Origin of the sequence: Cytobacillus firmus, assembly GCF_023715565.1 — a bacterium.
GTDB lineage: Bacteria > Bacillota > Bacilli > Bacillales > Cytobacillaceae > Cytobacillus > Cytobacillus firmus_C.
In genome coordinates this window covers 1-57,671 of the sequence record NZ_JAMBOJ010000014.1, presented here as the reverse complement: position 1 = coordinate 57,671, position 57,671 = coordinate 1, and the positions used below count along the sequence as shown (strand labels likewise).

Annotated in this window: 55 protein-coding genes (1 of these 55 running past the window's edge); 8 read left to right on the top strand and 47 right to left on the bottom strand. The window is 40.8% G+C overall.

Annotated elements, in window-relative coordinates; translation table 11 throughout:
• The 27 genes from M3205_RS07690 to M3205_RS07560 all read right to left on the bottom strand — a co-directional run.
• Positions 1–1,634: the 5' portion of a glycoside hydrolase family 13 protein gene (locus M3205_RS07690; RefSeq protein ID WP_251169379.1), read on the bottom strand. 52 nt of this gene lie to the left of the window's left edge; the window shows 1,634 of its 1,686 coding nt (coding positions 1–1,634); it begins with the start codon at positions 1,632–1,634; its stop codon lies beyond the left edge, outside the window.
• 34 nt (positions 1,635–1,668) lie between these two features.
• Positions 1,669–2,490, bottom strand: coding sequence for a carbohydrate ABC transporter permease (locus tag M3205_RS07685; protein ID WP_251169378.1), 822 nt, complete (start codon positions 2,488–2,490; stop codon positions 1,669–1,671).
• Positions 2,490–3,353 carry a carbohydrate ABC transporter permease gene (locus M3205_RS07680; RefSeq protein ID WP_035330521.1) on the bottom strand — a complete coding sequence of 288 codons (864 nt, stop codon included), beginning with the start codon at positions 3,351–3,353 and terminating at the stop codon, positions 2,490–2,492. The genes M3205_RS07685 and M3205_RS07680 overlap by 1 nt, the downstream gene beginning before the upstream one ends.
• Positions 3,354–3,411: 58 nt before the next feature.
• Complete coding sequence (locus M3205_RS07675) at positions 3,412–4,644, bottom strand: ABC transporter substrate-binding protein (protein ID WP_251169377.1); 1,233 nt, start codon at positions 4,642–4,644, stop codon at positions 3,412–3,414.
• A gap of 72 nt (positions 4,645–4,716) precedes the next feature.
• Positions 4,717–5,727, bottom strand: coding sequence for a LacI family DNA-binding transcriptional regulator (locus M3205_RS07670; protein ID WP_251169376.1), 1,011 nt, complete (start codon positions 5,725–5,727; stop codon positions 4,717–4,719).
• 176 nt (positions 5,728–5,903) lie between these two features.
• Positions 5,904–6,728, bottom strand: coding sequence for a uroporphyrinogen-III synthase (locus M3205_RS07665; protein ID WP_251169375.1), 825 nt, complete (start codon positions 6,726–6,728; stop codon positions 5,904–5,906).
• Positions 6,729–6,903: 175 nt separating this feature from the next.
• Positions 6,904–8,907, bottom strand: a complete 2,004-nt coding sequence (ltaS, locus tag M3205_RS07660) for a lipoteichoic acid synthase (RefSeq protein ID WP_251169374.1) — start codon at positions 8,905–8,907, stop codon at positions 6,904–6,906.
• 916 nt (positions 8,908–9,823) lie between these two features.
• A complete protein-coding gene (locus M3205_RS07655; RefSeq protein WP_251169373.1) occupies positions 9,824–10,498 on the bottom strand; it encodes a lysozyme family protein in 675 nt (224 codons plus the stop codon).
• A gap of 117 nt (positions 10,499–10,615) precedes the next feature.
• Positions 10,616–11,509 (bottom strand): NAD(P)-dependent oxidoreductase, encoded by an 894-nt coding sequence (locus M3205_RS07650; protein ID WP_251169372.1) that lies wholly within the window; start codon positions 11,507–11,509, stop codon positions 10,616–10,618.
• Entirely contained in the window at positions 11,506–12,267 is a 762-nt protein-coding gene (locus M3205_RS07645; protein WP_251169371.1) for a TIM barrel protein, read from the bottom strand. Before M3205_RS07645 ends, M3205_RS07650 begins: the two co-directional genes overlap by 4 nt.
• A gap of 590 nt (positions 12,268–12,857) precedes the next feature.
• A complete protein-coding gene (locus tag M3205_RS07640; RefSeq protein ID WP_251169370.1) occupies positions 12,858–14,468 on the bottom strand; it encodes a glycoside hydrolase family 43 protein in 1,611 nt (536 codons plus the stop codon).
• Positions 14,469–14,525: 57 nt separating this feature from the next.
• Complete coding sequence (locus tag M3205_RS07635) at positions 14,526–15,155, bottom strand: YesL family protein (protein WP_251169407.1); 630 nt, start codon at positions 15,153–15,155, stop codon at positions 14,526–14,528.
• A gap of 35 nt (positions 15,156–15,190) precedes the next feature.
• Positions 15,191–16,090, bottom strand: coding sequence for a carbohydrate ABC transporter permease (locus M3205_RS07630; RefSeq protein ID WP_251169369.1), 900 nt, complete (start codon positions 16,088–16,090; stop codon positions 15,191–15,193).
• A gap of 17 nt (positions 16,091–16,107) precedes the next feature.
• Positions 16,108–16,983, bottom strand: a complete 876-nt coding sequence (locus M3205_RS07625; RefSeq protein ID WP_251169368.1) for a carbohydrate ABC transporter permease — start codon at positions 16,981–16,983, stop codon at positions 16,108–16,110.
• 70 nt (positions 16,984–17,053) lie between these two features.
• Positions 17,054–18,367 carry an extracellular solute-binding protein gene (locus M3205_RS07620; protein WP_251169367.1) on the bottom strand — a complete coding sequence of 438 codons (1,314 nt, stop codon included), beginning with the start codon at positions 18,365–18,367 and terminating at the stop codon, positions 17,054–17,056.
• Between the two features lie 100 nt (positions 18,368–18,467).
• Complete coding sequence (locus M3205_RS07615; RefSeq protein WP_251169406.1) at positions 18,468–19,259, bottom strand: response regulator transcription factor; 792 nt, start codon at positions 19,257–19,259, stop codon at positions 18,468–18,470.
• Positions 19,228–21,012: a cache domain-containing sensor histidine kinase gene (locus tag M3205_RS07610; RefSeq protein WP_251169366.1), complete on the bottom strand. Its 1,785-nt coding sequence runs from the start codon at positions 21,010–21,012 to the stop codon at positions 19,228–19,230. The genes M3205_RS07615 and M3205_RS07610 overlap by 32 nt, the downstream gene beginning before the upstream one ends.
• A gap of 180 nt (positions 21,013–21,192) precedes the next feature.
• Positions 21,193–21,669, bottom strand: a complete 477-nt coding sequence (locus M3205_RS07605; RefSeq protein ID WP_251169365.1) for a RidA family protein — start codon at positions 21,667–21,669, stop codon at positions 21,193–21,195.
• Positions 21,670–21,961: 292 nt separating this feature from the next.
• Entirely contained in the window at positions 21,962–22,312 is a 351-nt protein-coding gene (locus M3205_RS07600) for a 2Fe-2S iron-sulfur cluster-binding protein (protein ID WP_251169364.1), read from the bottom strand.
• A 75-nt stretch (positions 22,313–22,387) separates the two neighbouring features.
• The gene (locus tag M3205_RS07595) at positions 22,388–23,095 is read right to left on the bottom strand and encodes a GntR family transcriptional regulator (RefSeq protein ID WP_251169363.1); all 708 of its coding nucleotides are present in this window, start codon (positions 23,093–23,095) and stop codon (positions 22,388–22,390) included.
• A 15-nt stretch (positions 23,096–23,110) separates the two neighbouring features.
• Complete coding sequence (locus M3205_RS07590; protein ID WP_251169362.1) at positions 23,111–23,641, bottom strand: chromate transporter; 531 nt, start codon at positions 23,639–23,641, stop codon at positions 23,111–23,113.
• Entirely contained in the window at positions 23,638–24,234 is a 597-nt protein-coding gene (locus tag M3205_RS07585) for a chromate transporter (RefSeq protein ID WP_251169361.1), read from the bottom strand. The genes M3205_RS07590 and M3205_RS07585 overlap by 4 nt, the downstream gene beginning before the upstream one ends.
• 83 nt (positions 24,235–24,317) lie before the next feature.
• Positions 24,318–24,797, bottom strand: a complete 480-nt coding sequence (locus M3205_RS07580) for a GlcG/HbpS family heme-binding protein (RefSeq protein WP_251169360.1) — start codon at positions 24,795–24,797, stop codon at positions 24,318–24,320.
• A 19-nt stretch (positions 24,798–24,816) separates the two neighbouring features.
• Positions 24,817–26,280, bottom strand: a complete 1,464-nt coding sequence (locus tag M3205_RS07575) for an aldehyde dehydrogenase family protein (protein ID WP_251169359.1) — start codon at positions 26,278–26,280, stop codon at positions 24,817–24,819.
• A 122-nt stretch (positions 26,281–26,402) separates the two neighbouring features.
• Positions 26,403–27,134: a TenA family transcriptional regulator gene (locus tag M3205_RS07570; RefSeq protein ID WP_251169358.1), complete on the bottom strand. Its 732-nt coding sequence runs from the start codon at positions 27,132–27,134 to the stop codon at positions 26,403–26,405.
• Between the two features lie 222 nt (positions 27,135–27,356).
• Positions 27,357–28,127: a creatininase family protein gene (locus tag M3205_RS07565; RefSeq protein WP_251169357.1), complete on the bottom strand. Its 771-nt coding sequence runs from the start codon at positions 28,125–28,127 to the stop codon at positions 27,357–27,359.
• 62 nt (positions 28,128–28,189) lie between these two features.
• On the bottom strand, positions 28,190–28,522 hold the full coding sequence (locus M3205_RS07560) for a 2Fe-2S iron-sulfur cluster-binding protein (protein ID WP_251169356.1): 333 nt from the start codon (positions 28,520–28,522) through the stop codon (positions 28,190–28,192).
• Between the two features lie 299 nt (positions 28,523–28,821).
• Between M3205_RS07560 and M3205_RS07555 the strand changes: the two genes are divergently transcribed.
• Together M3205_RS07555 and M3205_RS07550 are read left to right on the top strand one after the other, a co-directional pair.
• Complete coding sequence (locus tag M3205_RS07555) at positions 28,822–29,157, top strand: hypothetical protein (protein ID WP_251169355.1); 336 nt, start codon at positions 28,822–28,824, stop codon at positions 29,155–29,157.
• Between the two features lie 366 nt (positions 29,158–29,523).
• The gene (locus tag M3205_RS07550) at positions 29,524–30,906 is read left to right on the top strand and encodes a hypothetical protein (RefSeq protein WP_251169354.1); all 1,383 of its coding nucleotides are present in this window, start codon (positions 29,524–29,526) and stop codon (positions 30,904–30,906) included.
• A gap of 19 nt (positions 30,907–30,925) precedes the next feature.
• Here M3205_RS07550 and M3205_RS07545 read toward each other — a convergent pair whose 3' ends face one another.
• Positions 30,926–31,606 (bottom strand): NAD(P)-binding domain-containing protein, encoded by a 681-nt coding sequence (locus M3205_RS07545; protein WP_251169353.1) that lies wholly within the window; start codon positions 31,604–31,606, stop codon positions 30,926–30,928.
• A 213-nt stretch (positions 31,607–31,819) separates the two neighbouring features.
• The gene (locus tag M3205_RS07540) at positions 31,820–33,268 is read right to left on the bottom strand and encodes a hypothetical protein (protein ID WP_251169352.1); all 1,449 of its coding nucleotides are present in this window, start codon (positions 33,266–33,268) and stop codon (positions 31,820–31,822) included.
• 512 nt (positions 33,269–33,780) lie between these two features.
• On the opposite strand from M3205_RS07540, the gene nadX reads away from it, so the two are divergent.
• Complete coding sequence (nadX, locus tag M3205_RS07535; protein WP_251169351.1) at positions 33,781–34,590, top strand: aspartate dehydrogenase; 810 nt, start codon at positions 33,781–33,783, stop codon at positions 34,588–34,590.
• Positions 34,591–34,620: 30 nt separating this feature from the next.
• Here the strand turns inward: nadX and M3205_RS07530 are convergent, their stop codons facing one another.
• Positions 34,621–35,295: a GntR family transcriptional regulator gene (locus M3205_RS07530; RefSeq protein WP_251169350.1), complete on the bottom strand. Its 675-nt coding sequence runs from the start codon at positions 35,293–35,295 to the stop codon at positions 34,621–34,623.
• Between the two features lie 104 nt (positions 35,296–35,399).
• On the bottom strand, positions 35,400–36,020 hold the full coding sequence (gene yyaC, locus M3205_RS07525) for a spore protease YyaC (RefSeq protein ID WP_251169349.1): 621 nt from the start codon (positions 36,018–36,020) through the stop codon (positions 35,400–35,402).
• Positions 36,021–36,631: 611 nt separating this feature from the next.
• Between yyaC and M3205_RS07520 the strand changes: the two genes are divergently transcribed.
• On the top strand, positions 36,632–37,534 hold the full coding sequence (locus M3205_RS07520) for a DMT family transporter (protein ID WP_251169405.1): 903 nt from the start codon (positions 36,632–36,634) through the stop codon (positions 37,532–37,534).
• A 53-nt stretch (positions 37,535–37,587) separates the two neighbouring features.
• Here the strand turns inward: M3205_RS07520 and M3205_RS25585 are convergent, their stop codons facing one another.
• From M3205_RS25585 to M3205_RS07510, 3 genes are all read right to left on the bottom strand, one after another.
• Positions 37,588–37,713, bottom strand: coding sequence for a hypothetical protein (locus tag M3205_RS25585; protein WP_285886208.1), 126 nt, complete (start codon positions 37,711–37,713; stop codon positions 37,588–37,590).
• A 226-nt stretch (positions 37,714–37,939) separates the two neighbouring features.
• A complete protein-coding gene (locus M3205_RS07515; RefSeq protein WP_251169348.1) occupies positions 37,940–38,884 on the bottom strand; it encodes an alpha/beta hydrolase in 945 nt (314 codons plus the stop codon).
• 59 nt (positions 38,885–38,943) lie between these two features.
• Positions 38,944–40,590 (bottom strand): flavin-containing monooxygenase, encoded by a 1,647-nt coding sequence (locus tag M3205_RS07510; protein WP_251169347.1) that lies wholly within the window; start codon positions 40,588–40,590, stop codon positions 38,944–38,946.
• Between the two features lie 172 nt (positions 40,591–40,762).
• Here M3205_RS07510 and M3205_RS07505 point away from each other — a divergent pair, with 172 nt between their 5' ends.
• On the top strand, positions 40,763–41,458 hold the full coding sequence (locus M3205_RS07505) for a LuxR C-terminal-related transcriptional regulator (protein WP_251169346.1): 696 nt from the start codon (positions 40,763–40,765) through the stop codon (positions 41,456–41,458).
• 189 nt (positions 41,459–41,647) lie between these two features.
• Here M3205_RS07505 and M3205_RS07500 read toward each other — a convergent pair whose 3' ends face one another.
• From M3205_RS07500 to ystJ, 5 genes are all read right to left on the bottom strand, one after another.
• Complete coding sequence (locus M3205_RS07500) at positions 41,648–41,983, bottom strand: hypothetical protein (protein ID WP_251169345.1); 336 nt, start codon at positions 41,981–41,983, stop codon at positions 41,648–41,650.
• Between the two features lie 299 nt (positions 41,984–42,282).
• Positions 42,283–43,800, bottom strand: a complete 1,518-nt coding sequence (opuFB, locus tag M3205_RS07495; protein WP_251169344.1) for an osmoprotectant update ABC transporter permease/substrate-binding subunit OpuFB — start codon at positions 43,798–43,800, stop codon at positions 42,283–42,285.
• Entirely contained in the window at positions 43,797–44,750 is a 954-nt protein-coding gene (locus tag M3205_RS07490) for an ABC transporter ATP-binding protein (protein WP_251169343.1), read from the bottom strand. Before M3205_RS07490 ends, opuFB begins: the two co-directional genes overlap by 4 nt.
• A 175-nt stretch (positions 44,751–44,925) precedes the next feature.
• Positions 44,926–45,222, bottom strand: a complete 297-nt coding sequence (locus tag M3205_RS07485; RefSeq protein WP_251169342.1) for a hypothetical protein — start codon at positions 45,220–45,222, stop codon at positions 44,926–44,928.
• A 132-nt stretch (positions 45,223–45,354) separates the two neighbouring features.
• Positions 45,355–46,560 (bottom strand): NADP-dependent malic enzyme, encoded by a 1,206-nt coding sequence (gene ystJ / locus M3205_RS07480; protein WP_251169341.1) that lies wholly within the window; start codon positions 46,558–46,560, stop codon positions 45,355–45,357.
• A 138-nt stretch (positions 46,561–46,698) separates the two neighbouring features.
• Between ystJ and M3205_RS07475 the strand changes: the two genes are divergently transcribed.
• Positions 46,699–47,592: a LysR family transcriptional regulator gene (locus M3205_RS07475; protein ID WP_251169340.1), complete on the top strand. Its 894-nt coding sequence runs from the start codon at positions 46,699–46,701 to the stop codon at positions 47,590–47,592.
• Between the two features lie 48 nt (positions 47,593–47,640).
• On the opposite strand, the gene M3205_RS07470 is transcribed toward M3205_RS07475, so the two are convergent.
• Positions 47,641–48,345 (bottom strand): gamma-glutamyl-gamma-aminobutyrate hydrolase family protein, encoded by a 705-nt coding sequence (locus M3205_RS07470; RefSeq protein WP_251169339.1) that lies wholly within the window; start codon positions 48,343–48,345, stop codon positions 47,641–47,643.
• A 132-nt stretch (positions 48,346–48,477) separates the two neighbouring features.
• Complete coding sequence (locus M3205_RS07465) at positions 48,478–50,127, bottom strand: catalase (RefSeq protein ID WP_251169338.1); 1,650 nt, start codon at positions 50,125–50,127, stop codon at positions 48,478–48,480.
• Between the two features lie 213 nt (positions 50,128–50,340).
• Here M3205_RS07465 and M3205_RS25580 point away from each other — a divergent pair, with 213 nt between their 5' ends.
• Positions 50,341–50,466, top strand: coding sequence for a hypothetical protein (locus tag M3205_RS25580; protein WP_285886207.1), 126 nt, complete (start codon positions 50,341–50,343; stop codon positions 50,464–50,466).
• 455 nt (positions 50,467–50,921) lie between these two features.
• Here M3205_RS25580 and M3205_RS07460 read toward each other — a convergent pair whose 3' ends face one another.
• On the bottom strand, positions 50,922–51,707 hold the full coding sequence (locus tag M3205_RS07460; RefSeq protein ID WP_251169337.1) for a glucose-1-dehydrogenase: 786 nt from the start codon (positions 51,705–51,707) through the stop codon (positions 50,922–50,924).
• A gap of 12 nt (positions 51,708–51,719) precedes the next feature.
• Positions 51,720–52,574, bottom strand: coding sequence for a GRP family sugar transporter (locus tag M3205_RS07455; RefSeq protein ID WP_251169336.1), 855 nt, complete (start codon positions 52,572–52,574; stop codon positions 51,720–51,722).
• A 290-nt stretch (positions 52,575–52,864) separates the two neighbouring features.
• Here M3205_RS07455 and sstT point away from each other — a divergent pair, with 290 nt between their 5' ends.
• Positions 52,865–54,097: a serine/threonine transporter SstT gene (sstT, locus tag M3205_RS07450; RefSeq protein WP_251169335.1), complete on the top strand. Its 1,233-nt coding sequence runs from the start codon at positions 52,865–52,867 to the stop codon at positions 54,095–54,097.
• Positions 54,098–54,198: 101 nt separating this feature from the next.
• Here the strand turns inward: sstT and M3205_RS07445 are convergent, their stop codons facing one another.
• The 4 genes from M3205_RS07445 to M3205_RS07430 all read right to left on the bottom strand — a co-directional run bounded on the left by M3205_RS07445 (position 54,199) and on the right by M3205_RS07430 (position 57,223).
• Complete coding sequence (locus M3205_RS07445) at positions 54,199–54,594, bottom strand: VOC family protein (RefSeq protein ID WP_251169334.1); 396 nt, start codon at positions 54,592–54,594, stop codon at positions 54,199–54,201.
• 132 nt (positions 54,595–54,726) lie between these two features.
• Complete coding sequence (locus M3205_RS07440) at positions 54,727–55,029, bottom strand: hypothetical protein (RefSeq protein WP_251169333.1); 303 nt, start codon at positions 55,027–55,029, stop codon at positions 54,727–54,729.
• Between the two features lie 57 nt (positions 55,030–55,086).
• Positions 55,087–55,755 carry a P-II family nitrogen regulator gene (locus M3205_RS07435; RefSeq protein ID WP_251169332.1) on the bottom strand — a complete coding sequence of 223 codons (669 nt, stop codon included), beginning with the start codon at positions 55,753–55,755 and terminating at the stop codon, positions 55,087–55,089.
• Positions 55,739–57,223 carry a DUF1538 domain-containing protein gene (locus M3205_RS07430; RefSeq protein ID WP_251169331.1) on the bottom strand — a complete coding sequence of 495 codons (1,485 nt, stop codon included), beginning with the start codon at positions 57,221–57,223 and terminating at the stop codon, positions 55,739–55,741. The genes M3205_RS07435 and M3205_RS07430 overlap by 17 nt, the downstream gene beginning before the upstream one ends.
• Positions 57,224–57,671 lie beyond the last annotated feature (448 nt).

Here is a 57,671-nt window from a genome sequence, read left to right as displayed (position 1 = left end):
TCTATTTCTTCATTTTCATCTGCAGCCAGGTTTGATATTAAAAGTTCTTTAGACGAGTAAAGGATATGTCCCGGCAGCTTAAAGTCCGGTGTTTCATCACTGAAGTTGCAGATCACTAGCAGCCGGTCATCACTCAGAGTCCGTGTAAAAGCAAAGATCTGCTCATCCTCTTCCATTATTAAATCGAATGTTCCATATACAATCACTTCATTTTGCTTTCTAAGCTGAATGAGCTTTTTGTAAAAATGGAAAATAGAGTCCTCGTCTTTTAAAACTGCTTCGGCATTAATCTTCTCATAATTCTTGTTCACATTGATCCAAGGGTTTCCGTCTGTAAATCCTGCATTCGGGCTGGCATCCCACTGAACAGGCGTTCTCGCATTATCCCTGCTTCTCTCATGAATGCCTTTAAAGATTTCTTCATGTGTTAAGGAATCAGGTGTAAGATCACGGTAGGCATTCAATGTTTCGATATCACGGTAATCATTGATATCATCGAATTTAACATTTGTCATGCCGATTTCCTCGCCCTGATAAATATAAGGTGTTCCCTGCATCATATGAAGGCAAGCGGCTATCATCTTGCCAGAAGTAACACGGTATTCTTCTGAATCATTACCCCATCTGGAGATGGCGCGGGGCTGGTCATGGTTGCTCCAGTACAAACTATTCCAGCCATCTTCTTCAAGGCCTTTCTGCCACTTGTTAAAGATCTTTTTCAAATCAGTTAACTTCCAGGGGCGGGGATCCCATTTGCCGTATTGTCCATCTCCAAGGCCCACATGTTCAAAATGGAAAACCATATTTAATTCATTCCTGTCCCGTCCGGTGTAGAGTTTGCCTTCATCCACTGTTACACCAGGCATCTCTCCAACCGTAATGGTATCATAGGTACTAAGGGCTTCTTTGTTCATTTCCTGCAGAAACTCATGAATTTTTGGACCGTTCATATAATACTTGCTGCCGTCCCCATATTTATGGCTTTCGCGAATCTCTCCCTGTGGATAGCTGATATCCTTCGAAATGAAATTGATGACATCCATGCGGAATCCATCAATGCCTTTATCAAGCCAGAAGCGCATCATTTCAAACACTTCATTTCGCAAAACAGGATTTTCCCAGTTTAAGTCAGGCTGCTTTTTGCTGAACAGATGCAGGTAATATTCGCCGGTTTGTTCATCAAATTCCCATACACTTCCGCCAAACGCTGCTCCCCAGTTTGTAGGTGGCTCGCCATTGTCCGTCTTTTTCCAGATATAATAATCTCGATATGGATTATCTTTAGATTTTCGCGATTCCTGGAACCATTGGTGTTCATCGCTTGAATGGTTGACAACAAGGTCCATCATAATTTTGATGCCGTATTCATGGGCTTTTGCCAGCATGCCGTCAAAGTCTTTCATAGTTCCAAATTCATCCATGATATTACGGTAATCTGAGATGTCATAGCCATTATCATCATTAGGCGACTTGTAAACGGGGGATAGCCAGATGACATCGATCCCCAATTCAGCTAAGTATGGGATTTTCTCAGTAATTCCATTGATATCGCCAATCCCGTCCCCATTTGAATCATTGAAGCTTCTTGGGTAGATTTGATAAATAACGCTTTCTTTCCACCATGTTTTGTTCAATTTAAACAACTCCGATCAAAGAATAATTTCATCTTTATTTTATTGAGCCCTTCATTACACCGCTTATGATCCATTTTTGAGCAAAGATGTACACAATTATCATTGGCGCAAGAGCCATTAAATAAGAGGCAAATGCAAGATTATAATCTGTGCTGAATTGGCCTTGGAAAATGTACTGCACCAGAGGAAGTGTAGCCATTTCCCTGTCGCTGAGCAGGACAAGCGGAAGCATGAAGTCATTCCATGCCCCAAGGCTTGTAATGATGGCTACTGTTGCATTCATTGGTGCCAGAAGCGGGAAAATGACTTTCCAGAACACACCCCATGTGGTTGCACCGTCCATAATAGCTGCCTCTTCCAGCTCAACTGGAATGGCACGAATGTAGCCAATATAGATAAATACATTAAAAGAAAGGTTGAAAACGATATACAAAATGATTAAGCCAATCAGGTTATCCATTCCCCATGCACTGGTCTGTTTGACAAGCGGGAGCATGATGATTGGAAAAGGAATAAACATCGCGCTTAAAAAATAGAAGTATAGGAACTTATAAAACTTCTTATGAAGGTTTCTGGCGATGGCATAAGATACAAGCGAGTTCGTTAACACAGTAAAAATGACCACAAATATTGTAACGAATGCACTGTTTTTAAACGCATTAAAGAAATTAGTCATTTCGATAGCCTTAGCAAAGTTGTCAAATGACCACGATTTAGGAAGAGCAAGTAAATTCCCTGCCATTTCAGGCGGTGTTTTAAACGCAATGGTAATGGTTAAATACAGTGGAAAAAGAATGAGCAATGAACCTAAGATTAATAGAGTGGTCACAAGCCAGCTCGTTTTTTTGCCATTCATTAGTTTTCCACCTCTCTTTTATTTAAGAATTTCAGCTGAATAACAGAAAAGACGATGATGACGATGAAGTATATGACTGCATTGGCTGATTGATAGGCAAACTCTCCGCCTTCAAATCCTCCTCTGTAAATTAGCAGGGAAATGGATTCGGTTGACTTTCCCGGACCTCCTCCAGTCAAGGCAACAATTTGATCAAAGACCATAAGGAAGTTTTTCAATGAGAGAACCATATTAATGGTGAAAAATGGCGCGATGAGCGGAAACGTAATTTTCCAAAACTTTGTCCAGACACCGGCTCCGTCAATGCTTGCTGCTTCATATAAATCCTCTGAAATTGTCACAAGCCCTGCAAGATACAATATGGTATTAAATGACACAGCCTGCCAAACGGCTACAATGACAATCCCGATCCATGCAAGATCAGGGTTTCCAAGAATATTACGGGTCAGAAATTCCCATCCGAATGCATCACCGATCTGCGGCAGGAAATGAGCAAAAATAAAATTAAAGATAAAGCCAACAATCAAGATACTCAAAATGTAAGGCAAAAAGTAGATGGCCCGAAGCGTTTTATGAAACTTTATCTTGGAATTAAGCCCGATAGCCACAAGAAGGCTTATGATATTGACCAAAATGGTCGCAACAATAGCAAATTTAAAAGTAAATAAGTAGGCATCCCCTGCCCGTTCATCTTTAAAAACGTTAAGGTAGTTTTTTAACCCAACAAAGTTCCAATCTCCATACCCCTTCCAATCAGTGAAACTGTAAAAAATCCCCTGCAAAGCGGGAAAACTGTGGAAAATGAAGAAAAGAAGGAAAGCGGGTATGGTAATGATGAGAAACACACTGTTTTTCTTTTTCATTGTGACAACTCCTTTTTAGAAAGCCAGAAAATCTATGAGATTTCCTGGCTCAATGCCATTAGCGGTTTTGGACTTTATCCCACTCGCTGTCCATTTTCTTCAGGAATTTTTCTTTATCTTTCTTGATCAGGAATTCTTGAACAAGGTTTTCGGCACCCATGCCTGCAGGGTAATAGTGATCAGGGAAACTTGTGATGGTACCATTTTCAAAGTTAGCCTTAATTCCTTCAAACACCGGATTTTCCTGATACACTCCTTCAATGGCTGAGAAAGCTTTCTGCTCGTCAATATATTTTTTAGCCGTGTCTTTATTCATCATAAATTCTGCAAATTTCATCGCTTCTTCTTTATGCTTAGAGTCTTTGCTGACTGCTAATAGAACATCTACACCAGAGACAAGTTTGTTTTGTGCAGGATCGTTTGTTACAGGCATTGGGAATACTCCAAGTTCCATGTCAGGGTTTGCTTTAAGAATTTCAGGGATTGCCCAGTTGCCCTGCAGGTAGAAAACAGATTTTCCAGCTGCAAATGCATTGTTTCCATCTCCGTATGCGACACCCATATTGTCCTTGTGGCCGTACTGAACTAATGTATCCATCTTGTCAGCAACTTCATCATATTTATCTGCGAAAGATGTGTCCCCGGCGTTTTTCTTTTCTGCAAAATCTTCACCCGCTACATTAGCGCCAAGTGAGTTCCAAGCAATCATGCCTGTCCATGCATCTTTTAATGTAAAATAAATTGGTGTGTCACCGGCAGCTTTTACCTTTTCCAGGCTTGCAATGAATTCATCCCAGGTAGCTGGGACTTCAAGTCCATGTTCTTCAAACTTTGTTTTGTTGTAAATTACGGCATTAGCATTTGTAGCGTACGGAAGACCGAAAGTACCTTCAGTTTCAGGTCCGACCAGACGATTGATCATTTCAATATAAGCTGGCTGAACTGGTTTAGCTAAATCAGTCCCCGAAAAATCCTCAAGAACACCTGCACGGCCGAGCTCGCCGTATGTAGCATTACCAGCGATAGACATGATGTCAGGCAAATCGTTTTTGGTCAAACGTGTTTTCAAAACTGTTTCTGCTTCCGGCGGTGCATCCAATTTGATTTTAATATCCGGGTTTTTCGCTTCAAATTCTTTAATCAATTCTTTGTACGTTTCGATGCTTTCTGATTTATTAGAGAACAGCTCAAGAGTTGTTTTTCCGTCATCTGCTCCATCAGATGAACACCCTGCCAATAAAGAAGCTCCTAAAGTTAATGCCATTACACCTGCTGTCACTTTTTTTATCATGGTAAATCCCCCTATTTTATTTTATAGTTAAATTACGTAAACGTTTACGTAATTTAACTAAGAAAAAGAGAGTTATTTTTTTCTCTCTTTCACACTCATTCTTTCAATGATTTTATGTGGCATTATCCGGCTTTCCGGAGTTTCGCCTGTTTCTAAAATGGAAAAAAGCATTTCTGCTGCAGCTTCGCCCATTTTTACGAGAGGCTGCTCTACTGTTGTCAACGGCGGAATGGACATTTCAGCGAGATTCAAGTTATCATACCCTATAACAGAAATTTCATCTGGGACCTTTATTCCAATCTGATAAGCTGCTGAAAGGGCACCTATGGCCATTTCATCACTCGCTGCAAATATTGCTGTTGCATCCGGAAACTGTTTGATAAGTCTTTTCAAGCCTTCAACACCATCAGGAAATGTGAATCCGCGGCTGAAAACAATATTTTCAGTCCCAAACGGTATATTATGATCGGTCAAAGCTTTCTTAAATCCATCAATCCTTGGAATCCCCGCGATGATATCATCCTTGTTCCCGCTTATCATCCCAATTCTGGTATGACCCTTGTCGATTAAATGCTTAGCTGCTGCATATGCTGCATGAAAATCGTTAACTTTTACAAAAGGCACAGGATACGCATAGGACTCTGTTGAAAGCAGAATCATCGGCATGCGGGTTTTGGTTACAAATTGATAATATTCATCCTTTAAAATTTCACTGGCGAAAATGATTCCATCTACCCTTTTTTCAATAAGAAGCTGGAGATACTTCATCGTTTTTTCGCCATTTGACTCGGTATGGCAGACAATCACACTGGAACCGTTATCATTTGCGGCCTTTTCAATGCCATCCAGCAGATCGGTAACCAATGAGCTCGACAGCTTTGGGAAAAGCACCCCAATTGTATGGGTTCTCTTATTAATTAATCCCCTTGCTACTGCATTTGGCTGATAGCCCAGTTCTTCAATCACTTTAAGAACCTTGTATTTTGTTTTTTCCGAATAACCTCCCTGGCCATTTAAAATCCTGGAGACTGTTGCAATAGAGACATTTGCCTTTTTGGCAACGTCTTTGATGGTATAGGACATATCCCACCTGCTTTAAGTTGCTGTATTATTTTTGTAACGAAAACGTTTACGCTGTAATATTATCATGATATGAAAGCCTTTTCAATATTTTTGTTGAATTTTTAAAATTTGTATATACATCTACACATTAAAAAAGAGCCTATAAAGGCTCCATTATAAATGCTGTACTTTATGAGTTATACATCAGTCCTAATATCTTCTTCCGCATAGAAACGGGCTAATTCAATTACCGCACTCCCAATCCTTTCTACTTCCGGAAAAATGACTCTTGCAATCCCTTCTTCATGTAAAGCTTGAGCAGTTACTTTCCCAACCGATAGCGCCACAACCCGATCTGAAAAACAAGTTTTCAATTCATCCTCTGCATTATTTTGCCTGGCAAAGCTGAACAAGTTCCGTACTTGTGGAGTACTTGTGAAAAATACGGAATCGAGCTTTCCGTCAAGAAGTTCAGACAACAATAGATTCATCACCTTCTTTTCAGGAGGAATATGGATATATGGAAGAATTTCTTCATACTCTGCATGGTTATTTTCCAGCCATTGTTTAAGGTGCGGTGCCGGATCTCCGTGAAGCTGCAGAGCTACCTTCATACCATCCAGAGAATGTGCTGAGAGCTCTCGAAGTAATCCTGCCATGCTGCCATCATCATCCCTAACTTCAGGTGTGATATTAAGCTTTTTCAGCGTATGGGCAGTTTTGTATCCCCTTGATGCAATCCTTGCTTTTTGCAGGCTGCTGATCAGGGCATCACTTCTATTCATTTCAAGGGCAGTTTGATAAATGGTTTCAACACCGATCCCAGTCGTAAAAATAATCCAATCGAAGCTGCACTCAGTCAGCATTTCTACATGGTCCTGAAGTTTTTCATCTTTAAGAAGTGCTGTTCCCTGAGCGGGCCTGCTGACAGCAATTCCTCCCTGATTCTCCATCAATTTACTGATATCTTCTATTTTCCGCGAGCCTAAAATTGCAACTTTTTTGCCGGCAAGCTTTTTCATTTTTACTCCCCCTCGGTATGTATATCTATATGAATCATTATAAAACATGCATTACATTAAAACATTGGTTATGCACTTTATTAAAGTATATTTAATTTTGTTCAGAAGGGGCGTTTATCTAGGATAAAAGAACTAATAAAAAAACTGCCTGCAGAATCTCGCAGGCAGTTTAAATTTATTTATCAGCTGGTTCAGTTTCAGACGCTTCTTCAGTTTCTTCGTTCTTTTTAATTATCCCATTGTTTTCTGCTTTGTAATCATATTTTGAACGATTCACTGGTTCGAAGTTTTCAGGTTTATAAAAGCGGAGAAGATCTCCGTTTACCACTTTATCAGATAGCGCCAATTTCTGCTCAGCACTTTCTTGGAGTTTTTTCGCTTCTTCAAAACGGCTTTCATCCAGCAATTCACCTGTTGTTGAGTCATAGTACTTTCCGTCAACTGATGAAATAGTTGGACTCATGAAGTCTCCGTTACGGAACGGTACAAGGTCATCATGATTTTCTGAAAATAAGTCTGTACCAAATTGCAGATACTGTTTAGTATCAATACCTAACAAGTGCATTAATGTTGGCATCAGATCAATCTGACCGCCAAATTCATGATTTACTCCGCCTTCCATGCCAGGTACGCGAATGAATAGTGGAACACGCTGCAGACCGGCACTTTCGAACGGTGTAATTTCCTTGCCAAGCACTTTTTCCATTGCTTTATTATGATTTTTAGAGATTCCATAATGGTCACCATACATGACAATTACTGAGTTCTCATACAGGCCGGAAGCCTTCAGCTGTTCAAAAAACTGTTTAAGCGCTTCGTCAGCATAACGTGCTGTCTGGAAGTAATTATCAACTGATTTGTCCCCAGTAGTATGTGGCGCAATTGTCGCCTTTTCCTGATCCATATGATATGGATAGTGATGAGACACAGTAATGAATTTAGAATAGAACGGCTGCTTCAGCGATTCCAGGTACGGCATGGACTGTTCAAAGAACGGCTTATCCATTAGACCGTAGTCAGCCATGCTTTCAGGTTTCAAATCAAAATAATCTGCATCAAAAAAGTTATCATATCCAAATGATTTATAAATTTCGTTACGGTTCCAGAAGCTGCCGGAGTTACCATGGAAGACTGCAGAAGTATATCCTTTATCCTTCAGAATTGCCGGCGCTGCATTGTAGGTATTCATACCTTTTGTTGTAAAAGCGGAACCCTGTGGCAGCCCATATAGGGAGTTCTCAAGGATAAACTCAGCATCAGCTGTTTTCCCTTGTGCAGTCTGATGAAAGAAGTTATCAAAATACGTTGTATTTTCTTCTTCTATCAGCGAGTTTAGGAATGGTGTTACTTCTTCACCATGCAATTCATAATTCATTAAGAATGTCTGAATGGATTCAAGGTGAAGGTAGATTACATTCATGCCTTCTGCTTTTCCAAAATACTTCGGATTCGGATCAGCATAATTCGATTTCGTAAAGTTGATGACTTCGGTTGTATCACTGCTATCCGCCATAACTCTTTGTGCGGATGCCTTCGTGCTTTGCACTGCATCATAAATTGTATAATTGTACATACCTAAATATTTTACAATATAGTTACGGTCAAAACCTCTTGTCAAAAGCTCAGGGCGGTCTGTTTCAGCAATGCCCAGATTTGCAAAGGAAATAGCAAGCGACGCATAGATTAAGGCTGCTGATCTGCGGCGCGTCAAATCCTTTGTTTCGATTTTAACGGCTTTAAAAATAAGCAAGCAGACAAGCACGATGAAATCAAGGAAGAACAAGAAATCAGTTGGCTGCAATAGTGAGCTGATGCTTCCGCTGACATCACCGAAATTCTGTGTCTGCGTCAATGTCGGCAGTGTAATAAAATCATTAAAGAAACGGTAGTACACTGCATTTGCAAACAGCAGGAATGACAGGAAGAAATACATAACCATCAAAGCGATATATTTTCTTCTGCCTTTAAAAAAGAATGCAACTCCTAAAAACAGCAATGAAGACCCCAGCGGGTTAATGAATAAAAGAAACTGCTGCAAGGCGCTTTCAATGCCTAAATTAAATTGTGTCATTTGAGTAATATACGTTTTCATCCAAAGCAGAAATACTGCTAAAAAGAAAAAGCCAATATATTTATTCAATATATCCTGACTTTTATGAAGTAAAGTATTCAAAATCATACACCTGCCTTCTAGCACATTATTGTAACATATTTCGCTAGTTATTTAAAATTTCAAGTTGGCAATCAGCCTAAATATTAGTTTATCTGATAAATATTAATAATCTATGAACAGGCAAAAAAGTGCTGCACAAGAATATAACTATACTCGCATTTGAAAAAATGTCAAGCATGTCCAGATAAACCGCTCAGTAATAACGATATTAATGGGCATGTGTCCTTTTTACAGCTAATAGTGTGACTATTGCCCATTTAAATTGCTGCACGTCTATATAGACGATTGAAATGCTATTTGGTTTCACTTTTTCTGCAAAAATTTATGAATCTATATTTTTCCAGGAAGGAAAAAAATCATACAACAGCCAATATATATGAAGATTAATATTTAAATATACATATTGGCGGAATCTTTCGTGGACAAGAAACAGTTATTGTATGATTAAGCGGAAATACTATACTTGCCGGGACTAGCTCTTCTATATACGGATTGATTATTCTCCAGATGAAAAAGAGTACATGAAGACGACTGTAATCTCAGCCCGTTCAGGATATGAAATAAAGTAATGCAGGACATCTCCTCCTGACTGCTATTAATGAAAAATTTCAAGTTTACCCTAAGAACAATTCCTCCTGCAGAATATTTTTAAACCACTTCAATAAAAAAAATTCATTGTTTAATGGACATAAGATTATTAAGGTATTTTTAGGGTTAGAAATATGTGCTCATAATTCTTATAATTCTTATAAGGATAAAATTTATTTTATTTCCGTTTAATCTAATGAAGATTATATTTTTGATTTGAAAGCTCAATGCTTCGAATTAGCAGGTATGAATCCCCAAGCACAACAGCAGAACAAACAAAAACCGCACTTCATTAATGAGTGCGGTTTTTGTTTACCATATTATTATGTTTAAATTACCATACTGATTTAATTTCTTTGGATCTATCTGAGTTACTTGCTGTAAGAGTCTCTATATTTTTTGTCACCTTTGTAGTGTAAGTAAAATCACCATAGCAATATGGGTAGCGGAAATTATTCGTGTCGCCTCCGCAGTCATAAACTTCCGGATTCTTTTCAGCCTGTTTGAGGGAAAATTCCTTTGCGATTTCTTCACTGTGTTTTCCGCCCTGTTCAGCAACAAAGTCAATATACCCTATTCCCATATTGTAAGCCTGGATAACAGCAGGAAAATCTACATTTTTTTGATTTCCATAGGTTAATGCTTTTTGAAAATGTTTAACACCTTGTTTAATACTCTCTTCGGGATCCTGAATGGTGTTAGGCGGGAGTCCTGCAGATTCAGATGCCTGCATAGGGTCTCCTCCCTTCCCTTTGCTTTCCTGCTGCATGATCGCTGCCAGCACAAGGGTGTATTCTTCGAGATTTACCTCTTTCAATTCCTTTTCAAGTTTAGGAGTATAATTCTGGACGTCTCTGGATACAGTATTTGGCAGTAATGAAACTGCAGTTTCCTTTATATTTAGCTGTTTAAATTGGTCAAATAAAACGAAAGCCAAAACTATAAAAAATAACAGTAAGGCAATATTTGAACTGCGTTTTGTACGCTTTTTACTTTTTTTGCGCTTCATCACTGATCTCCCGGTTTCTCTATTATAATTTCAGATTTTTATTATAGCAGAAAATACTGATATTTTAATAGGAATTGCTCCTTTAGAGAGACTGGAAGATGTTTATTGGTATGTTTATTATTGCTTGCTTTTCACAATAATTCCTGCCTCTTCCTCCAGCGGCTTTATGACCGCTGACATATCCTGGTCCCAGAGTCCCTTCTCTCCTGCAATTTGAAAGGCTTTTTCAGCCATCTGCCCGGTATACTGATTGAGACCGGCATCCTGCATGAGCTGATTGGCGAGCCGGACATCCTTGTGGACATATTTCACTGCCCCTCCTGGTTTGAAAAGACGTCCAAATACGTATTGTTCCATATGCCTGCGAAGGATCCTACTGTCGCCATAACTTGCCTTCAGTACTTTCAAAAGCTGTTCAGAGTCCAGTCCGTAAGCAGCTCCGGTGACCATTACCTCTGAGGCAGCAAGGGAGTGAACTGCAACAAGATACTGATTTATCAGCTTAGCAATGCTTCCTGACCCTGAAGGTCCGAGAAATTCAATGGTTTGACCGAGCACATTGAGTAACGGCTTAACTTTCTGAAAGGCTGTATTCTCTCCGCCGGCCATAATCGTTAGAGTCCCGCTTTCAGCTCCTTCAGGACCGCCGCTGACAGGGCAGTCAAGATAGCTGATTCCCCTTGCACCCGCCACCTCAAAAATCGTTTTACTTGTGTCTGCTCCGACTGAAGTAAAGTCAATGCAAATCGTTGCGGGACGGGCATTTTCTATAATCCCCTCTTTGCCCATATATACGTTCGTGACATCCTGAGGCATGGAAAGACATGTGCATACAATATCACATTGACTGGAAAGTTCACTGATTGTTTCCGCATAGATCCCTCCACTTTCAATAAGCGGCAGCGCTTTTTGGAATGTCCGGTTATGTACTGTCACTTTATAGCCATGGCCTAATAGCCGCTTGGCCATTCTGGACCCCATTATGCCTGTCCCTATAAACCCAATATTCATAACGCCACCTCTTTCAGCCAGGCAAAGCTTTCAGCGCTCCTGCCTTGCGGAACATATTCCATTCCAATTCTTCCTTTATAATATTTCTGTAAATAGCAAAAGATTTCTTTATAGTCCATTTCACCAGTCCCCGGCTCATGTCTGCCTGGGCAGTCAGCAAACTGCACATGTGCAACCAGTCCAGCATAAGTTTGGAAAATAGAAAGAGATTGGCCATGTATTCTTTCAATATGGTAAAAATCAAATTGCAGCTTCACATTCGGTAACCCTACCTGATGGATAATGTCTGAGGCCTTCCGGATATCATTTAAGAAATACCCAGGCATATCGAATGTGTTGATAGGCTCAATTAGTAAGGTCATACCATGCTTTGACATTTCAGTGCCCGCGTATAGGAGATTTTTCTTTAATACTTCCAGACTGCTATCAGGATGCTTACTCGCCATACAATGTATCTTCTTGACACCCAGGCTATTTGCATAAACTATTCCCATTTCGACTGATTTTCTAAACTCTTCTATTCTATTCGGGTCTGCTGCCAGTCCACGATCCCCTTTCTCCCAATGACCTGGCGGCAGGTTAATTAATTCCATCGATAACTGATTTTGATTAAGCTCTTTTTTTATTTCTTCTATTGTATATGTATAGGGAAACTGACACTCCACATAATCAAAACCGGCTTCCTTAGCTTTTTTGAAGCGCTCTAAAAAAGAAACCTCTGTAAAAACGGTTGAAAGATTAATAGAGAATTTATCCATAGCTGCCTCCTGTAATATTTGCTGTCAATCCAATGGTCTTACTATAGGGATTGTTATTTTCAATATTGAATTCAGCTTAATGTTTGAGATTTATTTTCGGTTGGATAATCGCGGTGCTAATATGTGAGCACCGCCTTGCTTGGTAATGGTATTGCAGTTTCTAATACTTGCTTTATTTAATTGACCATGAGCTTCCGAATTGCTTGCTTAAATAATTCTTTTGTCCATTAATTCGTTAAAAGTGAGAAGAATCCTTTTTCTAAATGGCTGTTTTCGCAAAGTTTGTTGCTATTTATATTATATTTACGGAGTTGCTTGGAGCGGAAGGTGCGAGATCCTCGAAAATGCATTCGCATTTTCTTCGTGCGGTGTTTACTCAAGGTAGCCTATTCAACGTCCTACGGGAGTAGTGGGACAGAGGTGAGACCCCACAGACGCGCAGCGTCGAGGAGGCTCACCACCCGCCCCGTGGTTCGCTGAGCATCCTCTCGCTTCAATCAACGGACAACATTAATAAGCGAAAAACAACAATTTATACGAAAAGAGCCTTCTAAATAGAAAAAACTGCTCAATTCCTGAGCAGCTTCCTATTAAGATTCATCCCTGTATACAAAATAATCAAAATCTGCAAATTGATTTTGGCCGGACGTATCCTGACATTGCATGCCGACAAATGCCCCCGTAAAAAAACCGCCGCCACTAATATAATCATCCGATAATTTATGAGATTGGAAAGGAACAGCCAATTCATTCCAATTCTGACCATCATATGAATAAGAATATTTATATTCATGGATACGGACATTCACACGAAGGTAAATATATTTAACTTCTTCAGGGATTTCTATCTCACTCCCTTTTAAGGGCTGGGAAAAAGTAAAATTATCGCACGAAACCAATTCAAGAATTCTGCCTTTATCTTCATTCCAGCTGACCTGGCAGGAAGTCCAGTTCTCAGTATTATAATAATTGACGAGACCAGCAGACTGCTGGAAGGTTTCAGGCTGAAATGCCATTTTTGTTTCAGCTGTGAATGAAAAGTGCTGCCATCTTCTTGCAATGAAAGCTTGTGTAAACTTAGATGTTAAGCTTTCTTTCCCATATAAACGCAGATGGCCTGGGTTATCGGTTAATGAAACTATTTGTTCCCCAAGAGGAATTCTTAAATTCTGGAAATGCAAATTTAGGATTTTGCTATCAAAATCATCTTTCTCCGGGCAGTCTTTTCCCCACTTTATTTCCTTAATATTTGGACCTTCTACTTCAAGTGAAGGTTCATTCCCTCCAGCCACATAAGGCCAGTCATTCTTCCATTCCAGCCTTTGAATGGCCGTCTCCCTTCCTAGCGGACAGTAGCCGCGAGGATCCAGCAAGGGCTGTCCGCCTCTTGGCAAGGGGCGTCCAGTAAGGTGGACAAGGAACCATTCACCTGTATGAGTTTTTACCATTGAGGCGTGTCCAGCCTTCTGAAGTGGATTTCTCGGTGCTGCGAATGATGAAATGAGCGGGTTTTCAGGGTGCACCTCATACGGCCCGATTATATTCTTGGATCTCGCAATGGTAGCCTGATGATCATATTTAGTTCCGCCTTCAGCAGTCAGCAAATAGTAATAGCCATTGACCTTATACAGATGGGGAGCTTCTGTCAATTTTATATCAGTGCCCTTAAAGATGACCTCAGGTTTCCCTGTAAGCTTTTGCCGCTCTGCGTCATATTCCTGCAAGGCGATTCCGTAAAAATTGTGATGGCCTGCGCGGTGGTCCCACACCATGTTGACCAGATATTTTTTTCCATCCTCATCATGGAATAATGAGGGGTCAAACCCTGAGCTATTTAAATACACGGGATCAGACCATTCCCCTTCAACGGTTTCACATACTGTTAAATAATTATGGCAATCCTTCCACTGGCCGTCCACCACTTTTACATCAGTGTAAATAAGCCAGAACTGGCCATTATGATAGGATAAAGCAGGTGCCCAAACTCCTCCTGAATCCGGATTCCCTGTCATATTCAGCTGGCTTAACCGGTTTAGCGGCCTTGCAGCAAGACGCCAATTCTTCAAATCCTTAGAATGATAGATTCCAACCCCTGGAAACCATTCAAAAGTAGAAACAGCAATATAATAATCTTCTCCCACCCGGCAAATACTTGGATCAGGATTAAATCCTGATAAAATTGGATTGCGAATAAGTGCCATAAAAAACCACACCTTTCTTTTTAGTTGTCACTTTTGTGGGCCACTATAGCCCGAAGGTCAGATTGGTTCAGGCTTTCGGTGAATATCCCTCTCTTCAATTCTTTTGAAATTGTACATTCCTCCAAACATCAATATCCATGAGACTGATACTGCGCTAAAGAAGGGAATAAACGCAGGACTATACAGGAATAGAATGATAATCGATCCAGCAGAGGCCGTTAATATTAAGGACATATGCAGTTTCAGGATTCCAAGTAAGCATGAATTTTTTATATATTCAGTTACCCCCAAATCGTAATGTACATATAACGGAAAAATATGCATCAAAGTACAGAAATAAAGAACAGAAATTATCAGCAGTGGTACGAAAAATACCATCTGGATGCTCCCTTCTAAGCCTTTTACAAAATGCCAGTCCAAGAGAATGATTCCCGTCCATATGTTTAGCATGAAACCTAGCAAATTAGATTTAATGAATTCTCTTTTATAGGTCGAAAGAAAAGTATTCCATAATGGGACATCTGTCTCTTTCATCTGCCACTTGCGGACAATGGTGAAGAGCGAGACAGTTGCAGGCATGAAGCCAAAAACGACTAATCCAGCCACAGTAAATAAAAGCCAGAGCAAGTTAACATAAGCAAGCTTCATAATCCATTCACAAATCGAAAATAGCTTGTTCAGCGTCATATGCACAATATTCACCTCCTCAAGTACCGCATTCCTTAGCCTTTAACCGAGCCAGATGCTATCCCCTCTACGATACGATTGCTTAATATGAGAAAGGCAATCAATATTGGCAGGATGCTGATGACCAGTGTGGCACCGATTGCTCCCCAATCCGTCGTATACTGGCCAATGAAATTCTGGATTCCAACCGTGAGTGTCTTAAAGTTATCCGAACTGATAAATGTATTAACAAAAACAAATTCATTCCAATTGTAGATCATATTAATAATCGCTGCTGTTGCCATAACCGGCATAGTCATTGGCAGTGTTATTTTGAAGAAAATATGATGAATAGATGCACCATCCATCACAGCCGCTTCCTCTACCTCCCTTGGCAGCGCTTCATAGAAACCCAGAAGAATCATAATGGTAATCGGAAGGTTAAAGGCAGTATAAGTTAATATAATGGATAGCGGATTATCAATCAGATTAATTTTTGTAAAGGTATTGAATAAAGGAATTAGTGTTGAATGGACAGGTATCATTAATCCAACCATGAACAGCCCAAGAACAAGCCTGCTTCCTCTCCATTGCATGCGCGTTATGGCAAAAGTAACCATACTGGCCAGGATGACAGTCAGGACAACCGCTGTAATGGTATATGTAACACTGTTGATAAAATATAAACTGATGTTTCCTTCAGTCCAAACCTTTGCGTAATTTTCCCACTTAGGGCTTTGAGGTAAAGAAAAGGGAGACGTATTGAAAACTTCCTGATTGTTTTTCAGCGAAAATAGAAAGAGCCAAATAATCGGGAATATCTGAAATACCGCAACAATAATGAGAAATATATACATAATGATGTACGCTGTACGGTTAAGAATCGATTTCTGTACAGGCCTTTGGTTCGGTATTACACTTATGCCTGTTGTGCTACCAGCTTTAACTGTTTCCATCCTTTTTCCCCCTTCCATTAGTAAATATCTTTATTGGCAGCTGTCAGTCTTCGGATAATATAGGTGACCACAAGACATATCACCAGCAGGAAAAACCCAATGGCACTGGCGTATCCAAAGTCAAACCCCTTAAACGCTTTTTGGTACATATAAGAAGCCATTACTTCACTTGCTCCATTTGGCCCCCCGCCAGTCATGACGTATATCAGGTCAAAGTATTTCAGGGATCCTACAACTGCAAGAACAATGGTTACTTTGATGACATTCATAACTAAAGGGATTTTAATCTTAAGAGCAATCTGCCAGGAAGACGCCCCATCAATTCTTGCCGCTTCGACAAGAGACTCGGGAATATTCTTTAATGCTGCGTAATAGATCAGAATATAAAAACCAGCGTACTGCCAGATAATCGGAATAATAATCGCATAGAGTGCAAGATTCGCATCCGCTAGCCATGCTGGAGGATCTTCAATGCCTATAGCCATTAAAACGGTATTCAGCATGCCGTTTGATGGATGGTAAATCTTCATCCAAAGCTGTGCAATGGCGACTGATGCCAGCAGCATTGGAATCAGATAAATTTTCCTCAATAAATCTGCTCCTTTGATTTTTCCGGCAAGTATAATGGAAATAAATAAGTAACCACTTAAACTCAGCGCCGAGAACAGGGCTAGCAAAAAGGAGTGCAAAGCACTTTTCCAGAAAAGCGGATCTTTCATCAATACTGTATAATTCTTTAAACCAATGAAACTCATTTCACCAATGCCATTCCATTTCATCAGACCGTAGTATCCGGTTTGCAGAATGGGAACATATATTAATGCGAGAATCAGAAAAAGGGCAGGCGTGATATACAATGCTATAATTTTTTTATTGGAAAGCACATTATTCATTATGTTTCAGCTCCTTCCTGTCAGAATGAGAAAGGATATACCATAAAACTGATATATCCTCTCAGGGATTTTAATTTCCTTCTTCAGCTTTAAGAGCCTCTTCATGCTGTTTAGCATAATCAGCCGGCTTTACCTCGTTGCCAAACAATGATTGGATAAGGTTTAAATGGGTTTCTGCCACTGCCGCACTCATTTGAACATCAGCAAATAAAGTTAGGCTGCTGGCTTTATTTAATTCGTTTAGGACATCGATATACAAGTCTGGAAGATCCACTTTTCCGGTGTCAACCTTCGTGGCAGGAATGACGCCTGCTTTTTCAACAGATTGCTCTCCCCACTTCTCAACAAAGAACTTAACAAATTCTTTTGATTCATCTTTAACCTTTGAATTCTCTGCAACGAATAAGCCTACTCCAGGTCCGCCTACCCAGCTGTCGATATTTCCTTTGCCGCCTTCAACGGTAGGGAATTTAAAGAACCCAACATTTTCCCTGAACTCCTGAGGGATTTCTTCATTAGTTGTAAAGTTAGGGAGCTCCCATGTTCCCATCAGATACATTGCCGCATTTCCATTCAGGAACTCAGCCTTGCCTTCGTCATTTGATAGGCCATTATAGCCTTTATTAAACGCGTTCATTTTCACAAGGTTTTGAACTTCTTCAGCAGCCGATACCAGTGCGGGGTCTTCAAATGAACCGGAACGGTCAATGGCTTTATTAAGAACTTCTGCCCCGCCAATTCGGTCTGCCAGGTACATGTACCATAAAGATCCTGTCCAGCGGTCTTTATTTCCTAGAGCAATCGGTGCCACCCCATTGTCTGCCAGTGTCTTGACAGCATTTTCAAACTCGCGGTATGTTTGGGGTATATCCAGATTGTATTTCTCAAAAATTTCTTTATTGTAGTAAATTGGTGCGATGTTCAGCTCAAGAGGCAAACCATATGTTTTCCCTTCGAGAGCGTAGGCTTCTGTTGTCCCACTGACAAAAGAATCCTTCAAGCCATCATTTAATACATCATCCAGCTCGGCAAACAGGTTACCCTTAACAAATGGAGTCATGTATCCAGCTGCCCATGTAAACCCTACATCCGGCAATTCATTAGAAGATGAAAGTACCTTTATTTTATTTTTGTACTGTTCATTTTCCAGAACTTCAACTTCAATTTTCACATCATCATGCTCAGCTTCATACTGTTCAATAATATCTGTTACAATCTGGTTCTGCTGTTTGGAGCTTCCTGCCGGCCATAAGTGCATGAACTTTATGGTTTTTTTGGAACCATTTTCACCACTGGCCATATCAGTGCTTCCGCTGCACGCCGTAAGTACTGCTGCGGCAAGCAGCACTGCAATAAGTAAAAATGAATGCGCTTTCTTTAACATTTCCCAACCTCCTATTAATTGATTATTCCAACAATTACAATGATATCATCACTAAAAAATCGCGGTAAGGTAACCGCGATTGGGAAAAATTCCACTTTTTTTAGATTGGCGTTTCATCTAGTTCAGCCAGTTTTCGGTATTTGCTTGGGGTTACACCTTCTGACTCTTTAAAAAGCTTAATAAAGTACTTGGATGTTTGATAGCCAGCTCGCCGGCCCACTTCATCTACAGTAAAATCTGTTGTTAAGAGCAGCTTTTTCGCTAATTGAAGTCTCTTTCTTGTCAAATATTCACTAAACGTAATACTGGTCTGCTCCTTAAACATTGCACTAAAATAACTGGCATTCAAATGTACTGCATCAGCCACTTCTTTGAGAGATATTTGTTCTGATAGATTTTCATTCACATAAGCAATGGCTTGTTTGACAGATGAGTTCACATACTCTTTTTTTGCTTCCACCTCTAACAGACCCTTGTCAGCGATCTTTTCCAAATAATCTGCCTTGGCCATATGCGCTTCCGTTTCAAGGGCCTCTTCAATTGCTATGATAAGGCTTTTCTTCCGCAAAGGTTTAACCAGATAGTTGAGCACCCCAAGCCGAATAGCTTCCTGTGCATACTCAAAATCAGGGTAGCCTGATATAATCAGGACAGCAGGCTTGCATCCTTGGTTTCTCAGTTTTTTTAAAAGTGCCAACCCTGTCATTTCCGGCATGCATATATCTGTAATAAGCAGGTTCACTTTGGTCCTCTTGAATACCGCTAAAGCTTCGTATCCGTCAGATGCGCCGATAATCTCATATCTCCCTGCTGACCATGCTTCCAATGTCTTTTTCAGCCCTTGTCTAGTTGTCTCCTCATCATCCACTATTAAGATAATCTTTGTATCCATCATTACTTCCCTCCCCCGCAGGTATTTCGAAGACAACTTTGGTCCCTGAACCAAATTCACTTTCCAGGTGAAGACCGGCAAGGGAATTGGATTTATAATAAAGACTGAGCCTTTTATTAACATTTGTCAGCGCCATCCCAATCCCTTTAAATGAAGATACATTCTCCTTTTTTATCTCTTCATTTAGCTGATGAAGCTCAGCCTGATCAATTCCTGGCCCGTTATCCTGCACCGTAATCTTAACAGTGTCCGGTTTAGCCGACTCTTCTATATAGATTAGGACAGTACCTTGTATTCTTTTATTTTCAATTCCATGCTGTATAGCATTTTCAACTAATGGCTGGATAATTAATTTGGGTATTTTCACTCCCAGGAGCTTGTGTGGTGCAGTTATTTCCCATAATAATCTATCGCCAAGGCGCATTTTCATCAGCCTCATATACCGTTCGATATGATCCAGTTCATCATGTATAGTAACCCATTCACTGGAGGTGCGGTTTCCGATTGTATATCGAAAAAGTTCCGACATAGAAATGACAATCTCAGCCAGTTCCTCCTCCTCTTTCTCTTCAAGTGACCAGTACAATGCATTTAAAGTATTATAGAGAAAATGAGGATCAATCTGAGCCTGCAGAGCCTTCAGCTCAGTTCTTGACCGAAGCAGCTCTTTTTCATATACTACCTGAATTAAATGGTTGGTTCTTTTGACCATTTTATTGTAGGTATTATTTAATTCAATAAATTCTAGTGAGGAATTACTTTCAGGGTTCAGTTTTAATTCATCCATTTTGGCATTCTTCATTGTATTAGTCAGTTTCTTAATCGGTCTTGTGATCATAGTGGCGAGAACTATGGAGGAAATGACAAACACCAAGAACCCAATGGTAACTGCCAGAAAGATTACAGCACGAACTTTCGAAACGCCTTGCAGCAGAAAACTCATCGGCTTAAGAATGACAAAAGTCCAGCCTGTCACAGCTGACTTTTCAGTAACAGCCATATATTCCTTATCATGAATGATAATAGGCTGTTCTTTTTGCTGAATAATACTTTTTATATCGAGTCCATAATCATTCGTAATAGGCGTTAAGTCTTGGTCTAGCAACATCATATAATCATTCTGTCCGTTATCCTCAATATTGCCCTGCATCTGAAAATAACTGTTGGAAATACGCACTATAAGATAACCGCCATTCGTGAACCAGCGATCCATCAGACTGACTCTTCGTATGGCAGCAGAATAGTCGCTATTTCCGGCAGCTTTCCCTGTCCAGACAAGCCTCCCCTTTTCTTTGTCAGCAACTTTTACCCATTTTGAATCGATGACATTAAAAATATTCTTGCCATCGAAAGGATAGATCCTTTTGCCTTCTGCATTATAAAGTTCAATTGATGATATTCCATCAGAGTAGGCATATGTATTATTTATGATTTTTATCAGGGATTCCAATTTCCCGTAATCCATGCTATCCCCTTCAAGCATCTCCAGCAGCATTTTCTGAACAGAACTATTGGTCATAAGCTGATTAGTCAATGTGTCAATTTGTTTATACATTGTTTCCATCCTGCCGTTGGCTTCTTTTGCGGTTTGCTGAACCTGCCGTTCTGCATTTTGCCTGAAAAAGCTGCCTAACTGGTCATATACAACGAGTGAAACAAAAGCCAGTACAAACAGCATAACGCTTAAAAACACGGCTAGAATCTGGTTTCGGAGTGTATTATATTTTTTTACATAAGATAAAAAGCTCTTCATATGAATCCCCTATTCTCGGCTACTCTAATATATTTATTTAAATATAGCAGATTTAGTGGTGTAAGGAATGAAAACCCTTACAATATTTATTGGAAGTCTTTTAGGTTTGAAGACATAATAGCATTTTATTAAAAGAGCATAGAAAAACTGCTCAATATTTGAGCAGCCCTTGTTTGGAAGTTATTCGATTTCTACAACCATTTCAATCTCTACAGGGGCTCCTCCTGGAAGAGAGGCCAGTCCCACTGCTTTACGTGCGTGACCATTTTCCTTGCCGAAAATATCATGCAGCAGTTCTGATGCTGCATTTATGACAATTGGGTGATATTTAAAGTCACTTGTTGAGGCAACATATCCATCCATTTTGATGATTCTTTTCACTTTATTTAAATCTCCAATTATTCCTTTAAGGGCTGCCAGCAAATTCAGCGTACAAATTCGTGCCGCATCCTTTGCTTCATCGATAGATATGCCTGCCCCGACAATTCCGGTATATTTTTGGTTACCATTGACTCTGGGTGTTTGCCCGGATAAATAGACAATCTTTCCTGAAATAACGCCCGGTTCAAAAGGCATTCTGATATCAGTCAAAACAGGGAGCTTAATATTCAGCTCTTCCAGTCTTTCTTCAATTCCCTTTTTTACCCCTTCCATCATTAAGCCTCCTGGGAAACACTTTGTTTTAATGAAGAATAAAGTTGTTTTGTGAATTTAAATGAGCGGTGAGTATAATAGACTTTGGCGAAAGCATAATTTTCACAAAGTGAGCATTTGATTTCATATGGAGCTTTTCGAATATGAGGTGTTTTTAATATTTGCATGGCTTCTTTTAAATGAGTGCTGCAAACCCACATAATTTCACCTTCTTCTATAATATTGGGAATTTATCTTGCATTCTGTAACGGGCTGAATTTGAATTCCTCCATTACAGAATGCAGGCTAGGGAGTCTCATTTCCCTGTAGATACGGCTTGCTTCAATTTATCAGGCTTTCTCTTTTTTACCTGATCTGTCACTTTATCATCCCAGGAAAGGGTAACATCTCCGTTTGTTACAAAAGTCTGACATCCTAAACGGTAGCCTTTTTCCAGCCACTCTTCACCTAATTTTCTTCTTTCCTGGATTTTCACGTTGTCTAGGTATTCGGACCCTTCTTCCGTTTTAAAAACACATGTGCCACAAATTCCGCCTCCGCAGCGATTTGGCAGATCACCATCATAACGGAGAGACATTCTTAATATATTAGAATTCTCAGGCACTTCCAGAGTTTTGCTGCTGTTGACAAAATGGATGTTTGGCATGAAATGAATTCCTCCCTGATTTCGTTTCTTAGTTCTTGGTATACAATATACCATAATGATAATATTCAGACAATACTAAACTTTTAAATATTTATTTTTTTTTTTAACTGCCCCTTTCTTTTTAATTCGATTCACATAGGCTATATACGCCTTTTTCGAATTCTCAATATGAATCCTCATCAGGTATTCCGCTATTTCGGCATCTTTGTCGCGAAGTGCCTTCATAATATCGATATGTTCTTTTAATGAGTCCTTTCTTCTCCCAGGTGTTTCATATCCCATATTGGCCGCCATGTGAATGAAATCGATTAAGCCAGACAGGATTTCATATAGCTTTGGGCTCTTGGATGCCTTATTTATCAGCCTGTTCATCTGGATATGTTCGGAATTGAAGTTTTCTTCATCCTGTTCACTTAGTTCTAATAGTTCCTTAATCTTGAGATCCAGTTCTTGCTGTGTACCTGTATCCATTCTTTGCGCTGCCAGTTTTACAGCCAGTACCTCAAGAGAAGAGAGTATGGTAAAGACCTCCAATACTTCATCCTCTGAGATATTGGAGATTACCACACCTTTTCTGGGAACTGTTTTTACGAAGCCTTGGGATTCCAGCCTAAACAACGCTTCACGGATCGGTGTACGGCTGATGTTCAATTTGGCTGCAAGCTCCCTTTCTACCAGTCTGTCTCCAGCCTGGTATTCTCCTTCTAAAATAAGTTTTTTCAGATACAAATACGCATGTTCACGTATTGATATCAAGTTAGTTTCCTCCCATGTTTTTTCCATTGTTTCACCGCCTGTTTAAGATAAAAAGATTCCTCCATAAAATAAAGCTCCGAATATAACTAGAGAAGGATGAACCTTGAATTTGATTAATGTTAGATAGCCAACAGCTGTAAGAAGTACAAGGTGCAGCATTCCGCTTTTTTCGAAGGCCGACATAAAGAACTGATAAGCCATGACAGCCAGAAGGACAGCAATGATCGGCTGTACAGATTTGGTCATTAATTTCACTTTAGGAGAATCTTTGAATAAATTCACAAACTTAAACAGCACAATTACTGCCAATGCGGATGGCAGGATGGTTGCGGTTAAAGCCACCGCCGCACCCAGTACTCCCCCTAGTTCATAACCGATAAATCCCGCCATTTTCGTTGCTATTGGACCCGGCAGCGCATTTGCTATGGCAAGTACATCCCCAAATTCAGAGAGTGTCATCCAGCCATTGTTATTGACTACTTCAATTTGTATAAGGGGAATTGTTGCTGGACCCCCTCCATAACCCAATAAATTCGCTATAAAAAATGCCCAAAAGATCTCCCAATAGATCATGAACTTTTCTCCCTTACTGGCATGTACTCTTCAGCTGCCTTTTTATTAGCCTGTTCTTTCCGGTGGGCAATATAAAATGCTGTACTTAGCACTAACCCAATTAAAATTCCGGGATGCCATTCCAAAAACTGAACAAAAATTAATGATACTGCAGCCAGCATGAGGTTTTTAGGCACCCCTAAGCCCTGGCTGCCTTTCTGGTAAAAACGGTACGCCATTTCTGCCAGCATAAAACCGATGACAGGAGTTACTCCCTGCACCATACCGCTGACAATCGTGGACTGGCGGAAGGAGTATAAAACCCCGAGTAATGCAATCATGGCAATAATAGAAGGAAGGATATGCGTTAGGATGGCTACAGTGGCACCCAAGCTGCCTTTGACTTTATAGCCGATGTAGGCAGCCATCTTCGTTGCAATCGGTCCGGGCAATGTATTGGCCAGCGCCAGAGTCTCTCCGAATTCCTCCTCCGTCATCCACTTATATTTCTTGACTGCTTCAAATTCGATCAGCGGTATTGTCGAAGGACCTCCTCCATACCCTGTTACACCTGTACGTGCAAATCCAACCGCCAATTCAAGATAAGGCTTCATGCGATCCTCCCCTTTTTTAGGTGCTTTTGACTGAAGAAGGACCTCATTCCGCTACTTTTTATAACGAATGAGGTCCCTTTCTATTATTTTTTTATATCCGCTTCGGTTACAACTTCGTAGCCGTCTTTTTCCAGGTAAGTTTGAAGGGCTTTTAGAGCAGCAGTTCCCACAGCAGTATCCTGCTCGCCGTTTCCTCCGCTGATGCCGATTCCTCCAACAACTTCACCATTTACCACAATTGGGAACCCCCCGACAAACACAGCAAATTTGCCATCAAGCATATGCTGAATGCCAAATGCCTCATTGCCTGGCAGGGCTGGCCCGTTCGGTTCTTTATTGAATAGGTGGGTGGAGCGTTTATGGCCGGCGGCAGTGTAAGCCTTAGCAATCGCAATTTCAGGGCCAGTGATTCTTGCTCCATTCATGCGTTCAAGGGCAATAACACTTCCGCCGTCGTCGACAATCACAATCGTTTCGAACACATTTATTTCAGCAGATTTTTCCTTTGCTGCTTCAATCATCAATTTTGCTTCTTCCAGTTCAAGTTTCAAAGCAGTTTTCATTTTTCAATCTCCTTTAGTTTTAGTAGCCGATATAAACGGTTTTTACTTGGGTGAAAAATTCCAGGCCAACTCTTCCCGACTCCCGGAACGTTGCAGTGCTGGATTGCTTTAATCCGCCAAACGGGGCATTGATTAAGTTTCCGGTCGTAGTCCGGTTTACTTTTACCGTGCCCGCCTGAATATCCTTTGTAAACTGGCTGGCTGTTTTTAAGTTATTTGTCACGATGGAAGCAGATAATCCATAGTCAACGTCATTCGCAACTGCAATGGCTTCTTCATATGTACCTGCCTCGATCACGGCAATAACCGGTCCGAAAATTTCTTCCTTGGCAATACGGTGATTCGGTTTAACATTCGTAAAAATGGCCGGCTGCACAAAATATCCTTTTTCATATTGGCCTTCAGTCAGCTGTTCACCGCCATATACAAGATCTGCACCGTCTTCTTTTCCAAACTCAATATACTTCAGAACATTGTTCAGCTGCTTTTCATTTGCCAGCGGACCAATTTTAACTCCTTCTTCAAAACCGTTTCCTATTTTAAGGGCACTCGTTTTTTCAATCAATTTTTTTACAAATGCTTCCTTTACTTCCTTCATCACAATTACTCTGCTTGTTCCAGTGCAGGCTTGCCCTGTTAAAGAAAACCCGCCATTAACTGTTAATGTAGCCGCCAGTTCAATGTCAGCATCTTCCATAACTAATAGCGGGTTTTTGCCGCCAAGCTCCATTTGAGTACGGGTGGTGAAAGAGCTCTTGCTGTGGATGTCCTCACCTGCAGCTGTCGAACCAGTAAATGTAACAGCTTTGACGGCAGGATGGGTGACTAATAAATCACCTACCTCAGATGCTTTCCCTGTAACAAAGTTTAAGACCCCCTTTGGTATACCTGCCTCGTGCAGTGCTTCTACAAGCCGGACAGCAATCAGAGGGGTATCTGATGAAGGTTTGAACACAACTGTGTTTCCTGTAATTAAGGCTGGAGCAATTTTCCTCGCCGCAATGGATATCGGGAAGTTCCATGGCGTGATGACACTTACAACGCCGAGCGGTTCCCTCTCCGTTGAAACCCTCAAATTGGGATCATCATTAGGGAAGGTTTCACCTGTGAAACTTTGTCCCTCGACCGCATAATAACGAAGCGTCTGTGCGGAACGGAGCACTTCATTTTTTGCATCACTGACATTCTTCCCTTCTTCTCTTGTCAGTTCTTCTGCGAATTTGGCTGCATTTTCTTCTAGATATGCGGCAGCTTTGTTTAAAATGGCTGCACGCTTGGATGGAGCTGTGGTTGCCCAGCCAGGAAATGCTTCTCTGGCAGCTTCAATCGCCAGCTTTACATCTGCTTCATTGGATGCCTGAAAAACTCCGACTACATCTTCGGTGTTTGCCGGGTTAACACTATAAAACTTCTTTTGGCTCCCGGATTCCTGCCATTCACCATTAATATAATTATGGAAAGTTTCTACTTTTGTTGTAATCAAATGAAATCACCTTACTCTCTGTTTATTTCTCCCTTTACTGCAACAAATTCTCTGGTTATAGAAAGAGCCGCCACATAGACCTCGTATGACAAGATTTAGTGTGACGGCCTGGATAATAAATATTATTTTGCTTCTACTAAAGAGCCAAGATCCTGTTCAAGATATTCTCTCCATAGGCCATCCATGTACATACGGCGCATCTTCGCACCTGTGCGAACTACCTCCAGACAGCGCTGCTGCAGTTCAGGAGTGTCAGCATGATCTAAAACAATCTTATAGCCGCGTTCTCCATGGATTTCATCGGATACAATATGAAGATCGAAGAACTCGATTTCTTCATCAGTGAATCCGTATTGTGCACGAAGAGCAGGAGTCTGCTTCCGATAAATGTCCGGTACCTGTGACTCTAACCCAACAACAAGAGCGGCAGTAGCCACAACGAAGTTTTCACGGGCTGCAACTGCATAACACCAGCTTTGCAGGCCTAGTGTTGTAGCTGCCATGTTTTCTGGATTGATCACACGTTCGCGAGTCGTTCCACATGCTTCTGCAAAACGAATCAGCAGGTCTGTATGGCGGTCAGCCGCAATTTCTTCTTCATACATATTTTGAAGTGTGAAATCTTTTGCTGCTTCAAACTTCGGATCGGTTGGAGTGTTGTGGTAGATATACGCTAAGTAGTCTGCAAAAGGCCCTACATAGTGGTAATGGTTTTCAGCCCATCTTGCAAAGTGCTTTCTTTCCAGTTTTCCATCAGCCCAAGCTACAGTGAATGGAGCTTTCTGACTGTGATTTCCTTTAATGGCTTCCTCTAGTTCTTTGCGAAATTCATCTTTAGATAATAATTCTGGCATGTGTAAACTCCTCCTCGAAATTTATGTAGCCTATTGGCATTTGATATTTTGTATACCATATACACTTTAAAAAATTATAGGCTACTAATATCCAGCCTATTAATCTTGTTTTTTGGTCTTTGGTATACCTTAATGAAATCATAACCTATTCTTTTTTAAATGTAAACACAATTTTTAGAATTTTTTAAAGATTATTTTTTCTTGGTTGCTAATTTGATAGGTTTAATAAGAAGGCGCTTTTTTCAGATCAAGCAGTTCGGAAAGCTCCTGGGTAAGATTATTCAGGGCTTCTTCTACAATTTGTTCTCCTATTTCCCTGCTCCCTCTGCGTCCATCACCTATACAGCCATTGCCAGTCATTTCTTCGTAATAATAAAATCCCTGGACCGCCTTCCCCGGACGGAGCTTTTCCCATCTCCCGCCATGATTGATTTCCCCTTTTTCTAAAAGGTCCTTTCTTACAAGCTCCGGAGCCAGATACAGAGCTTCAGATACTTCCCTTTCGCAGCTGTGGCCAAATAGAGGGGATTTAATATATTTTTCGATAGATTCCCTTGCAGAGGCAGTGGTCTTTGCATAGTAAACTTCTACTTCTAATTCCTTTGTGATAGTCATTGCTGCGAGATTCAGTGTAGATTGGTTTCCGCCATGGGAATTCAAAAATAGAAACTTCTTGATGCCATGCTGTTTCAGCGAAGAGACCATATCTTTCAGAACAGCAATCAAAGTAGACGGCTGAAGGGTGATGGTACCGGGAAAATGAATATGGTGTTCCGAAACACCCATGTTAACAGTTGGCGTGATAATAGCATATGGAAACATTCTTTGCCCCAGTTTAGTCGCCATTCTTTCTGCAAGCACGGCATCGCAGCTTTCCTCCATATGAGGGCCGTGCTGCTCATGTGCTCCAACAGGAATAATAGCAAATTCTGCAGTTTCTAAGGATTTTTCAACTTCCTTCCACGTCATCTTAGTAAGATCATAACAATTCATTTTCTTTATACCCCGCTTGTTTTCGGTATTTTGTATACCTTAAATCGACAAAAATAAAAATACTATTTTGTGATAGCTGCTGTTGTTTTCTTGGGAGGTTTAATAGAGATATTTTCCTGGGATATTTCTATGTCGCTTTGAATAGTCATCTGGCAGGTTAACCGGTAACCTTCTTTCACTTTATCGCCAAGCATTTTTTCTTCCTTCCAATTTGGCGGTCCGAGATCATCGCCCGCGTCTAATACGATACAAGTGCATTTTGTGCACCTTCCCATCCCACAACCATATTTTAATTCCGGAAACTGGCGAATACCTGCCAAAACAACCAAATTGGCATTATCCTTCACCTGCTTCTCCACTATCTTTCCATCTACATGTAACGTAACCTTAGGCATAATCATTACCCCTTTCAGTTTATTCTAAAAATTTAGATACTTTTTTTCAAAGTATACAATCTTTCTTGAAGATTAGCAAATATGTTTTTTTAAATTGGAAAAGATCTTATGGGTATAGCCCTTTTAACCGAATAATTAAAAAATTTAGAATATATCATTGTATCTTTTGTAATTTTAGTATAAAATACACTTAAAGTTCATGGTATACAATATCCCATAAGAAAAGGAGGTATGCTGCCTAATTACATATTTATTAATTTAAATTTGAAAATCTAAATTAAAAAAAAGGAGTGTTTTAATTGGGTAAATACATTGTATTAACAAATAAAGATACTTTCCAGACTATTCTTGAAAACGAGGGTTTAAAGGTGGTTGAGACGTATCATTTCTATTTTTTCGATAATCTGAAGGCTAAGTACACTATTGCAGAAGTTTTGAATGAGAATATGAAAATACAACTATATGAAGAATATGAAGGAAAAGAGTATGTAAATCATATCGGTGTAAAATTCTTTGAACGATTTGAAACGCTGGAAGCAGCTAGAGAGGAATTAGATGAAATTGTAAAGGCATCTGGCAATAGTGAGGACTCCATTCATTCGAAGCTGGTTAAATCTGATGAAGTAGCAATATAAGAAATTTTTTAAAACCCGGAGGAAGCCGATCTTCTTCCGGGTTTGCTGTTCACACATCTAAAAGAAAAAACCGCCAAAGCATGGCGGCAAAATTAGAATTTTAATGTTCTTCTTAAACGGGCTAATTTTCTTTCAGCTTTCTCAATTGCATATTTAGATCCAAATAGAAAATGGAACATCGGGCAGCCTCCTTTTTTCTCTTACCTGTTACCATTATTATATGATGGATTTTATAAATTTACAATAAGATTGTATACCAAATACCAAATAAATAAACAGTTGTGACTAATTTTTGAACAAATAGATAAAATATAATGATTTTGGTATACCATTAAAGTTTAAATTCAATTAAATGAGGGTGCTGATATGCTTAGAGTTTTATTTATGGCAGTGATCACATTATATTTGCTTTCCACCTTGCTTCCGCAGTGGAATATTGATTCCCTCCTTTCTATCTTGTGTTTAATCATCGTCGTTTTGACATTCCGGCTAACGAAGAAATTTGTTCAGATTCTCGGGGGAGTTTTCCTGACTTTTGGTGCAGTCCTGCTCTGGACAAGCAACTCGGAGTGGCAGCAGTATATTTTTGCTTTTGGACCAATGCTTGATTTGCTTACCATGTTTACTTTAATACCCATTTTGGGAATCCCTGTTAAACTGGGACGATACGGGGAAGGCATCCAGGCTATCATTCAAAAACGTGTAAAAACATCTGGTCATTTGTATATGATGACCTCTGGAATCTCTTACTTTTTCAGTATTTTTATGAATCTTGCCACCCTGCCCATGACCTATTTTTCCATCAGGCCGGCATTGGGGAGCTTCCCTGTAAGAAATAAGGAACGGTTCATGAGCAGGGCCATATCCAGAGGGTTTGCGATGCCTTTAATTTGGGCACCTGTAACTCCTATTGTGGGAATTGTGATAACGATGACGGGAGTCAGTTGGGGGTCCATCCTCCCTTATGTCATTCCGCTGAGCATATTTGGATTAGCAATGGATTGGTTTATTGGATCCCGTCAGTCCCAGCCAATGAAACTCCACCACTCAGCTGGAGAATCTGTGCATGAGACGGCTGCAGCCCTGGAAGTGCCCAATGACGGCCGCCCGGGAAGAGTTTTTCAAATCCTGGTGGCAATCGCTATTTTTAATGTCCTCGTATCTCTTGCAGAGACACAAGTTTCGTTGCCATTCTTAATTCTTGTTTCACTAATCGTCATTCCATTTGCTTTCAGCTGGTCCCTTTTATTACGGAAAGGAAAAGAGTTTGGCCATCAACTGTCTGACCATTTCAATTCATTCGCGATGAGCATGAAGGATCAATTTTTTATCTTTTTATCCACAGGCTTTTTTATCTCAGCAATTAATATATCGAAGATAAATGAAGTTCTTTTTGAATGGATTGCAGCTTTTATAAGTGTGGCCGGAAACGAGATTTTCCTGGTCATACTGCCTTTAATTCCTTTAGGGCTGGCCTTTCTGGGCCTCCATCCAGCCGTTTCCCTGGCATTGATGATTGAAGGAGTAAACCCGGAAACCATCGGAATTTCTCCTCATATCCTGACAGTCGCCATGCTGTCCGGGGCGGTTTCCGCCTTCTTAGTAGGTCCATATAATGCAACCCTTGGTCTCATGTCTAACATTATCAAAGTCGATTCCTATAAAGTCTCGAGCTGGAATCTTCCTTTTGCAGGAGCTTATGTTGCTTGTGTGATGTTCTACCTATTTTTGCTGGAAAGATGCCTCTAATAGGAAAAGCTGCTGAAAATTAATCAGCAGCTTTTTTATTTGATTCCTGAATTTCCTTCACAATCTCTTTTGCAAAGTGCCCAAAAGTGCCTTCGCTGTAAGACCGGATGACTTCTGGTGCCAGAGAAGTAAGCGCCCTTTTAACATAGGCTGGATGATACCCTTTTCCTGTTAAATCATTCTCAATTTCAACAGCCGTTTTGACAGCATAATAGGTTGCCAGTTTATTTATTTCTGCTACTCTCTCTTCACTGTCTTTTATGATTTCCCCTACTGGTCTGAATAGGTCCTGAACAGGAGCAGGGAGATTGTCTTCAGTAATAAATAATCCCTTTCCATTCTCCATTAAGTCTCTTGAATGCCCCATGTATTTCAATCCATACACCTTACAGGAAGGGAACCTTTCTTTAATTTCTTTCGTTGGAAGCGAGGTAGCCATATTAATGAAAGTAATCGAAGATTTCTCTGGAATTATGCTATCCATAAAAGAAATCACTTTTCCAGCCGGTAATGCGAGCAGAATAATATCTATATGTCTCAACTCGTTAACTGTCAATGGATTTGCATTAGGATACCTTTCAGCAAATTGTTCTGCCTTTGAACTGTCGGGATGAAAAATACCTATTGAAAGGTTTGATTGATGCCAGTGAGTCATCATCGCCGCACCTAACTTACCTATACCTGCTAAGCCAATTTTCAAAATATCACTCCTGTCTTTATAAAAGGCTCTTTTCGTCTAGAATGTTGTTCTTACCTATCAATGTTGTCCGATGATTTCCGCTCCAAACAACTCAGTAAATAAGATACAAAAAGCAACAAACCTTGAGAAAACAGTCTTATAAAAAATGGCTATCCCCTTAGTTAGTTTATTCTAACATTGCAGGATAGCCTTGTTTTTCTCAAGCTTACTGTTTTACCAGATTAATATAGCAATTAATGTTGCGATAAATAAACTAGCGACAACTGGAATAAAGTTTTTCCTGGCCAGCTCCAGTGGTGAAAGCTGCAGGAACCCTGCTACTGCAACAAGCGAAGACCAGGCAACAATTGTTCCTCCACCCCAGATGGCACCCATTTGTCCGATGGCTGCTAATGTGGAAGGATCAATATGGCTGCCACTTGCTAATGCACCCGATAAGGCACCTGTTAGCGGCAGCCCGGAAAAACCTGATCCATCAAGGCCAGTGATCAATCCGACAATCAACAAGCCAAAACCTGCAATAAAGGGATTCTCTGGAATATAAGCCTGGCCTGCCTGTATCATATCAAATAAAAAAGCAGGGTTGGCAGCGCTTTCATCCAAAGATAAAATTGTTCCTGTAAAGTCTGAGCTACCCATAAAGAAGAATCCAGCTATTGGAATTACCGGAGCCATCGCCCTGAAGGCAAACACGAAGCCTTCCGTTAAATGCTCGCTTATCTTATCTAAAGCATGGATACGATTAAATGCGACAGTGGCAAGCACTAATAAAAGAGTCGCAACACCGCCAATAAAGGCGGCTCCATCAGTTCCTTCAAAGCCTGTTCCACCTGTTAATTTGGTTGAGAACATATAAATCATAACACCTAGCATCGATAAAGGCACTAATACAGCAAAAACCTTACCCCATGTGTTTTTTCTCTTAATGATTTCAGCACTTTCTTCAGCTGTAGCCGCAAGCTCATTCGCTACACCAAAAAAAGCGGCATCTTCAGGGTTTAGAGAGGAAGAGTCAAGGTTCCCATTTTTCACGATTGATTTTCTATGCGCCACATAAACATAGGACAATGCGAGTACACCTGTAATGACGGAAAGAACAAGTGTTTTATCCGCAACCATCGCTTTATCAATTCCAGCTGCTTTAGCACTGAGCATCGGTGCTACCTGCATGATATAGTCTGATGACAATGCCATTCCCTGACCGGCAATGACAATAACCATTGCTGCCGTCATTACAGGCAGCCCAGCTCTTACTGCTGCGGGTACAAGAAGTGCACAGATGAGCGGGACAGCAGGAGTTGGCCAGAAAAAGAGAGAAATTACATAGGTCGTAACCATTAATACCAAATAGGAAATATGCCCGTTCACCATTACCTTCTCAATCGGACCAATAAGTCTCTTGTCAGCTCCCAAATCCTTCAGTGAATTGAGAAGCGCGATCATAAGAGAGATAATTAAGAATATGCTGAATAGCTCTTTTGCAGCGAGGAGATTAGCGTTAAATACAGCCTGAAAGCCCGCGATTAAACTGCCTTTATAAATAACTGCCACAAAGAATGTTCCGATGATAACCGGCAGGACAACGCCTCTTCTAAAAAGCATCGTTGCGATGACAGACACAGTAACAATTGCATAGACCCAGTGAGCAAATGTTAACTCCATATATTCCCCTCCGTTTTCGTTATAGAAAATAACCCCTATAAAATAGTGCAATTGCAAGACTTTATGTCATTCTACGGCTGACTATGTAATACCCCGGCAGTTTGCTTCACGAGAAAAATTTATAAACTTTTTAATTAAGAATACAGCATTTGGTGGATTGTATACCATATTGAACAAAAAACAAAAAAGCGCTTTTCATGGGTGACTTGGTTATCTGCTGTTGCATTGTTACATTCTATTTCGTTCTCTTGAGCTCTTTAGATGTGAATCTCCTCAATTGCCTTAGAACTTGTAATATCCCTCCCTTTTCACTATTTTAAACTTGTATACTATAATAACACTAAAAATTAACATTGTGCAAATAATTTTGAAAATTTAGATGTTTTAATATTTTCCATAAACTTATTGCTCTCTTAATGGATTTAAGATAAAATCTAGGATAAAACTGCACACAGTATATTGTATACCATTTTGAAACGTTTTTAGGGATGACCCAAGAAGGAGTGATAAATATGCTGAAAGCTGGAATTATCGGTTATGGAACACTGGGGAAGACCATAGCAGAATTAATAGAAACCGGCCATGCTGGGAACGTGGAGCTAAAGTCTGTACTTGTTAGAAGAAATAAAAAACCTGCAGAACATGCTGAAAAACAAGCATTTGCCTTTACGTCAGATGAAGATGATTTTTTAAATGGAAATTTAGATATTATCATAGAGTCTGCTGGACATGAGGCTTTACAGCTTTTTGGGGATAAAGTGCTGGCAAACGGAAGTCACCTTGTTGTACTTTCCGTTGGAGCCTTAGGAGACACCGATTTTTATAAAAAACTGCAGGCAGTGGCCACGCAGCATAACCGGCAGATCTTTATCCCTTCTGCAGCTATAGCCGGTCTCGATAGGATTGCAGCAGGGGCATTGGGTGAGATTGAAGATATTACTTTAATTACACGGAAGCATCCGCGCAGCTGGAAAGGCACGATTGCGGAAGAAAAAGTAGATCTGAATATGCTGACTGCCCCATTTTGTATTTATGAAGGGAATGCCAGGGAGTCATCCAGGCTTTTTCCGCAAAGCGTGAATGTTTCAGCAGCCCTTAGCCTTGCAGGAATTGGCTTTGAAGATACTAAGGTAAAGGTGTATGCTGATCCGACTATCCAATCAAACACACATACCATCAAGGCTAAGGGTTATTTTGGCGAAGTGGAGATATCCGTTTCGAATGTTCCTTATCACGAAAATCCAAAATCCAGTCCAATTGTTGCCATGAGCGTGGCCAAGGTTTTAAAAAATTTAACTTCACCTATCGTTATTGGTGTGTAATAAAAAATAAGAAAGGGCTGCTGCTCTTTCTTATTTTTTATTTTCACTCTGCTGCACCGCTTCAATGTATGCTTTTTTTGAATTCTCAATATGTATTTTGGTCAAATACTCAGCCATTTCCATTTCTTTATTAACAATGGCTTCCATGATTTTTAAATGCTCCTCCATGGACTGCTTTGCCCTGCCGGGATTTTTATGCCCGATTTTGGCAAATGCCCGGATATAATCGGATAACCCGCTCAGCATCTCATAAAGCTTCACATTTTTGGCGGAGCTATATAGGAGATGGTTGAGCTCCCTATGTAATTCAGCAGCATCTTCTTCAGGATTATTAAGATATTCCTTGACCTTTTTTATGCTTCCTGCGAACATGCTTTCCATTTCATCATCCAGCTTCTGGACGGCTAACTTTGCTGCCAGTACTTCAAGTGATGATAAAATGGTAAACACTTCAATAATTTCCTTTTCAGAAATATCGGCAACGATTACACCTTTTCTTGGAACTGTCTTAACAAATCCTTGTGATTCCAGGCGGAATAGCGCTTCGCGAATTGGCGTCCTGCTGATATTTAACCGCTCAGCAAGTTCCCGTTCAACCAGCCGGTCTCCAGCCTTGAATTCTCCGTCCAAAATAAGATCCTTAATATGCAGATAAACCCTCTCACGAATCGAGATCAGATTATCTTCAGTCCAGTTATTAACCATTCCTTCCCCTCTTTCTCTCTTTAGTATCCTTACTGCCCATTATAGCTTACCTTTTGGGGTAACAGCAATTTTTTCCTGATGTACCAAGGAGTTCAACTTAATGTTTATGGTACATTCATTTTTTCTATCTCTCTTCTGGAAGTCCGATCATTGACAGCTACACGCGAAATAATTTCCGCTATGATTTCAGCCAGTTTTAAAACCAAATATAATCTTGTGTTATTTAAGGAGTGTACAGGTGTTAATGGATCCAGTGTATTTACAATTGCCTTCAAATGATAATCACCCACACTTGGCAGGACGCTATTCACTGCATTACCCGGAATAAACGATCCTTCTCTTATTAAAATATAACCGATTTGCCGTTCGTCCCCGAGGCAGGCGTCTATACCAAATATAAAAGGATCATGATGCGTTTCCTTGATTTCTTTAAGAATCGTTTTAATATTTAATGCATGAACAGGATCCTTTAGCGTCCCATATACCGGATAAGGAATGTTCTTTTCTTTGAGGATCTTTCCTGTAAGTGGTCCAAGAGAGTCTCCTGTTGAGCGGTCCGACCCGATGCACAAAATAACGATTTCCCTGGAAGTGCTGTTAAAAATCTGTTCCAGCTTTGATACCATTTTTTCAACTTCCGCAGCTTCCGTTGTTTCTTTAATGGAAATATAGCTTGCTGCATCTACTATTTTGTTACTCCTTTTACCTGATGAAAATGGCCACATCTTTTTCCCTCCTTTCCGACAAAATTTTTAAATTTCAATCCAATTAATTTTTAATTAAGGCTCATTTCGTATAAATTGCTGTTTTAAGCTTATCAATGCTGTCCATTGACTTCCGCTCCAGGATGCCCGCTTTCCGCGGGGCGGGCGCTGAGCCTCCTCGGCGCTTAGCGTCTGTGGGGTTTCACCTGTCCCGCTACCGCAGGACTTTGAATATGCTGCCTTGAGTATACACCGCACGAAGAAAATGCGAATGCATTTTAGATGAACTCACACCTTACGCTACAGTCAACTCAGCATATATAATTCAAAACAGCAGCAAACTTTGCGAAAACAGCCATAATTAATAATCATTCTTAGTGTAAACCAGGAAAACAGCAATTAAAAATTTATTTATACATTATATATTTACTACCCTGACCTTCCGTGGCATATCCGCAGAACTTTGATTTTTTTACTTCAATCATACATGAAGTACAAACTGATATTCATCTCAATTGTGCTTAAAAATAACTATTTCGACTTTCGAAAAAGGTGTTATAATACTATTTATAAAATTTTTACAGAAATGAAGGCGAGTTCGTTTGAAAAAAAAATTATGGCTTATTTATGGAATGCTGACTTTGGCTACTGCAACATGGGGCAGCGCATTTATTGCCGGCAAGTTTGCTGTTCAAAGCTTTGAACCTGCAACTGTTGCTTTTTTGAGGTTTTTGGGAGCTGCCATCCTGCTTTATCCGCTCATGTGGATTATGGAGAAAGATCGGCAACGGCCAAATTTAAAAGATCATGGACTGTTTGCTCTGTTGGGCCTGAGTGGAATTGCACTGTATAATATTTGTTTCTTTCTTGCCACAAAACACGCACCCGTGATTAAAAGCTCATTATTTATTGCATCAAACCCGGTTCTTATTGTCCTTTTATCTGGACTATTTCTTAAAGAAAAAATTACGAAAAATCATATCATTGGAATGGCAGTTGCTTTGACAGGTGTATTGTTTATTATTACAGATGGCCATCTGTTCACGCTTTTCCAATATGGCTTTGAACCAATTGATTTCATATTGCTGGGCGCTGTCGTAAGCTGGGCCATTTATAGTGTTGTGGGGAAAGTGGTTTTAAAGAAATTCAGCTCAGTGGAATCGACCACATATGCAGTGGCCTATGGTACCTTATTTCTCTTGCCGTTTGCTTCTGTTGAAACAACGTGGATGGACATCCAGCAAGCCAGCTATACAACCTGGGCAGCTATCGCCCATATGAGTATCTTTGTTACCGTTGTTTCATTTGTCTTGTATTATAACGGAATTAAAGAGGTCGGAGCGGCCAAGGCTTCCATTTTTATAAATGTGATGCCTGTGTCTGCTGTTATCATGGCTACACTCTTTTTGGGTGAAAAATTCACCATTGCGCATGGAATAGGCGCAGCATTTGTTCTTACAGGGGTATATATAGGAACTAATGCTAAAATATTTCAAAGAAAGATGACTAAACAATTGAAAAATAAGACCGCCTAGTAATTTTAGACTCATCATCCTGCAAGAAAACAATGATTCATGGAATAGTAGCATTAATCAAGGAATGCATGAATCAGATGCGTTAGCTTCATCCAGCGCTCAAGTGTACCCAGATCGCCAATAAGATAAAGTGCATCCATGGTGAAGATCTGCATGTATCCTTCAGAAAGAGAATTCAAAAGGCTTGTTCCGGTGGTGAACAAGCCTTTTGTTTATTTAATCATGATCTTAATACCTTTTTTGTTAATGTATAGGAGAACTGGCTAATGCTATTGTTTTTTAGTCTCGCCTTTTTCTAAGCAATATTCCTCAATCCCTCACCAATTAACTCTTCTATTAATCTATTAATACATAATAAAACAAAATGGACACTTCCATTCCGGAGTGTCCAATCTGCATATCAAATTATTTCGAAGCTACACTTCCCTGAAACACACGCTTTAACGCATCTGCCGCTTGTTCAATAGATTTTCTTCCCTGTTCCAGAACACCAGGCATCCAGAAGAAGCCGTGGATCATGCCGTCATACCGTTTTGCTTCAACGGGCACGCCAGCTTCTTTTAAACGCTCAGCATAAGCTTCTCCTTCATCACGCAGCGGGTCAAATTCTCCTGTTAAAACCAATGCCGGCGGCAGTCCGCTCAAGTCTTTTGCCTGCAGCGGAGAAGCATATGGATTTTTCCCATCTTCCTCGTCCTTAAGATAATGATTCCAAAACCACTCCATGCTGTCTTTTGTTAACAGATAGCCGTCTGCATTTTCGGTATAGGACTCTGTTACATAAGAATGGTTGGTTACCGGATAAATCAGCATTTGATAGGCCAATGAGAATTCGCCCTTGTCTTTTGCCATGAGAGCCACAACGGCTGCAAGGTTGCCGCCTGCACTGTCACCGCCAACTGCAATGCGGTTTGGATCTGCACCAATGGATGCTGCATTTTCAGCCACCCATTTGGCGGCAGCGTACGAATCATCTGCAGCCGCAGGAAATTTATGCTCGGGAGCCAGCCTGTAATCCACCGAAACGACTACACAATTCGCCAAATTTGTTAAAAGCCTGCAAGGAACATCTACTGTCTCAAGGTCACCGATTACCCAGCCGCCGCCGTGATAGTATACGAGCACAGGGAATTGGCCTTCTCCTTTAGGGGTATAAATTCGAACAGGCATATCCCCTCCGGGTCCCGCAATTTTTCTATTCTCAACCTTCCCTACTTCCTCCGGCACCCCAGCCAGAGCGCTAAAGTCAGTGGTAAGACGGGCTTCTTCTGGTGATAACTGGCTCATCGGAGGTGCTCCGGCTGACTCCATTTGTTCCAATAAAAACTTTGCCTGCGGATCTAGTGCCATAATTATTTCCCCCTATTAATTTATTCATATATTGAAAGAATACATTAATGCCTGCCCCTCTATTTAACAGCACTCGTTTCAGATGCCGTCAGGCTAAAACCTTCATAGCCTTTTTCAGCGACTTCTTCACAAATCTTCCGATAGGTTCCAACACCGCCAAGATAGATTTGAAAACCTCGCGCTTTCCCTTCAATATTCGCCCCCATGTACCAAGAGTCTGTCTTAGTAAATAAAGTCTGATCGGCGATTTCACGGCAATGCTTACTCCATGTATTTTCCGCCTCTTCATTCGCTTCAATAACAGCCTGGTTTTGTTCGCGCATATAACTGATGCAGTCAAATACCCATTCCACATGCTGTTCAATTGAAACCATCATATTGCTCAAAACAGACGGACTTTCAGGTCCTGTCAGCATAAACATATTCGGGAAACCTGCTGTGCCCAGGCCAAGATAGGTGCGGGTTTGTGAGCCGCCTGCCCATTTCTCTTTCAGTGATATGCCGTCTTTTCCGTGAATATCGATCTTAAACAGAGGTCCCGTCATCGCATCAAAACCTGTGGCAAACACGATCATATCAAGTTCATATTCACCATCCGCAGTTTTAACACCTGTTTCGGTAATTTCCTGAATCGGGGCTTTTTTTACGTCCACCAGCGATACGTTATCCCGGTTATAGGTTTCAAAGTAATCTGTATCTATGATGGTCCGTTTAGTGCCATAATAGAACCTTGGAAGGAGTTTTTCCGCCACATCAGGATTTTTTACTGTTTCGCGGATTTTAGAGCGAATAAACTCTGCTACGATTGCATTCGCTTCCGGAGATATGGACAAGTCATTATATGCGTAAGTTAGTTTAAGCAGTCCTCCCTCTTTCCAGGCTTCCTCGAAAACTTTTTGCCTTTCTTCAGGGGTTTCGTCAAAAACGGAAACATTTCTTGGCTCCTCCGGTATTCCGGTAATGGAATGGCGCATTTTTTCTCTGATATTCCCGTAATTTCCCCGTATATATTTCAAATGCTCTGGATCATTCTGCTTGTTCCTGGCAGGGCTGCTGTATTGCGGTGTCCGCTGGAATACGGTCAGGTGCCCGGCTTCTTTTGCAATGACAGGAATGGCCTGGATACCGCTGGACCCTGTGCCAATAATGCCAACCCGCTTTCTTGTGAAATCCACTCCTTCATGCGGCCAGTGACCGGTATGATGCCATTCACCCTTAAAGTTTTCCAGCCCTTTAAATTTGGGGACATTGGACGCTGATAAACACCCTACAGCTGTAATAAAATATTGAGCAGAAACCTTTTCGCCATTATTTAATTGAACTTCCCACCTTTTATTCTTCTCATTAAATTGCGCGGATTGCACCCTTGTACTGAATTGCACATCACGCCGAAGATCAAACTTATCTGCTACATAGTTTATATAGCTTAATATCTCAGGCTGTTCAGCGTATTTTGCCGACCAACTCCATTCTTTCAGCAGTTCCTCAGAAAATGTGTAATTATAGTAGATGCTTTCAACATCGCATCTTGCGCCGGGATAGCGGTTCCAATACCATGTGCCACCTACATTATCTCCTGCTTCATATACCCGGGTGGAAAACCCAGCCTCCCGCAAACAATGCAGCATATACAATCCAGAAAAACCAGCGCCTACGACAACAACATCAAAATCCGTGAGAGAGTTCGTTCTTTGAAACGATGACATCCTTTCTTCCTCCCCATGATATTAATTAAAATGTAAGCGATTTCATTTTTCTTTTTAAAATTTCCCTCCTTTACATGGTTTATATTTTTTCTATCTTAATCTTACTATCATTCTTTTATATTGAATATTCATAATTTTCTATATATAATATCCCTAAAAGGGAGGTGTTAATATGGCAATTGAATCTACGATATTAGGAAATATCCAAATTTTACAAGATGTAGAGAGTCATGAGGAAAAACTGTATAAAATTCTAGAGGTTTACATGAATATTTTCCCTGTTCAAAACGCCTTTTTGTTTCGTTATTCCCCTTTAGGCTTTATCGGAGAAGGGATCATTGCAATTACATCCCACGGACTAATACATATCAGAGATATCAGGGATGATATTCGTTCACTGCCGCTTATACACTCTGCCCTCCATGAAAGGAAAGCAAAATATTGTTCGGGGATAGAATACCTGAAGCAAATAAACATCAAATACATAACTACTTCCAATGTCAACTCCTTCCTTGCTATCCCCATTTGCTTTGGAGCTGTCCCTATCGGCTACATTTGCACAAACGAATTTGACGAACAGGGAATAATTTCTGATCATCAGCTTTCTTCTTATACACAATTTGGTCAACATATAGGAAAAACTCTTGAAAAAACTGAAGGAAAAGAAGATTCCCGGCTATTAAGCAGAAGAGAAATGGAGGTCATGAAAAGGATTTCCTGGGGAGAAAGCATAAAGGAAATGGCTGATTCCATGTTTATCAGTGAAGTTACCATCAACCAGTATATAAAAACAGCTATCAGGAAACTCGGAGCTCAAAACCGTACACAGGCAATTGCTGTGATGTTCCGGAAAGGGATGATTTCATAATTCATACAGTACCTTTATCAACCAAACAGGCCCTTTTCTTATAGAGAGGGCCTTTTTAACATTTATTTCTCCATCATCACTCTCAAAATCAGCTCATCCGTATGACGGATGCATTCATTTCCTAATTTATAGAAGCTCTCGATACTTTTTTCAACTTCAGCATGAATAATAAATTGGGATCTAATCTTATTACCATTTGCTGAACAATGAACTTAGATTCTTCAATGTATATAATCTGCCTGTCACCATAAACACACTGTTATAGTTCCTTTGAACATATTCATCAATAATGGTCAGTCCTTTTACAAACCGGTCAACTAAATAATTTGTGTACTTTGGATCCCAGACAAAGCGGTTAATCCTGATCAGCTCATCTGCAAGTATATGAAACTTAAAGTCTTCAGCAATCAGTTGAATCTGTCTTAATTTGTCGGTATCCATAAAGAAGATATTACTTTTAAGGTTTTTATTCAGAAATGTCAGAAAGTCATTAATATTTTCAGCTAATAAGATTGCTTTTTGCATTTCAGGGGTCACAAGAATACTCTCCCTTCTTATCATTCTGTTATGAAGAATTTATGAAAGAGAGCCCGAACTTAACACCTAAAAAAGGAAGGAATCTTTATGTTCCTGATGATTTGAAAATTTCTTTTATCCAAAATTTTGATCAGCCGAGGGAGCTGTTCCATCCTGCAATAAAGGTAAGAATACCCTGCACTGCAAGAACCGGCTCAAACTTGGACGGACAAAAAACAGCCCCACTAATAGAATTAGGGCTGTTAAATGCATTTTAATATATTCGATAATTCCTTGTTCAATCCAAATTATTTCAGCAATCCTTCTTCCTGAAGAAACTCCCTTGCAGTTTCTTCAGGACTCACACCTTCAACATTTACTTTATAGTTCATTTCACGCATTTCATCATCGGTGATCTTTCCATCCAGCTTGTTTAGGGCCTTGACAAGCTCAGGATGTTCTTTAGCGGTTTCTTCTCGCATCAGCGGGGCTCCCTGATAAGGAGGAAACAGATTTTTATCATCCTCAAGAACAATGAGGTTATATTTTGCGATTTCACTATCTGTAGAATAAGCATCTACTAAGTTGATTTCACCTTTTTCAATTGCACCATAACGCAGCTTGGGCTCCATGGTTAAAACAGTTGGAAAGTTCAGGCCATACAGCTCCTGAATGCCCCGATAGCCATCTTCCCGATCCGAGAATTCAAGAGTGAAGCCGGCTTTAATGTTTTCCTTGACTGCTTTTAGATCCGAAATGGATTGCAGGCCATAATCCTCAGAGAATTTCTTCGGTACAGCCAGCGCATACGTATTATTGTATGCCATCGGTTTCAGCAGTCTCATACTGAACTGATCCTTCATTCCTTTTCTCGCCTGTTCGTAAACCTCCTGCTGTTCAGTGCTTACCGCTGACTCTTTTAAAAATTCAGCAATGGCTGTGCCAGTAAACTCAGGATACACGTCAATACTGCCTGACTTCAGAGCATTAAAGACGAACGATGTTTTTCCTAAACCCGGTTTTAACTCAACACGAAGATCGGTTCCAGTCTCAATCAGCAATTTGTACATATTGATCAGAATCTCAGGTTCTGAACCAATCTTCCCTCCAATAACAATCTTCTCTTCAGACTTATTTGTCAGCAGTGGAAAAGCTATAACCAGTATCATTGCGCCAATGAAGACTCCCAATGCAGTGATCGACCGTTTAAAAGACATATGCTCGAATCGCCGCAGCATCATGTCAAAAAGGATTGCCAATATAGCTGCAGGTATGGCCCCAAGAACAATCAGTGCCGTATTATTTCGATCGATTCCAAGGAGAATCAGTTCTCCCAAGCCTCCTGCTCCGATTAAAGCAGCGAGAGTAGCAGTTCCCACGATTAGCACCATTGCTGTCCGGATGCCGGCCATAATAACCGGCATAGCAAGGGGGAGCTCTACTTTCATGAGCCTTTTGCTCCTCTTCATCCCCATTGCCCTTGCAGCTTCAATTATGGAATCATCCACTTCCTTAATGCCTGTATATGTATTTCTCAGAATGGGCAGAAGGGCATATACGATTAGTGCGATAATGGCAGGCAACTTTCCTATCCCAAATAAGGGAATCAACAAGCCAAGCAGTGCTAATGAGGGAACAGTCTGTAATACTGCCGTCACTCCAATGATCCCCTCTGCGATTTTTTGTTTATTAGTCAGATAAATTCCAAGCGGGATCGCAATCAGGACTGCAAAGAATAAAGCAATAAGTGAAATCTGTATATGCTCAATCAGCACATTGATTAGCTGCCCTTTTCTTTCATTTAAAACAGAGCTAAAGGCATTCATGACCTCACCTCATTCTTCATGCTTCCAGCAAGTTCACGGATAAAGGCCTGCCTATTGACGATGCCAATGATGTTTCCGTCCTCTTTGACAGCAAGTTCATCATGTATGGACAATAAGCTTAGTGTTTCTTCAAATGTAGCGGCGGCTGAAATGACTGCTCCTTGCTGTCCTGTTTTTGTAACCGGCAGAAGGATATCATGAAGGCTGAATCCCTCTATGTACGACCCATGCTCTTCCCCGACAAACTGCCTGACAAATTCGTTTTCCGGATGTGCAAGCAGCTCTTCAGGTGTGCCGGTTTGGACAATTTCCCCATCTTTCATGACACAAATACGGTCGCCGAGCTTTAGTGCTTCCTTCATATCATGTGTGACAAACACAATCGTTTTCTTTATTTTTTTCTGAAGGCTGATTAGGTCATCCTGAAGCTTTTCCCTGCTTAGGGGATCCAACGCACTAAAGGGCTCGTCCATCAGAATGATAGGAGGATTAGCTGCAAGTGCTCTCGTTACACCCACCCTTTGCTGCTGTCCTCCCGAAAGTTCATGCGGCTTGCGGCTCCGGTATATGTCAGGCTCCAAACCGACCATTTCCAATAACTCATCAATCCGTTCTTTAATTTTCTTCGGCTCCCAGTTTTTCAGCTCCGGTACAATCGAGATATTTTCTCCAATTGTCATATGAGGAAAAAGGGCTATCTGCTGAAGTACATAGCCAATATCCCAGCGAAGCTCATGAATGTCATAGTCACTAATTCGTTTGTCATTTATGAAAATCGTTCCGGCTGTCAAAGGAATCAGCCTGTTAATCATCTTCAGAACGGTGGTTTTCCCGGAACCGCTCGGACCAATAATTACAAAGAACTCGCCATCTTTTATATGTAAATTGATTGAATCTACTGCTTTTGTACCATCCCGGTACTGTTTCGACACATTGTCAAACTTAATCATTGCTCCACCTCACATATATGTGTACATCTGGATTATTCCCTATATAAGCTCCCCGAAAACGGTCCTGTCCGCATTTTCTTTTTTGCTTATACTATCATACAGATAGACAAGGAACATTTCCATTTTAAGAGTCCAAAGAAAAAACAGCCTCCATTTTATTGGAGGCTGCCTGTGATTAAGCCGAAGATTTTTTCAGGTTCTTAAAGAGGTCCGGAAAGTCATTTGTGATTGCTTCACGGATATCCCCATATGCAAGATGGCTAATGGGATATGCTTTTACTTTCTTTAAGGTAGAATGCGGATTTCCTTTAAATATATTTATGGTTTCTTCTAAAAATTTTTCCTGCTGGAACAGATGATTGTTTCGATTTTTATAGACTTTGTTTTCTGTTTGTTCATAAATAACATAATAGTTATCAATGATTTCACCACGGAACAATTCCTGCGTCTCAATTACTTCGTATACTTTCATCGGTATCAGTCTCCCTTTTAAATAAATTAATAGTGACGAAAGTGAACTTCATTCCCATTGGCAAAACCAACATCTTTTTATTGTGGATACTATGTTGTTATTTTGAACATGCCTCCGCATGCTAATTTTATTCTATTGGCTTATTATGTGGTTCTCTCTAATTTCAATTCTGGCTGCACCTGTTTCCTGTGCTGCTTTTATTACTGCATCCTTTACCGCTGGGACAACCCGGCTGTCGAGTGGTCCTGGTATCACATAATCAGGTGTCAGGTCTGTAGAATCAATTAAATCGGCAATAGCTTCGACAGCTGCCATTTTCATTTCTTCATTTATTTCAGTAGCCCTGACGTCCAGGGCTCCCCGGAAAATTCCAGGGAATGCGAGGACATTGTTCACCTGATTCGGTAAGTCTGATCTGCCTGTGCCAACGACTTTGGCTCCTGCAGCTTTTGCCTCATCCGGCATAATCTCAGGCACTGGATTGGCCATGGCAAATATAATGGAATCTGGACTCATCGTCTCGACCATTTCCTTTGTTAAGGCACCGGCAGAGGAAACACCTATGAACACATCGGCACCGATGATAACTTCCTCAAGCGGACCTATGCGTTTTCCAGAATTGGTGATTTTCGCAACAGACTCTTTAACAGGGTTCATTCGCTCTTGACGCCCTTCATAAATCGCTCCTTTTGTATCACACATGATGATATCTTTAGCACCCATATTCAAGAGAAGCTTTATAATGGCAATTCCAGCGGCACCTGCTCCATTGATTACGATTTTTATTTCATCCATTTTTTTGCCGGCAAGCTTCAGTGCGTTGATTAACCCTGCTGCAGTTACAATCGCAGTTCCATGCTGGTCATCATGAAAAACCGGAATATTCATTTCCTTCTTAAGCTGTTCTTCAATGTAAAAGCAATTTGGTGCAGCAATGTCTTCCAGGTTAATGCCCCCAAAAGAAGGCTGCAGCAGCCTGACTGTTTTAATGATTTCTTCCGGGTCCTTCGTATCAAGGCAAATCGGAACCGCATCAATTCCGGCAAATGCTTTAAATAGTGCAGCCTTCCCCTCCATAACAGGCATGGAGGCTTCAGGGCCAATATCCCCAAGTCCGAGCACCGAGGTTCCGTCAGAGACAACGGCAATTAAGTTTCCTTTAATGGTATAGTCATAGACTTTCTCAGGCTGGTCATGAATTCTTCGGCACGGCTCTGCCACTCCTGGGGAATAGGCTAAGCTTAAATCTTTCATGCTATTTAGCGGCATTTTTACATCAACTGTTAACTTTCCTTGAAACTTCTCATGAAGCAGCAGAGATTCCTTTTGCAGATCCATTCTATGCATCTCCCTTTATTAAATATTGTTAATTTTCAGTATTTATTGTAAATTATTATATAATGAATCGCATTCATAAATGAAATACATATAATCTATAATCCTTATGCCTTTTGGCTATACCGAGGAGTGAAGTGAATGGATATCCGGCATTTAGAATATTTTGCTGAAGTTGCTCAGCACTTAAGTTTCACGAAAGCATCCCAGACCCTGCATGTCACCCAGCCTTCCATCAGCAAAGCCATTAAAAATCTTGAAGGTGAACTAGGGGTACCGCTTTTTTATCGGTCATCGAAGCAGCTGGAATTAACGGATGCTGGAAAAGCAGTATTAATCAATGCGAAAAAAGTGCTTGAGGCATTTCAGAACCTGACATTGGAATTAACAGATCTTATGGAGCTGAAGGGGGGTGAAATCAAAATAGGCATACCTCCCATAGTCGGAGCAGCCTTCTTTTCGAAGCTTATCAGCCAGTATAAAGAAAAATTCCCATTAATCGAAATAAAATTAACAGAAGTCGGCACCAAGAAGATAAAAAAAGGGGTGGAAGATGGCACGTTGGATATCGGCTTGATTTGCACCGTACCGGCTCATGGCAGCGGCTTTGAAATAATCAAAGTCATAAAGGATCCCTTAATGCTCATTATCCACCGGGAGCATAGGCTTGCTTCTAAAACGGAAGTGCATTTTTCCGAATTAGCCAAAGAGCCTTTTATCCTCTACCGTAAAGATTTCACCCTTTATGACTTAATTATTGAGGAATGCTTAAAGAGCGGCTTTCAGCCTAATATCGTCTGTGAAAGCTCCCAAAAGGACTTCCTGCTGGGAATGGTTGAGGGGAAACTGGGAATCACCATGCTGCCCAGCAAAATCTGTAAAAACATAAACTGCCATGACCTTGTGGTTCTGCCAATCTCTGAGTCTGCTGTTAATTTAGAGCTTGGGATGATCTGGAAAAAGGATAAGTACTTATCCTTTGCGGTCCGGGAATTTATCACCAGTGCGGAGACTTTTTTGGAGGAAGGGCAGTGAAACGCCGTCGCGCAGGTTAAGAGTGCGACGGCGTTTTAACTTCTAAAACTATTGCGAGCCAGCCTTAACAAATGCCTTAAATATAGCCTTTGAAGGGGTATCGTTTTTTTGTGTCATACATTCAGGGTGCCACTGTACCCCTAATGCAAAGCTATGTTTACTGCTCTCAAAAGCCTCAATGACACCATCATTTGCTTCGGCACAAACCTCAAAGCCGTCAGGCATTTTGCGGACAGCCTGATGATGATAGCTATTAACTTTAAAGCTTTGCATTCCAGTGACTTTGTGGAGGAGAGAGTTGCTTTTAACATTCACAAAGTGAGTCGCATGCCAGCGAGGAGCCTTTTGGCCATGCTGAAGCAGAGGTTCGCTCATTTGAGAATAGATGTCCTGATACATATCACCGCCAAGTGCAATACTGAGTATTTGACAGCCCCTGCAAATGGCTAAGATTGGTTTATCACGAGCGAGCATCTTTTTTATTAGGCCGATTTCAAATATATCTCTTTCAGGACAAATACTGCCCAGCTTTTGATGGGGTTCTTCACCAAACAGTGTTGGATCGATGTCCCCACCTCCTGTAAGTAGCAGCCCGTCAAGGGTTTCAGCTAATTTGTCTATTTTGTCATCATCCAACAGATTAGGGACAACAACCGGTACGGCTCCAGCGTTTAATAATGAATGGATATTATCCATTGATACGGTAAGCTGCTTGTCATCTAAATTTGAAGTAACCCCTATTATTGGTTTCATTTTGCACCCCTGGATATGTAGTTTAAGGAGATATTCTACAAAACCTGGAAGAAGTCCTACCAACCTGCAATAAAAAGGGAATGAGCGTAGACCAAAAAGACTGCCCATCTTTAGGCAGCCCTGTTTTCATCTTTAATATGGATCTGTTTCGCGGCTTTTTTCAACTGCTTCTTTTGCTGCCTGGTTCTGAGCAATCGATCCTTGCCCATATTTGGATCTTCCAGCATCCCGGCCAGGCACTTGCTCTTTTTCGCTCATTGCTTGCAATTCTTTCATAACTTTCGCTGTTCCTTCCTTCACGCGGCGGCCATAATCTTCATCTGCCTGTGTGAAATGCTCAAACATGGCATCCTGGATACGTTTGTCACAAACTGCCAATGCTTCAGACAGGTTTTTAATTAATTCATCCCGTTCCCAATCCTCAAAGCTCCGGTAAGTATGACCTGCCTGTCCATAATTATTAGGCCGATCAATCGGAGCGCTCATGGCTGCTGCATTATAGGTTGGCCGATGAGGTGTGCGGCCTTCTTCAGGAGCTTCTTTAAATCCGCCCTTTATCGATGGTTCATAATTAATATGCGGATTTTCCCCAGACTCCCTCGGATCACGAGTATCCATTTGCCCTCTCTGCTGATTTGTGCGCACAGGCGCTTTCGGTGCATTAACAGGCAATTTTAAATAGTTCGCTCCGACGCGATAACGCTGTGTATCGGAATACGAGAAAGTCCGTCCCTGCAGCATCTTATCATCAGAAAAATCCATTCCGTCGACAAGTACCCCGGTACCGAATGCAGCCTGCTCAATCTCTGCATGGTAATCTTCCGGATTGCGATCAAGAACCATGCGGCCAACCGGAAGCCATGGAAACTGATCTTCCGGCCATAGCTTTGTATCATCAAGGGGATCAAAATCAAGTTCTGGATGATAGTCATCCTCCATAATCTGCACAAAAAGCTCCCATTCAGGATAATCTCCGCGTTTAATCGCCTCAAATAAATCCTGTGTGGCATGACCGACATTTTTCGCCTGAATTTCACTTGCCTCTTCCTGTGTCAAATTGCGGATTCCCTGTTTCGGCTCCCAGTGATATTTCACCAGTACTGCTTCCCCTTTTTCATTTACCCATTTATATGTATTAACGCCTGATCCCTGCATATGGCGGTATGTAGCGGGTATACCCCAAGGGGAAAATAAGAAAGTAATCATATGTGTAGCCTCAGGGGTCCTGGCCACAAAGTCAAACATCCTCTCAGGATTTGGCACATTTGAAACAGGATCAGGCTTGAAGGCGTGAATCATATCAGGGAATTTCATCGCATCACGGATAAAGAAGATTTTAAGGTTATTCCCTACCAAATCCCAGTTTCCGTCCTCAGTATACATTTTTACGGCAAAACCTCTGGGATCACGTGCTGTTTCGGGTGAATCCTTTGCACCGGCCACTGTCGAAAAGCGGACCATTAATGGCGTTCTCTTCCCTGCACCTGAAAAAACCTTTGCTCGTGTATACTTTTCGACCGGTTCATCGCCAACCTTTCCGTATGTCTCAAAGTATCCGAATGCCCCTGCTCCTCTTGCATGCACCACACGCTCTGGTACCTCTTCCCTGTCAAAATGGGATATTTTTTCAATAAAATGGTAATTCTCCAAGGTCGCTGGTCCCCGGTTGCCTATGGTGCGAATGTTTTGGTTATCAGTTACAGGGTGCCCCTGCCGAGTAGTCAATGTCTCACGCTTTACATCTTGCTCATTTGCTTTATGACTATCTTTATTTTCTGCCACAAACAGTCCTCCTTTTAATTAATGACTCTATTTTTTGTTTGAATTTGGAAAAATATACCCTGATTCTGTTAATTGCCATTCTTTTCACATACTAAATATTTCCTATATCCACTTACCCTTTGTAGTAGTAATTAAACCGTGGGGCACATCCATTCTTTTCGAATAATGTTCAGGTCTTTGCAAAAAATACTCTTGATCAAGGGAGGTGTCGACTTGCCAAATCTTAATGATAATAAGTTCAGAAAAATTCAATCTGAGAGCCAAAAGCAGGGTAAAACATACGAAGAATATGCTGCTGAGCTGGAAGCAAATAAAATGAAGGCACAGAAAAGAAAATAAAAAGAATTAAAGCGCTCTTTTCCCTATAATCTTTAGGGGATTGGCGCTTTTTGTTTTCAGCACTTTCTTTCACAACATTTTAAAAGTCATTACTGAATACTTTTGTATAATCAAATAAGGGAGAGTTCCAAATGGTAAAGTAAAAAATGGATATTATTGTCTTTCCCTTCGACCTGCCCGGCCGGATATCGGTACAAATGGAACTGCTTTCACCTTTTTAGCAATGAGCGGAATAATTTAATAATTTGTCCGCATCCCGTTCATAGATTGTTAACATTTCCATATTACAATGAATTTGTACCGAAACATCATACAGCCCTTTTTCTTTACCCCTTCAGGTCCGGCCTCTTTAAGTGGCCGGGCTTATTTATATCGCTTCATAAAAATATGGTTAGGCGACCGGCTGAATGATGAAATAGAAATAAGCCCCTCTCACACTGAGAAGAGCTGTCCATTCATCCTTTACCAGCCTGAAACCCTGGATATTGTGTCATGCCGCCATCAGCAAATAATGTTAATCCGGTGACATAGCTGGCTTCTGTTGATGCAAGCCATACTGCACAAGCCGCTATTTCTTCCGGCTTGCCAATGTAGCCCATCGGAATGAGCTCAAGCACACCTTTTTTCAATTCCGGATCTGAGAATTTCTCCGCATTTATTGGTGTATCAATAGCACCAGGGGCAATGCAGTTCACCCGGATACCATGCGGAGCAAATTCCAGCGCAAGAGTTTCGGTCATCAATTTGACGCCGCCTTTGCTTGCAGCATAATGAACAAAATGAGGCCATGGAATTTCCTGATGAACAGATGACATATTAATGATTGAGCCTTTTATTTTGTTTTCCAGCATGTAATTGATAGCTTCACGGCAGCCGATAAATTGCCCCGTTAGATTCGTCGAAATCACTTTGTTCCAATCTTCCAGAGTAAGTTCCTCTGATGGAACTTCATTTTCGATACCCGCATTATTTATCATGACATCGAGCGAACCGTACGTTTTAATAGCATGGGCAATCATTCTTTTAACGTCCTCTTCCTTTGTAACATCCCCCTGGATGGCAGATGCACTGCCGCCGGCTTTCTCAATCGTTTCTATGATTTCCTGCACTTCCTGTTCCTCATTAAAATAATTGATGACTACCTTTGCTTTTTCAGCCCCAAACCGTTCTGACATTGCTTTTCCCAGCCCGGTCGCTCCCCCGGTAATAACCACAACTTTCCCTTCAAGACTTGGATACATATGATCACTCCCTTATTTTTTCGTAAAGCCCAGCAATACTCCCCCTGCGATGATAAATATACAGCCAAGAAGAACCATAAACACCTGCTTTTTGCTTTTCCGCTCATTTAAAAAGAAAAGCCCGCCAATAGTGGAAATTACTATACCTGTTTGAGAAAGTGAAAAGCTGGTAGCCACGCCGATTTTCGGAAGGGAAAGGAGCAATCCCAGATTCCCGGTACTCCAAATCAGCCCAGTAATAATATTACGGATAGCATATTTGTTATAAGGCCTGCGGCGGAGAGTTATGAGGAATGCTCCTAATAGCATTCCGATTGCCTGTGGTAGAATGGCAGACCAGCCGTCAATTTCAAACCAGCGGATGAGTACCACATACCCGACAAATCCTGCTGTCGATAAAAGGAGTACTAGCAGGCCTTTCTTGAGACTCCTTCCCTGTTCCTGATCATCTCCCTGTTTCAGGGAAGTCAGAATGGCACCAATAATTATGCAGACCAATGAGGTGACTCCGATAATAATGCTTATCTTTGTTTCCCATTCTTTAAAAATGAATACTCCAAAAAATGTGGTTCCAATAAGCTGCAGTCCGGTGGACATTGGAGCTGTTTTTGCTACCCCTAAATAGCGGACCGCCCCAAACTGATTTTTCTGTCCGATCGACCAGAATAAACCAGAAATCAATCCGACTGCCCAGACGACATTGGAAAGATCCGGCCTTTTAAAAGTATAGACAGCTACAGCAAACAACAATGCTCCTATTGTCGTGCCCAGAGTCTGGCTGTCCTCGTCCCCGCCGAGCTTGTTGCTGACAAATACAATGCTGCCCCATGAAACGGCTGCAATGAGGGCTAGTAGAATTCCTGTCATGGTGTGTACCTCATCTTTCGGTTTTATGTACATATTTAGGTTGCAGTTATATAAGAGCTCTTATTCCTCAAGCGAAAAACTATTGGATTTTTATTATCATTCCACATATTTAACCCACTAAAACCAATATTATCAGCAGCCTATCTAGCAACAGTCCTTTAGCAAATATTTCAATATAATAATTTACACACAATTTATAATATTTGTGTTAAACTTACAAATGTCACTGTCCAACAACAGTGAAAGGCCATTATTCTCTTTTATATAATAAACACTTCGGAGGGAATCCAATGAAAAACGCATTCAGCAAGTGGAACGAAATCAGCCTGGTCAAAAGAATCCTGCTGGGAATCATCGCAGGTGCAGCCCTCGCCTTGACTATTCCAAAGACAGCGGGATGGATCTCTATCTTTGGTACATTATTTGTAGGTGCATTAAAAGCAGTAGCTCCGGTACTGGTTTTTTTCCTGGTCATGCATGCCATCTCCAGGCATAGAAGCGGCCAGAAGACGAATATGAAGTCCATTATAGCTCTTTATGGTATAAGCACCTTTTTAGCCGGACTTGTTGCAGTTATGGCAAGCTTTATTTTCCCAGTTACTCTTTCACTTGCTCCGGGAGCAGAGGATGTAGCACCACCTGGAGGAATTGCGGAAGTTCTCAAAACTCTTTTGACTAATGTGGTGGACAACCCGGTCAATGCCCTAATCAATGGTAATTATATAGGAATTCTAACTTGGGCAATTCTTCTTGGCATTGCCTTAAGAAAAGCTGCAGATACAACAAAAAACATGCTCTCAAACTTTTCAGATGCCATCTCGACCCTGGTAAAATGGGTAATCAGCTTCGCACCAATCGGAATTATGGGTCTTGTGTTTGATGCGATTGTCACCAATGGTCTATCTGCACTGATGGATTACGGCAAATTACTGGCCATTCTATTAGGATGCATGTTCTTTATTGCTCTTGTTGTAAATCCTCTTATCGTATTTTTAAATATTCGCAGAAATCCATATCCGCTTGTTTTAAGATGCTTAAGAGAAAGCGGGATTACAGCATTCTTTACTCGGAGCTCAGCAGCAAACATTCCTGTAAATATGAGCTTATGCGAAAAGCTTGGACTGGATGAAGATACGTATTCCGTCTCCATCCCATTAGGCGCAACAGTTAATATGGCAGGTGCAGCTGTTACAATTTCTGTTCTTACTCTTGCAGCTGTTCACACATTAGGTATTCAAGTGGACTTTGGAACAGCTCTAATCCTTAGCGTGTTAGCAGCAGTCTCTGCCGCTGGTGCTTCGGGCGTTGCAGGCGGTTCCCTTCTTCTCATTCCTTTGGCAGCGAGCTTATTCGGAATTCCGGATAACATAGCTATGCAGGTCGTCGGGGTAGGATTTATCATTGGCGTATTACAGGATTCCTGTGAAACAGCCCTTAACTCTTCCTCAGATGTTCTATTCACAGCAACTGCTGAATATAAGAAGAAGCGCAAGGAAGAAAAAATTTCAAAACTAATCGCATAAATAAAGGAGCCCCTCCTTAAAGGAACTCCTCTACTGAAGCCAGTCGTTTTAGACTGGCTTTTTTTATGTATGGTTTCATAGGTGCTAACAGTCTTAACCATTCACTTCGCATTTTCATCTGGCTGATGAATACCGAAAATATTGCCTTCAGTATCCTTGTAGTATCCTTGCCATGCCATACCTGGGAGAGCATACTTTGGCAATGCAACAGTTCCCCCATTTTCAAGGATTTTGCTTTCTGCAGTATCGTAATCTTCCACACCAATTGTGCAGGAATATCCGTTTAACGCCTGATTAGCTTCTGGTGGTGGTCCCTGGCGCTGCATAAGAGCACCATTAATGCCCAGCTCTTCATCATGGCCAGTCACTGCTCCGTAATAAGGCATTCTGGCATATTCACTCCAATCCTGAAATGACCATCCAAAAACCTCTCCGTAAAACTTTTTTGCCCGCTCCATATCATCGACATGGATTTCAAAATGAATTAATCTGCCCATTTTCTCCTCCTCATCCCGTAATCGCTTACACACCTTTAATTATACTGTTTATGACAGTATTTTAAACAAATTTCAAATATAATTATTAGCATCATGATAAGTCAGACACCTTTATCTTAATATCTCAGGATGTTACAGGCTGTAATTTTTACGGCTGAAAATAAATAGGCTGACGCCAAGTGTCAACAGAGATAAAAATTTACTTGCAAGCAAGAGATAAGAGGTTTTATCTGAATCCATGGGAATATGGGGATGCTGGTTTAGAGTGTAAATAATGAGAAGGCCAAAGAGAAGGATCACATAGGCGTTCTTAAAAGACCTATCAAATATTTCCTCCCCTTTATCTTCCTGAAAATCAGTTAAGATGGAAAAGCCGTACGTGAAAATGAGTAGCATGGTGTAAATTAAAACTGTGACTGCAAAAAAGATATTCAAATTTTGCTGCCCCCTTTTCCATTTACTACTAATTTAGCCATTAAATCAGGCTGCCATTCACTTATAAATCCCGTAAGTTTTGCTGACTTCCTGCACAAATATGATCCCATTGCCCGGCTCATCAATTTTAAGTTTTTTTCTTATCGAGGATACTATTTTTTCTGTACTTTCTTCCTCTGACAGAATAAGCACAATTTCCTTCTCTGGTTCAATGGCCATTGAAAATAGCTTGCTGGTTTCATGAATACCCGACCCTCTAGCATTAATGACCGTACCACCTTTAGAGCCTGCTTCGGCTGCCGCATCGATCACTTGCTCTGCATTCCCTTTTTCTACAACCACCGTAATGGCATGATACATCATTTTATCTACACCTCTTCCCTGATCACTATTTCCGCTTCTGCAGCGGCTTGCTCCGATCACATTACAAACAGAAATGGCAAAAGCGATACCGTGGTTTGGTTTGCTGAATTTGAATTTCCTGTCAAGCTGCTGGAGGGCATAATCGGCTGTGTGCTTATCCGCAACCATCAGGACAATTTCCTTTTTCACATCAGTTAATGATAAGAACTCCAGGAGGCGGTTTTGGATAGTCCCTTTTCCCAGGAGGACGGTTCCTCCTGAAATACCATTTGCCTTGGCAGTTTGCAGTACTTTACTTCCTGATCCAAAGTCAACAATCACATAGACTAATTCAAATCCGGCAAAATCAGAGTGACTGTGCATCCTTTTCAAAGCCTCCTTTTTTGGATTTTAGTTTAAACATAAAACCTAATACCTGCAGGGCAATCAGAGGAGTCAGTGCAACCATTGCAATCATGCCAAATCCATCTATTAATACATTGGCCCCTTCTATTGATTCTGCAGCTCCCTGCACAAAAGCTAAAATAAATGTAGCTGTCATCGGGCCTGATGCCACCCCGCCAGAATCAAAAGCAATCCCAACAAACAGCTTTGGAACAAAGTAGGTCATGGCAATCGCAATGGCATAGCCCGGTAAAAGATAATGCCATAGCTGCAGCTCAGGAATAATGATTCTTAACACTGATAGAGAAACGGCTGCGCCAACCCCTATTGATAGGGAAATCATGACGACCTTCCTTTTTACATATCCGCTTGTTACATCTTCAATTTGATGTGTTAGCACATGAACAGCAGGTTCTGCCAAAATGGTCACGAAGCCCAATATAAAACCTATAATAATAATGTATGCTTTACTGTCTAAAGAGGCTATGCTGTGTCCCACCGCCGTGCCGACATCCATAAAACCTGCATTTACCCCTGCTAAAAAGAGGACAAGGCCCAGAAAAGTAAAAACAATTCCCTTAAGTATTTTGTGAACTGCTTTTTTGGACATTTTAAAGATCAATTTCTGAAGCAGCAAAAAAATCAGTAAAATCGGAAGCAGGGCCAAAAATACTTCACCTGCAAGTATGGGTGTTTTATCTAAAAATGGTCCAAGAATATCTGCAGAGGGATCATGATGTTCAAGACTGCCGGAAATCTTATCGGCTTTCGATAAGATGCTCATGATCATGACAGAAATAATCGCGCCTGTTGAGGCAACGGCTACTAATCCAAAGCTATCCTGTTCAGATGCTTTGCTATCCTTTTTCAGTGAGGACACACCAAGTGCTAAAGCCAGAATAAACGGAACCGTCAAAGCTCCGGTGGTTGCCCCAGAAGCATCAAAAGAAATAGCCAGGAACTCCGGTGATGTGAAAATGGCAAGAATGAAGATAATAAGATACAAAATCGTTAATAATCTATACAATGGAAGGTTATACACAATTCTTACCAGGCCTGCAGAAAGCAAAGCCGCAATACCGATTGAGACGATAACCACAATATAGCCCTTTGAAATAAGACCTGAGGTAACCAGTTCAATTTGCCCTGCCAAAATGTGCAAATCTGGCTCAGCTATCGAGATGATAAAACCAAGTACGAGGCCGGCAGCAATGACAATCCATACTTTATTTGTTTTTGCCATGCCAGCACCCATCATCTGTCCAATTGGAGTTATTCCGATATCCACGCCAAGCAGGAAAACAGATAATCCGATAATGATTAAAATGGCCCCAATTATAAAGCGTATAATCAAGAAAGAGTCTAATTGGGTAATTGTCAAATTTAAAATGATTACAAGTGCGGTAATGGGGAGAACTGCATACAAAACTTCTTTAATTTTAGGCATTAATACACTCAAATATAGATCATTCCTTTCCAATTAAAGTTTAATACCATACATAAACAGCACCTTCTTCGTTTTATAATTAGGCTGCAAATAAAAAAGCCTCCCTCAAAAGGACATAATTGCCCCTTTGTGACAGACTCCACCTAAAAAATGCTATTATTATTACCTATATTATGACATAGGATGACTTTTAGAAGAAGACATTTTTTCATTTTCAAAAAAATATTTTTTAATCTATAAACTTTATAAATTTTAGATAATATGCCCATTTTTCACTAGCTTAATAATCAAAAATAAACCTGACCTACGTTGAGGTCAGGGCAGTTTGTAGACAAAAGGGGTTCGGAATAGTCTCATTCCGGACCTCTTTTTTGAATTTTATTGGCTTTGAAGCATTTTCAGATGATGATAGACCTCTCCGAGGTCATCTTCTAGGCCATTTCTGGAC

Coding starts and splice junctions, on each gene's coding strand:
- M3205_RS07510 (WP_251169347.1), bottom strand. CDS start 40,590: ATGTCATCGTTTCAAAGAACGAACTCTCTCACGGATTTTGATGTTGTT.
- M3205_RS07645 (WP_251169371.1), bottom strand. CDS start 12,267: ATGGATAAATTCTCTATTAATCTTTCAACCGTTTTTACAGAGGTTTCT.
- M3205_RS07665 (WP_251169375.1), bottom strand. CDS start 6,728: ATGAAAAAGCTTGCCGGCAAAAAAGTTGCAATTTTAGGCTCGCGGAAA.
- M3205_RS07670 (WP_251169376.1), bottom strand. CDS start 5,727: ATGTCCTATACCATCAAAGACGTTGCCAAAAAGGCAAATGTCTCTATT.
- M3205_RS07635 (WP_251169407.1), bottom strand. CDS start 15,155: ATGACGCTGAACAAGCTATTTTCGATTTGTGAATGGATTATGAAGCTT.
- sstT (WP_251169335.1), top strand. CDS start 52,865: ATGAAAAACGCATTCAGCAAGTGGAACGAAATCAGCCTGGTCAAAAGA.
- M3205_RS07590 (WP_251169362.1), bottom strand. CDS start 23,641: ATGATCTATTGGGAGATCTTTTGGGCATTTTTTATAGCGAATTTATTG.
- M3205_RS07570 (WP_251169358.1), bottom strand. CDS start 27,134: ATGCCAGAATTATTATCTAAAGATGAATTTCGCAAAGAACTAGAGGAA.
- M3205_RS07475 (WP_251169340.1), top strand. CDS start 46,699: ATGGATATCCGGCATTTAGAATATTTTGCTGAAGTTGCTCAGCACTTA.
- M3205_RS07550 (WP_251169354.1), top strand. CDS start 29,524: ATGCTTAGAGTTTTATTTATGGCAGTGATCACATTATATTTGCTTTCC.
- yyaC (WP_251169349.1), bottom strand. CDS start 36,020: ATGTGGCCATTTTCATCAGGTAAAAGGAGTAACAAAATAGTAGATGCA.
- ltaS (WP_251169374.1), bottom strand. CDS start 8,907: ATGATTTTGAATACTTTACTTCATAAAAGTCAGGATATATTGAATAAA.
- M3205_RS07585 (WP_251169361.1), bottom strand. CDS start 24,234: ATGAAGCCTTATCTTGAATTGGCGGTTGGATTTGCACGTACAGGTGTA.
- M3205_RS07655 (WP_251169373.1), bottom strand. CDS start 10,498: ATGAAGCGCAAAAAAAGTAAAAAGCGTACAAAACGCAGTTCAAATATT.
- M3205_RS07445 (WP_251169334.1), bottom strand. CDS start 54,594: ATGGGCAGATTAATTCATTTTGAAATCCATGTCGATGATATGGAGCGG.
- M3205_RS07565 (WP_251169357.1), bottom strand. CDS start 28,127: ATGAATTGTTATGATCTTACTAAGATGACGTGGAAGGAAGTTGAAAAA.
- M3205_RS07515 (WP_251169348.1), bottom strand. CDS start 38,884: ATGGCACTAGATCCGCAGGCAAAGTTTTTATTGGAACAAATGGAGTCA.
- M3205_RS07490 (WP_251169343.1), bottom strand. CDS start 44,750: ATGATTAAGTTTGACAATGTGTCGAAACAGTACCGGGATGGTACAAAA.
- M3205_RS07455 (WP_251169336.1), bottom strand. CDS start 52,574: ATGACAGGAATTCTACTAGCCCTCATTGCAGCCGTTTCATGGGGCAGC.
- M3205_RS07605 (WP_251169365.1), bottom strand. CDS start 21,669: ATGATGGAAGGGGTAAAAAAGGGAATTGAAGAAAGACTGGAAGAGCTG.
- M3205_RS07460 (WP_251169337.1), bottom strand. CDS start 51,707: ATGTATCCAAGTCTTGAAGGGAAAGTTGTGGTTATTACCGGGGGAGCG.
- M3205_RS07500 (WP_251169345.1), bottom strand. CDS start 41,983: ATGCAAAAAGCAATCTTATTAGCTGAAAATATTAATGACTTTCTGACA.
- M3205_RS07630 (WP_251169369.1), bottom strand. CDS start 16,090: ATGGAAACAGTTAAAGCTGGTAGCACAACAGGCATAAGTGTAATACCG.
- M3205_RS07435 (WP_251169332.1), bottom strand. CDS start 55,755: ATGCACAGTCACTCTGATTTTGCCGGATTTGAATTAGTCTATGTGATT.
- M3205_RS07530 (WP_251169350.1), bottom strand. CDS start 35,295: ATGGTTAATAACTGGACTGAAGATAATCTGATCTCGATTCGTGAGAGG.
- M3205_RS07485 (WP_251169342.1), bottom strand. CDS start 45,222: ATGAAAGTATACGAAGTAATTGAGACGCAGGAATTGTTCCGTGGTGAA.
- M3205_RS07560 (WP_251169356.1), bottom strand. CDS start 28,522: ATGCCTAAGGTTACGTTACATGTAGATGGAAAGATAGTGGAGAAGCAG.
- opuFB (WP_251169344.1), bottom strand. CDS start 43,800: ATGAATGCCTTTAGCTCTGTTTTAAATGAAAGAAAAGGGCAGCTAATC.
- M3205_RS07620 (WP_251169367.1), bottom strand. CDS start 18,367: ATGTTAAAGAAAGCGCATTCATTTTTACTTATTGCAGTGCTGCTTGCC.
- M3205_RS07685 (WP_251169378.1), bottom strand. CDS start 2,490: ATGAATGGCAAAAAAACGAGCTGGCTTGTGACCACTCTATTAATCTTA.
- M3205_RS07470 (WP_251169339.1), bottom strand. CDS start 48,345: ATGAAACCAATAATAGGGGTTACTTCAAATTTAGATGACAAGCAGCTT.
- M3205_RS07540 (WP_251169352.1), bottom strand. CDS start 33,268: ATGGAGTTAACATTTGCTCACTGGGTCTATGCAATTGTTACTGTGTCT.
- M3205_RS07640 (WP_251169370.1), bottom strand. CDS start 14,468: ATGGCACTTATTCGCAATCCAATTTTATCAGGATTTAATCCTGATCCA.
- nadX (WP_251169351.1), top strand. CDS start 33,781: ATGCTGAAAGCTGGAATTATCGGTTATGGAACACTGGGGAAGACCATA.
- M3205_RS07580 (WP_251169360.1), bottom strand. CDS start 24,797: ATGAAAACTGCTTTGAAACTTGAACTGGAAGAAGCAAAATTGATGATT.
- ystJ (WP_251169341.1), bottom strand. CDS start 46,560: ATGGATCTGCAAAAGGAATCTCTGCTGCTTCATGAGAAGTTTCAAGGA.
- M3205_RS07430 (WP_251169331.1), bottom strand. CDS start 57,223: ATGCCTAAAATTAAAGAAGTTTTGTATGCAGTTCTCCCCATTACCGCA.
- M3205_RS07610 (WP_251169366.1), bottom strand. CDS start 21,012: ATGAAGAGCTTTTTATCTTATGTAAAAAAATATAATACACTCCGAAAC.
- M3205_RS07505 (WP_251169346.1), top strand. CDS start 40,763: ATGGCAATTGAATCTACGATATTAGGAAATATCCAAATTTTACAAGAT.
- M3205_RS07680 (WP_035330521.1), bottom strand. CDS start 3,353: ATGAAAAAGAAAAACAGTGTGTTTCTCATCATTACCATACCCGCTTTC.
- M3205_RS07650 (WP_251169372.1), bottom strand. CDS start 11,509: ATGAATATTGGGTTTATAGGGACAGGCATAATGGGGTCCAGAATGGCC.
- M3205_RS07625 (WP_251169368.1), bottom strand. CDS start 16,983: ATGAATAATGTGCTTTCCAATAAAAAAATTATAGCATTGTATATCACG.
- M3205_RS07615 (WP_251169406.1), bottom strand. CDS start 19,259: ATGGATACAAAGATTATCTTAATAGTGGATGATGAGGAGACAACTAGA.
- M3205_RS07675 (WP_251169377.1), bottom strand. CDS start 4,644: ATGATAAAAAAAGTGACAGCAGGTGTAATGGCATTAACTTTAGGAGCT.
- M3205_RS07595 (WP_251169363.1), bottom strand. CDS start 23,095: ATGGAAAAAACATGGGAGGAAACTAACTTGATATCAATACGTGAACAT.
- M3205_RS07600 (WP_251169364.1), bottom strand. CDS start 22,312: ATGCCAAACATCCATTTTGTCAACAGCAGCAAAACTCTGGAAGTGCCT.
- M3205_RS07520 (WP_251169405.1), top strand. CDS start 36,632: ATGCTGACTTTGGCTACTGCAACATGGGGCAGCGCATTTATTGCCGGC.